The organism is Pusillimonas sp. MFBS29 (genome assembly GCF_020687695.1).
Lineage (GTDB): Bacteria > Pseudomonadota > Gammaproteobacteria > Burkholderiales > Burkholderiaceae_B > Pusillimonas_C.
In genome coordinates, this window is record NZ_JAJEWL010000006.1 from 55820 (window position 1) to 113490 (window position 57671).

Consider the following 57671-nt stretch of genomic DNA (forward strand, 5'->3'; position numbering starts at 1 on the left):
GGACTTGCTGGATAGTTCCATTGAGCAAATAGAGTTCACCGGCGGTGTGACGCTGACGACCGCGGAGTATTTCGCTGCCGGGTAAGGCAGGAATACATTTGCTGCTTGAATGGGCACGGTTTGCGCAGGCAGGCCGTGCCCTTGTGCTTTGCGCGCCGGCGCCGGTATTCCGTATGTACGGGCGAACCCGCTATACTTATCTGTTTTTCTCACCGATAGCGCCTTTCTGGAAAGACGGGTCACTTTCCGAAAACCATTATGGATTCCGAATCTAACACCAACGCTCAGCCGCTCATCCGGCTGCAAGACGTCAGCAAGACATTTACGCTTCCCGATGGCGGCACATTCAGCGCGGTACGCACCATGTCACTGGATATTGCGCAAGGGCAGGTTTTTGGGCTGATCGGCAGAAGCGGCGCGGGCAAATCCACCTTGCTGCGCATCATCAATCTGCTGGAGCGCCCCGATACGGGGCAGGTGCTGCTGGGAGACCAGGATTTGACCCGCCTTGCCAAGCCGCAATTGCGTGTGGCGCGTCAGGAACTGGGCATGATTTTCCAGCAGTTCAATCTGCTGCAGAACGCCACGGTCTACGAGAATGTGGCCTTTCCCCTGACTTTGCATGGGCGGTTCAGCCGCAAGGATCTGGCCGACCGGGTGCATGAATGCCTTGCACTGGTTGGCCTCACGGAAAAGGCCCAGCACTATTCGGCACAGCTGTCGGGCGGGCAAAAGCAGCGCGTTGCCATTGCGCGCGCGCTGGCACCGCGTCCCAAAGTGATGCTGTGCGACGAGCCGACATCGGCACTGGATACCGAAACGACCCGCTCGGTGCTGGATACGCTGCGCAACATCAACCAGCAGCTGGGTGTGACCATAGTCATCGTCACGCACGAGTTGTCGGTGGTACAGGCCTTGTGCACACGGGTGGCGGTGCTTGAAGCGGGCGAATTGATCGAACAGTTCGATCTGGATGACCGCGGCACCCCGCGCATCAGTGCGCTGGGGCGCGAGCTGGAACAAGAGCGATTGCGCTCGGACATTCTGCAGGCCCATGCGCTTGCCCGGACGCAGTCCGATGCCGAATTGAACGGAGCCGAATCATGAGCGAAAACATCATAGCCATCCTGCCGGAATTCTGGATCTCCATCTGGCAGACCTTCATGATGCTGGGCATAGGTCTGGCGTGTGCCGTCGTTTTTGGCGGTCCGCTGGGTGTACTCCTGTTCCAGATGGGGCCGGGGCAAGCCCGTGCAAACCGATCGGTATACATGGTGGTGAGCTGGATCGTGAACACGGTGCGGTCCTTTCCCTTCATCATTTTGCTGGTGGTGCTCACGCCCGTGACCGCCACCATAGTCGGGACCTCCATAGGGCCGCTAGCGGCATCGGTGCCGCTGGCCGCAGCCGCCATTCCGTACTTTGCCCGCCTGGTCGAGCAAAGCCTGCGCGAAGTGCCAAGGGGTGTCATTGAAGCGGCCGAAGCCATGGGCGCATCCGAATACCAGATCGTCAGGCGCGTGCTGATACGCGAGGCGCGTTCGGGCCTGGTGCTGGCCCTGACTGTGCTGGCCGTAAGCTTCCTGTCGTACTCGGCCGTTGCCGGCGTTGTGGGCGGCGGTGGCATTGGCGACCTGGCCATCCGCTATGGCTACTATCGTTTTCAAACCGACGTCATGTTGTTGACTGTCGCCTCATTGATTGTGCTGGTCCAGATTATCCAGTTCGGCGGGAATACCATTGCCCACCGGCTGGACAAACGTTAAATCTTATTTGAAGGAAACAAACCATGTTGAAGATACGCCGTCGCATTGTCCTGGGAACGCTGGCCACCGCGCTGGCACTGGGCGCTTCTGCCGTGCAGGCTGCCGATGCCGACAAAAAGAATCTGGTATTCGGCGCCACCGCCGGCTACAACTACGATGTGCTCAAGCTCGCCATCGTGCCTCAGCTTGAACAAAGCGGCTACAAAGTCAAGCTGGTTGAGTTCAACGATTACGTGCAGCCCAACCTGGCGCTGGCCCAAGGCTCGCTTGATGCCAATCTGTTCCAGCACATTGCCTATCTGAATCGCTTCAAGACCGACAAAAAGCTGGACCTCATCGATCTGGCCCAAAGCACGACGGCGCCCATGGGCATTTACTCCAAAACGCGCACCAGTCTGAACGAGATCCAGGAGGGCGACAGCTTTACCCTGCCTAACGACCCCAGCAATCTGGCCCGTGCCCTGCAGCTGTTGCAAACCAACCAGGTCATCAAGGTCAAGCAGGACATCGATCCGCTGCGTGTTACCGAGCGTGATGTCACTGAAAATGCCAGGAAAATCAAGTTCCTGCCGGTCGAGGCCGGACAGCTGCCACGTACTGTGGGTGATTCCGACTTCTCCATCGTCCCGGGCAACTTTGCCATCGCGGCCGGTATGGATCTGACCAGCGCCATCGTGCTGGAACAGCCGCCCATTGAGTACCAGCAAGTGGTTGCCGTACGCACCGAGGATGCCGATAAGCCCTGGGCCAAAGACCTGGCAGCCGCCTTCAAGTCGCAGGCTTTCAAGGATGCGCTGGACAAGCACTTCCAGGGCTATGTCCGACCCGCAGCACTGTCGGAATTGAAGTAAACATTGTTTTTCAGGGTCGGCCCGGGTGGGCTGGCCCTGTATTGTGGCAAACGCAGATGGCGTAGGCAGAGGGGCGATTTCCATGGTTTCCTTGCAAGAGCAGTTGCTGAAGGCTGGCCTGATCGATCAGAAGAAGGCCAAGCGTGTCCACCAGGACAAGAGCAAGCAGAACAAAATAGAGCGCAAGACCGGCGTTCAGAGTGTCGATGAAACGCGGGCGGCCACACTGCAAGCGCAGCAGAAAAATCGTGAACGGGTGCGCGAGCTGAATGCAGAGCGTGATGCGCAAGCGCGCAAGAAGGCGATCGTCAAGCAGATTGAGCAGATGATCCAGCAAAGCAGGCAGGGCAAGGGTGGGGGCGATATCGCCTACAACTACACCTACGGTACAAAGATAGAAAGAATTTACGTCTCTGCCGCCGTACGCGCGCAACTGGCGGCGGGGCAGCTTGTCATCGTTCGGCAAGGCGATGCCACCGAGCTGGTGCCCAGGGTCGTGGCCGACAAGATCGCCGAACGCGATCCGTCCATGGTTGTGCGCGTGAAGCAGACGGCGGCTGCGCCTGCCGAGGACGATCCCTACGCTGACTACAAGGTGCCCGACGACTTGATGTGGTAAGTGCAGTGGCAGAGGCAGGTCTTGCTGCAGGAAAGTTCAGTGTAGTAGCATGGCGGTTGCTTTGACAGCAACCGGCAAAGACGCCGCCATTGACTCCTGACCCGGAGGCCTGAAATTGAGCAATACCAACCTGCTTATTCGGCCCATGCAGCGTGCCGAACTTGACCTGCTGCTCGACTGGGCGGCGCAGGAAGGCTGGAATCCGGGCCTGCACGATGCCAACGCATTTTTTGCGGCCGATCCCGAAGGCTTTCTGATTGCGTTGCTCAACGATACGCCGGTCGCGGCCATCTCGGTGGTTCGTTACGACGACCATTATTCCTTCCTTGGCTTTTATATTGTTTCGCCCGCCTACAGGGGGCGCGGCTATGGCTACCAGATCTGGCAGGCCGCTGTCGCACGCATGGGGCAGCGGGCGATAGGGCTGGATGGCGTGCCCGACCAGCAGGAAAATTATCGCCGGTCAGGGTTTGAGCTTGCACATCGGAATATCCGTTACGAAGGCAGGTTTCGTAACGGGCAATGGCCGGCAACGCACACTGCGGGCCTGGTACCGCTCTCTGCCGTGCCCTTTGCTCGAGTGACCGACTACGATCGGGCTTTCTTCCCTGCGACACGCGGTGTGTTTTTGCGGCACTGGATTAATCAACCCGATTCGGCCTCGTTTGGACTATGTGCCGAAGATGGCAGTTTATCTGGCTGGGGTCTGATCCGCGCCTGTCGCAACGGGTGGAAAATAGGCCCCTTGTTTGCCGATACCCCAACCACAGCCGAAACACTCTTCGGTGCGCTTGCAGCAACGGTTACCGATGAAACCCCCATTTATCTGGACGTCCCGCAGGTTAACCACGCGGCCGTCGCCATGGCCGAAAGTCGTGGCATGACGCCCGTCTTCGAGACGGCCAGGATGTACACGCGCAAACCGGGTGATCTCGCACTGCCGCGCACTTTCGGAATCACCACTTTCGAGCTGGGCTGAGGCGGCACTGCCGCACACAGGAAATATTCATTTTATTTTCAATAAAATCTGTTACGATTTTTGTAAGACCAACTGCACGCTCTTTGTGGTCTGAAGCCGTCACGCATCGGAGACAAATTTTGAAGATAAGAATTCCAGCCCTACTTGTGTCAGGCCTGGCTGCGCTTGCACTTGTCGGATGCGATAGCGGTGGAGGGACAGGGAGCGACGACACCGCTCAGGCACCCAACATCCTGCTTGTGATCATGGACGACGTCGGCATAGACCAGATGAAAGTCTTTGGCTACGGCGGCCAGACATGGCCCATGATGCCTAATATCGATGCCGTGGCACATGCAGGCGTACGCTTTCGCAATACCTGGTCCATGCCCGAATGTTCTCCCGGTCGTGCCTCCATGTTTGTGGGTCGCTATCCGGTTCGTACCGGCATCCACCAGGCGATTGGCCCCCGCGACCTGGCTACCTCGCAACTTTCTCCTTATGATGTCACTGCGCCCAAGCTGCTCAAGCGGGCGGGGTATGAAAGTGCGATGTTCGGCAAATTCCACCTGGCCGGGCCGGACAACAACGAAGCCGAGTTCTCCACTCCCAGCGTGCTTGGGTGGGATTACTTTTACGGCTGGGTCGACGGGTTGCCGGGTTCCATCGACCGAACGGTCGGCGGCTACGATAAGGCCGGCACGCACGTATGCGGATTTATTCCCGGCGAGAAAGCGGGCGGTGCCGAAACGGGCGCCTGCTACCAGCCCGACGGTAGCTGCAAAGTCCTGAGCCGCACGGATCTCAGCCAGGACACACCGGGCATGCAATGCGTGGACTCGGGTGGCATCCTGGTTCCCAACGACACCTGTGGCGCGCCGCCCTCGTATCTTGATTTCAACATTCAGAATGCCTACTACGTATCGCCGCTGGTCATCAACGATAACGGGCAGGCCGAAGTAGTCAGTTTGTCCGATCCACGGGCGCGGGGCTACCGCACCACGATAGAGACCGACGCCGCCATCGAGTGGATCAATTCACGCCCAGCCAATCAGGCATGGATGGCCACGGTGAGCTACAGCGCCGCCCATACACCCTGGCAGCAGCCTCCCAAACGGCTGATACCTTTGGCACCGCACGACATGAGCCCGCTTGATGGGCTCACCTGTTCACCTGAAGGTGCGCCTGGTACTTTACATACGCGCATTATCCAGGACCGCATGACTGAAGCCCTCGATACGGAATTTGGCCGGCTGCTGGTCGAGACCGGCATGGCCAAATACAAGGAAGACGGCAGCCTTGACTACGACCCCAAGGCAACGAACACCGTTATTGTTATTGTTGGCGACAATGGTTCTTTGGGCACGGCAGTGAAGCTGCCTTTTGACCCTACCCGAGCCAAGGGAACGGCGTATCAGACGGGTGTCTGGGATCCTCTTATTATTGCCGGTCCCCAGGTAGCCGAGCCTGACCGCGAAGTCGGTCACATGGTCAATACGGTGGATCTGTTCCAGTTCTTTGGCGAGCTGGCTGGTCTGGATGCACATCAGGAAGTGCCCCATGTCATCGATTCGGTTGGCATTCTGCCTTATCTGGTCAACCCCAGCCAGGCCAGCCTGCGTACCATCAACTTTGCCATGGGCGGCCTGAACGAGCAAGCCAACGGTGGTCGCAACGGACCGTGTGTGGTGGGTACCTCGTGTACGGCCATTCCCACATCCAAGACCGTGTGTGAAGACAACCTCGGGGTTTACTGGGGAGCGGGCTACGACGATCCGTCCGTCGTTCCCACGGTGCCCGCTGGGGCGGGCTATGAAACATGCGCCGATGTGAACGAGGCCCGGTACAAGGCGACTCCGCAGCAGAGCCATCTTGGTCTGGTCCCCGAATCTACCGTCGCGATCCGTAACGAGCTTTACAAGCTGGTGGTCAACACCAGCGTAGACTACGATCCGGCCTCTGACAGTCACCGGGAGATCGTCAGTGAAGAGCTGTACCAGATCAATCAGGCTGCACCCGTACCGTTGCTGGATACCGAGGATCGCAACCTGCTCCCCAGCAGTGATCCTCAGGTGGAAGCAATTCGTCAGGACCTGCGTGCCAAGCTCGATGACATGCTGGCTTCCAGTCCGGATTGTCCGGGTGATGGCAACCTCGATGGTGTCGTCAATGCACAGGACGTCGAGAACTGGCGGAAAATTGCACAAGAGTGGGGCCTGTCCAGCGTGTACGACTTCCTTACACCGGAATATCGCGACGGCATTACCGACCATAACGACGGGGCGGTCATTCAGGCTAATTTGAACAAGACCTGCGAACGCGGCTACAGCATATATTGATTGTGTGAAACCAGAGGCCGCTCACGACAGGGCGGCCTCTGGTTCATGATCAGGGTGCCGGGTTTGGAGAACGCAGATGGATCTCCTGGATGGCATCCATAATTTCTTTCGACAGCACAACCTCGACGCTGTCGATATTTTCCTTGAGCTGAACAAGATTGGTTGCGCCAATCAGGTTGCTGGTGACAAACGGCTGTTGGTTGACAAATGCGAGAGCCATGGTAGCCGGTGACAAGCCATGGCTGCGGGCCAGCTGCACATATTCAGCCGCAGCAAGTTCGGCCTGCGGCTTCGAATAGCGCTTGAAGCGTTCGAACAAAGTCAGGCGAGCGCCCTCGGGGCGGGCACCGTTCAGGTACTTGCCTGCCAACACACCCATGGCCAGCGGTGAGTATGCCAGCAGTCCAACTCCTTCCAGGTGACTGAATTCCGACAGACCATTTTCATAGATGCGGTTGAGCAGGCTGTAGGGATTCTGAATGGATACAAGCCGTGGCCAGTTGTTCCTTTCCGAAAATTTCAGGAATTGCGCCACACCCCACGGTGTTTCGTTTGAAACTCCGACATGGCGTACCTTGCCTGCCTTGACGAAGTCATGCAGTACTTCAAGGGTTTCCTCGATGGGCACGGTATAGGCGTCGTCCCTCCATGGGTAGCCAGGGCGCCCGAAGATGGTTGTGGTTCGGTCTGGCCAATGCAACTGGTAAAGATCGAGATAGTCGGTTTGCAAGCGCTTCAGACTGGCATCCAGTGCTTCGGTCATGTTCTTGCGGTCCAGATGTATGTGTCCGCTACGAAGATGGCTGGGGCGTTTTGGATCAGTAGCGGCACCCGCAACTTTGCTGGCCAGTACGATGTCTTTGCGTCGGCCTGTCTTGGCCAGCCATGTGCCTATATAGGTTTCGGTGCGGCCTTGTGTTTCGGCCTTCGGAGGCACGGGATACATTTCAGCGGTATCAAGCAGGTTGACCCCTTGCGACAAGGCGAAGTCGATCTGCTCGTGTGCTTCGGATTCAGTATTTTGCTCACCCCAGGTCATGGTGCCAAGCCCGATCAGGCTGACCTCCAGGTCTGTATGTCCGAGTTTCCGGTATTTCAATGTTGATGCTCCGATGGTTGCTGATTGGCGTCGGGGGACGGTTTAAATCCCCCGACGTGTGCGGGCCCTTATGCCTGTTTGGCTTGCCGCATGGGTTTGAGTGCTGTTGCCCATTTATGCAACTCGGCAAGCATGGTTTGTGCAGAATCGTCGATCAGCGGGTTCGAGGTGAATACTTTGGCTTCGTCCAGCAGCGTGCCTACCATCGGTACGGCAACCCCTTCAACCATGGGCATCATCTTGAGTGTGGTGACGAGCTGCTTGGCTACCTGAACTGCGCGCATACCACCCGAAACGCCGCCGTAGCTGACAAAGCCGCAAGGCTTGTAGTTCCATTCGCTGTAGACATAATTCAGTGCGTTAACCAACGACGGCGGAGCGCAGTAGTTGTATTCAGGCGTGACGAACACGTAGGCGTCAGCGTCAGCCACACTGGCGCTCCAGCGTTTGGTATGTTCGTGCTGATAGTTCTGCATCCGGGGGTGATGAGGTTCATCGTAGACCGGAAGATTGACATCAGCCAGGTCAACCAGTGAGACGTCGAACCCTTCATGGCTGGCAGCGAAGCCGGCAAACCATTTGGCAACCGAAGGCCCGACGCGACCGGGACGAGTACTGCAAATAATGACTTGAAGCTTGAGTGGCATGAATGTTTCCCATAGTTTGGTTGCTGAATCTGTTCATCATTCTACTTGTACTGCCAGGTGTGGCACATGCCGGCTAGCCGGACCATGTATATTTGATTGTCCTGAATGATCCGCAACACGATGAACACACCTCGACGGGCGTGGTTTCACGCCCTTGCTTTCGCTGCTGTCCTGTTCCTGCTGCAAGCCGGCGGCGACGGCGTGAGAACAGCATTGCGGTTCTCACGCCAGGCTCTGGGGCAAGGTGAATGGTGGCGGCTGTTAAGCGGGCATGTTGTTCATCTGGGCTGGACGCACACTTTGCTGAACATAGCCGGCGTCCTGCTTTGCTGTGCCCTGGCTCCCTGGCTTTTCAATTCCCGTGTCTGGTTCAGGATCGTAGCGCTGGCCCTGGGCGTAGGTATGTTGCTGTGGTGGCTGTCGCCAGGTGTGTCGCTGTACGTTGGATTCTCGGGGGTGTTGTACGGTTTGTTGGTTCTGGGCCTGTTGCCCCAGGCGCGCCACGGAGACGGGCTGTCCGCGCTGGCACTGCTGGCGACCGTCTTGTGGATGGCCTGGCAGTGGCTTGCCGGCCCATCGTCTGCGGAAGAAAAGCTGATAGGCGGTCACATTATCGGCATTGCCCATATCTACGGTTTTACCCTGGGCCTGATCGGCGCTGTATCTGCACTGATGTGGCGCCGCCGAGTTGAAAGTCATTGAAATAAGTATAAATACAGTGTTACGATTTTGCCTTACGCTGCCTCAGCAACAGGGAAGATGCCATGAAGCCTGCCGTGCTAAACGCATTCGCCGCCACAATGCTGTTCATCCCGCTTTGCAATGCGCAACCGGCAGTCAACCCAGCCAGGCAGGCCCCGGCCTACATCCAGCTGCAGCGTGATGTCCTGATCAATGCCGACCTCTGGACCGAGCAGCCAGAAATACTTGCCGCCAATTACGGGTTCGAAGGCATTATCGGTATACCCGGTCTGCTGACGGCCGGCCAGCTGCAACGGGCGGCTGACGCGGGTGCTGGCGTTAATCTTGACTGGGCGCAGCTGGACCCGACCCCTCCACTGCGTAACCTGACCAGTGCAGCAGGGGTTCTGGGCGTTGCAGCGGCTGGTTTCGGCGCTATGCCGCAGTTTGCTGACGCCATGCCCATAGAAGTGAGCTGGCCGCTGCTTCCCAGCTCGGTGTCGCCCGACAACATCGCCATTACCCTGAACACCGGCGAAATCGTCTTTCCTGAAGCCGCAGCCTTGAACCCCAATTACGACCACAACGAGCGCCATGTCGTGGTGGTATTCGGCGAGTTCGGCAATCGCCTGACACCGGATACCGCGGCTGCGGTATATCCGACAGTGGTTTCCTTTGTAGAGGGTGATTCGCCAATGATGGCGGTGGGCCCCGATGGGCCCGTGTCCGTGACAGGGCTCTCGGCTCCCAGCAGCAACCCGTATGTTGCAGGCCCCGCGCTTGTCGGTGCAAAGCTAAGCCATTTTTCGCCCGCCGGAGACTTTCCGCCGCCGGCACTGAACTCCGCCTTTCCCAATGATGCCTATTCGCTCTACGGAGCCGATGGTCAGTACCGGTTGCGGCTTTTCACCTCGGGTGGCTTTTCGCCAGATGGCGTAAGCGGATTCATGCCAACCGATTTCGAGACATTCTTTCGATTGCATGCCCGTGATGCCGGCGGACACCGCGTCATTATTGACAAGGCGGGGCAAGTGTATGACCTGGGTGCGGGAACAATCGAAATCATTGGCCTGGCCGAAGTGGGGCCTCCCCTGCAGGGCGCTCCCAACCGGGCTTATTACGCCGAAGATCACGACAATTATTTCGACATCATGATCAAAGGAGACGAGGCGGCTGTCAGGCTGCTGGAATCGGTCGAAATACCAACCTCTGGCACGGCCGGCTACAGCGATATCTATAACCCTGGCGGTCCAGGACGCACGCCGCAGCCCGGCGTTACATACACCATGCCGGCCCTGCCGCAGGTGTACCCCATAGCCCACAGCCTGGATCACCTGCGAACCGTCAGCTACGCTGCCCAGACACTCGACCGGTACGACCTTGATGCTGATCTGCCGGTGGTGTTCCGCCTGGCTGCCGCTACCGGACCAGCCGTTCTTACCAGCGATGCACAGCTGGCCAACGACCTGGTCGATCAGTCTGACTACACGCTTGAGCACACCCTGTTTGCCAATGAGACAGACAGACCCGGCGTCAGTCCTGTAATCAGCTATCTCTCGAAGCAAGGCGACCGTATCTACACACTGAGCGCCGCCGAACAGGCCAGGCTCGACGTCGACCAGAACTGGACCAGCGAAGGGCGTGCCTTTGGGGCTTTCGATCACGCCTGGCCAGGGCTTGGCCCGGTCTACCGTTACTACGATCGCAAGACCGGGCTTAATGTCTTCACGATAGATCCGTATCTGGATGCACGGTCTGGTCAGCAAGTGGATAACAAGGGGGTCGCATGGTACGCAGCCCTGTTCGTCGAGCCTCCACCGCCACCTGAATCAGAACATTCTGGCGGAGGTGCGGTCAGCCTGCTGTGGTTGACAGGCCTGGGCCTGCTATGGGGTCTACGCCGACGTAGCATACTTCCATTCGGAAAGAGGAGATAACAATGAAAGCTTTACAGACAGGCCTACGAAGCCGCCTTGCTTTACTGATGGTTCCAGTCCTGATGCTGGCAGGCTGCTCCAGCAGCGATGACGGCGGTGGCAACCCTGACGTAACGCAAAAACCCAATATCCTTTTCATTGTTCTGGATGACTTTGGCCTGGACCAAATGACATCCTACGGCTACGGCGGCCAGCTACCGCCCAAGACGCCCAACCTGACAGCGATTGCCAAAGCGGGGCTGCAGTTCCGCTCCGCCTGGTCCATGCCAACCTGCACACCCACGCGCGCTACTTTCTTTACCGGGCGTTACCCCTCTGCCACGAATATTCTTAACGCCGTCGTATCGACCGACCTGGCAAACTCCGAAATTTCGCCCTACGAACTGACACTTCCCAAGCTCCTGCATACACAGGGGTATGTCAATGCACTGATCGGCAAGATGCATTTGACTGGCACCGACATGGGAACGGCTCCGAACCTTCCCTATGGATACCAGACCATGTGGAAGTTGGGTTGGGACTACTTCGACGGCTACCTCGACGGCGCTCCGTTTCCGATCGATACGCGGGCAGGGCGCAGCAACGTGGCCGAAGGAACCTACAAGTGTGGTTATGTTTCGAATACCACCATGGATCCCGCCAATGGCGCTGATACCGGTGCCTGCTACGATGTGAGTGGCGGGTGCGAATTGATTGCGCGTGGCCCTGATACCGTTACGCCGGGTCGCACATGTATGGAACGAGGCGGTATTTTTGACCCGGGGCAGTCCTGCCAGGCAAGCCGGCCTACGTACCTTGACTTCACTGCCCAGAACGGCTACTACACCGGCGAATTTGTCCAGAGCTGGGCAGACGGCAGAACACAGAAAGTCGGTGCCGAAGACCCGTCGGCACGTGGCTACCGCAGCACCATGGAAACCGATCGCGCCATAGCCTGGGTGCGCCAGCAAAGCCCGGATACCCCATGGATGATGTCTTTGGGTTATTCCGCTATTCACGCGCCGCTGCAGGTGCCACCTGTGAGCCTGGTGTCCGAGAGCACCATAGGACGGAATGACAATCTGATTTGTTCGCCAGCCAGCGACCTGGAGGGCGTTCCCGGCCAGATCACCGGTCTGGTCGATGATCACCTCGTCACCAACCTGATGGTTGAGGCCATGGATACCGAGATAGGTCGTTTGCTGGTCGAAATCGGCCTGGCTACCTGGAACGAGGACGGCACGCTGAATTACCAGCCGGAAAAGACCAATACAGTGGTGGTCGTCATGGGCGACAACGGAACCTATGTCAATAGCGTGAAGTTTACGTCTCCCGGGCAATTCGACCCCGCACGTGCCAAAGGATTCCCCTATCAGACCGGGGTCTCGGTGCCGCTATTGGTCGCCGGCCCCATGGTCGAGCGGCCAGGGCGTGAAATTACCTACCAGGTCAGCTCGCCTGATCTGTATCGCCTGTTTGCAGATATCGCCGGTGCTGATGTGGAAGCCAACGTTCCGGCAGACCGCCCGCTGGATGCCCAGCCGATGCTGGCCTACCTGACCACTCCGGAGCAGGGGGCGATCCGTAGCCTGAATTTCACTGAAATGGGAACCAACTTTACCAATCCGTCCATGTCAACCACGCCCCAGCCTTGCGTGGTTGAAGCGGCGGAAGTGTGTTTCACCATCTTCCCCCAGAAAGCACTGTGCGATGATCAAAGTGGCATCTGGTATGGTGCCGGCTCCGGGCTAACGGGCGTACCTGCTGAAGGATTCGGCCAGTGCGGACAGGTGATGTCTTACCGGAAGTCACTGGATCCCAACGATGTCGTCGACGTTTTGCCCGACTCGCAAAAGGCGGTCAGCGACGGTATCTACAAGCTGGTGCGCCTGAATCGCAAGATGTACACCACCGACCTGGCGAATCCCATTAATTCGACCTATATCGAGAATCAGAACACCGATGAACTGTACAAAATCGACATGGCAGTTCCGAATCCGACGCTCGACCGCGCTGGTGACGCCATTGCTGTTGGTTCGCCCACCATTACCGCCGGGTTGCCACCTGAGGCTCAACAGAGTTACGACACCATGAGGGCGGAAATGGACGAGCGCGATCAGGTTGCCGAATATAACTACCAGTACGACACGGTTCATTGCACGGGTGACGGAAATCGCGACGGCGTGGTGGATCAGACCGATCTGGCACTCTGGACGGAACTCAGTCAACTAAACCTGAACAACGGCGTGGCCCAGTCCAGCTGGTACGACCTTAACCACGACGGCCTGACCGACGAGACTGACAAGGCGTTGATAGAGGCTAATCTGGGGAATACTTGCGCCTTGACGCCGGCGTAAAGAGAAAGCCCGAGCGGCTGCTCGGGCGAAATCGAATGGTGGAGAAGAGGAGGATCGAACTCCCGACCTCTGCATTGCGAACGCAGCGCTCTCCCAGCTGAGCTACTCCCCCGGGAAATTTATTCTACCAAAAACCCTAAGGGTTATAATGCCCGGTTAGTCGAAATTCTTTGCAAGGCCTCATATCTCTCATGACAACCATTCTTGAAAACGTCCCAGCCGGCCAGAAGGTCGGCATCGCTTTTTCGGGCGGGCTGGATACCAGCGCCGCGCTATTGTGGATGCGCAACAAGGGCGCCATACCTTACGCCTATACGGCCAATCTGGGTCAGCCCGATGAAACAGACTACGAGTCCATTCCGCGTCGCGCCAAGGAATATGGTGCCACCGAAGCTCGCCTGATTGATTGTCGTGCCCAACTGGCTGCCGAAGGTATTGCCGCTCTGCAATGTGGCGCCTTCCATATTTCGACAGCTGGTGTCACTTACTTCAATACCACGCCCATTGGCCGTGCGGTCACCGGCACCATGCTGGTTGCGGCAATGAAGGAAGACGATGTCCATATCTGGGGCGATGGCAGTACTTTCAAGGGTAACGACATCGAACGTTTCTACCGCTACGGCTTGCTGACCAATCCTGCGCTGAAGATCTACAAGCCCTGGCTGGATCAGGTCTTTATCGATGAGCTGGGCGGCCGTGCCGAAATGTCCGAGTACATGCAGCAAGCCGGTTTCGACTACAAGATGTCGGCCGAAAAAGCCTATTCGACCGACTCCAACATGCTGGGCGCAACACACGAAGCCAAGGATCTTGAGCACCTGAACTCCGGTATCAAGATTGTTCAGCCCATCATGGGCGTGGCTTTCTGGCGTGATGACGTACAGGTCAAGACCGAAGAGGTCAGGGTTCGCTTTGAAGAAGGCCAGCCTGTAGCGCTCAATGGTGTCGAGTTTTCCGACAGCGTCGAACTGATACTGGAAGCCAACCGCATTGGCGGGCGCCATGGCCTGGGCATGAGCGATCAGATCGAGAACCGTATTATCGAAGCCAAGAGCCGTGGCATCTATGAAGCTCCCGGCCTGGCTTTGCTGCATATTGCCTACGAGCGCTTGCTGACCGGCATTCACAACGAAGACACGATCGAGCAATATCGCATTAACGGTCTTAGACTGGGTCGTCTGCTGTATCAGGGCCGCTGGTTTGATCCGCAGTCCATCATGCTGCGTGAAACGGCTCAGCGCTGGGTGGCGCACGCCATTACAGGTGAAGTCACGCTCGAGCTGCGCCGCGGCAACGACTATTCCATCCTGAACACGGAGTCGCCCAACCTGACTTATCACCCCGACCGCCTGACCATGGAAAAGGGCGAGTCCACATTCTCGCCGCGGGATCGTATCGGCCAGTTGACCATGCGTAATCTTGATATTGTCGACACGCGCGACAAGTTGTTCACGTATGTGCAAACCGGCTTGCTGGCGCCTGCTGCCGGTTCAGCCTTGCCACAGTTGAAAGACAAGTCCGATAAATAAGTCGGCAGTCAAATGAAAACGGGCAGCACCGAGGTGCTGCCCGTTTTGTTTGGCGTGCGTGACGGTGTCAGGCGGAAAGTTGCCCCAGCAGCAGGAACTCCATCAGTGCTTTCTGTACGTGCAATCGGTTTTCAGCTTCGTCCCATACAACGCTTTGTGGACCGTCTATGACTTCGCCGGTGACCTCTTCGCCGCGGTGGGCGGGCAGGCAGTGCATGAACAGGGCGTTGGGGTCGGCAACCGCCATCATGTCGGCGTCGACACACCAGTCGGCAAATGCCTTGCGCCGTGCTTCATTTTCGTCCTCGTAGCCCATGCTGGTCCAGACGTCGGTAGTGACCAGATGAGCGCCCTTGCAGGCTTCCATGGGGTCGCTGAATTCCTGCAGGACATTTGCAGCAGGCTGGCCGATGCGCTCTGCTTCCAGCCTATAGCCTGACGGTGCGGATACGTGCAACCGGAAATCGAGGATTTCAGCCGCTTGCAGCCACGTATAGGCCATGTTGTTGGCATCACCTATCCAGGCCACTGTTTTGCCCTCTATGGGCCCGTGATGCTCTATAAACGTGAAGATATCGGCCAGGATCTGGCAGGGATGGAATTCGTTGGTCAGGCCATTGATTACGGGCACGCGTGAATGCGCGGCAAAGCGCTCGATGCGTGTCTGTTCAAAGGTGCGGATCATGACCAGATCGACCATGCGCGATATGACGCGTGCGGTGTCTTCGATAGGCTCGGAACGGCCCAATTGTGAGTCGCCAGTGGTAAGATGTATGACTGCGCCCCCAAGCTGGTACATGCCCGCCTCGAACGAGACTCTGGTGCGTGTGCTGGCCTTTTCAAAAACCATAGCCAGGTTGCGATCATGCAAAGTGTGATGCGGCTCGTAGCGCTTGAACTTGTTCTTGATCAGCAGCGCCCGATCCAGTACGTACTGGATCTCTGTTTTTGATAAGTCGCGAAATTGCAGAAAATGCCGCAGTGGCCCGGTTTTTGGTGTGGCGTCAGACATAATAAGCCTTGTGTAAAAGAGCCATCTTACCTTGACCCGTGGTCTTCCGCAAAGAAGGCACGAAGGCCCGGTATCGAATACAATTCGCGGCGCAGGGAGAGTTTGGCAGGCCTCAGGCCACGATTTGTCCGCGGAAGTCTAATGACCCATTTAGTGCAGCAGTTAGTTATTCATGGCCTGACCCTTGATGGCCAGCGTTTTCGTCCCAGTGACTGGGCCGAGCGCCTTGCAGGAGTAATGTCCCAGTTTCGCCCGGCGGGCTCGATGCGCGACCACCTTACGTATTCGCCCTATGTTGTGCCCGTTGTGCTCGACGGTATCCGCTGTGTGGTGGTCGACCGCAGGCTGCGTGATCTCGAACCCCTGGCGTGGAAATTCGTGTGTGATTTTGCGTCCGACAACAAGCTTCAGCTGACCGAGCAGGAAGTACCAGCCTCATCACGCCCCTGAGGGGCGTTTTTTATATGGGATCAAAGCGCCGGTATGGGTGTGAGGACTTTGCCGGTTGTGGCAAAGGCTTCTACATTTTCCAGTACCAGGTTGGTCATGGCCGCCCGCGTTTCGGTCGTTGCACTGGCAATATGGGGAACAAGCACCACGTTATCGAGTGTTTTCAGCGCCTCGGGCACGTTCGGCTCATTCTGGTAAACATCAAGGCCGGCGCCACCCAGTTCTCCGCCTGACAGGGCCTGCACCAGAGCCGTCTCGTCGATTACTGAGCCGCGCGAGATATTCACGAGCATGCCATTGGGTCCGAGTGCCTTGAGCACCGGAGCGTCAATCAGGTGGCGTGTACCGTCGCCGCCGACGGTGGCAATGACCAGAAAATCGGCCCACGAGGCCAGGTCAACCAGCGAGGCCATGTACTGATATGGGACGTCGCTGCGCTCGCTGCGATTGTGATAACGGATGTCCATATTGAAGCCGGCGGCGCGTTGGGCAATGGCCATACCTATGCGGCCCAGTCCCACAATACCCAGTTTTTTATGACTTACGCTGGTGCCCAGCGGAAACGACGCGTCGGTACCCCACAGGTTGTTGCGCACGTATCTTTCGGCATGCCCGAGTTTGCGTGCAGAGGTCAGCAGCAGGCCAAGGGTGAGGTCGGCAACGCAGTCATTGAGGACGTCGGGTGTATTGCTGACCTGTATGTCTTTGCTTTGGGCGTGCTTGACGTCAATGGCGTCGTAGCCGACCCCCTGGCTGCAGATCGCCTTGAGCCGGGGCAGGGCATCGATCAGTTCGGCAGATGTTGGGGTCATGGCACTGGTGACCACCACCTGTATGTCGTCTTTGTGGCGGGTGATTGTTGCCTGGGGATCGGATTCCTTCCAGAGTTCAATCAGTTTGAAGTGTTTGGACAGGCGTTCCTTGGCCTGGGAAGCGTTCAGGGGAAGCAATTGCAGCAGCGTGGGTACTACGGGTGTTGTCATGGGTTGTCTCGTGTTCGATTGCTGTTGTTGTACGTGCAAGCGTCTGGCATGCACGCCCGATCGTTTGTGCAGATCGAACTATACCCCATAAAAAAAACAGGACGCCGAAGCGTCCTGTTTTTGTCGGGGCTGACCCCTGACTGTTTGTTTTTGCCGATTAAACCCTGACAGCAATCAGGCTAGGGCTTTTACTGCAGCAGCAAGGCGGCTTTTATGACGGGCGGCCTTGTTTTTGTGGATGATGTTCTTGTCGGCAACGCGATCGATAATGCTAGTAGTCTTTTGGAAAACTTCAGCAGCAACTGCTTTATCGCCGGCTTCGATAGCTTGACGCACGCGTTTGATCGACGTACGCAGCATAGAGCGCAGGCTGGCGTTGTGTTTGTTGCGCTCTACCGACTGGCGAGCACGTTTGCGGGCTTGGGCGGTATTGGCCATTATGCGTATCCGTGTATCTGTGGGGTTAAATTCGGCAAAGACAGCTATTCTATATTATTTGCCATGCCGTGTAAAGTCTGAAGGGCGAAAGCCGCAGCAGAACAATACCGCAAAATAAGCCAGTGCTCCCGCCATGATCACAGCCATCAGCCAAAGTGCCCGCAGCCCAGGCTGGATGCCCAGGGCGATCCAGTCCAGATGCCGGCCTGCTTGCCACAGCACGAGCGACAGCGCGGCCAGTGCCGGCACCAGACTCAGACCGAAGCGGGTCCATCCGGGGGCGGGTTGGTACAGCTTGCCGCGTCGTAGCAGAACAACCAGGCACAGGGCATTGACCGTGGCCCCCAGGCCTATCGACAAGGCCAGTCCGGCATGGGCGAATTGGGGCACCAGAATCAGGTTGAACACCTGGGTCAGTACCAGCACAAACAGTGCAATCCGCACAGGTGTACGGATATTCTGCCTGGCGTAAAAGCCCGGCGCCAGAATCTTGATGGCCAGCAAACCAATCAGGCCTGCGGCGTATGCCATGACAGCCAGCCGTGTTTGCATGACGTCGGTGGCGCTGAAGGCGCCATAGTTGAACAGGGTGGCAACCAGACCATCCGACAGCAAGGCAAGACCCAGGGCGGCTGGCAAGCCGAGCAGCAGTACCAGACGCAGACCCCAGTCCAGCAGCGCGCTGTAGCCGTTGTGGTCTTGTCGTGCGTGCGCCGCTGAAAGTTTGGGCAGCAGTACCGTTCCCAGGGCGATACCCAGCAGTGCGGTGGGAAACTCCATCAGCCGGTCGGCAAACGAAAGCCAGGTTACGCTGCCTGGAGTCAGCCAGGTGGCGATATTGGTATTGATCAGCAGGGAGATCTGCGCCACCGATACCCCCAGTATGGCCGGCAACATCTGACGCATGATGTGTCTGATTGTGGGATCGGACCATGCGGCGCCTGCTTTCACGGAATAGCGGGGCAGCAGTCCCAGCCGGGCCAGCGCGACCCATTGCACTGCCAGTTGGGCGACCCCGCCCAGCATGACACCCACGGCCAAGGCGTAGATAGGCGTGTCAAAGTAAGACACCAGGAACAGGCTGGCGCCTATCATGGACAGGTTCAGCAGCACCGGCGTGAACGCAGGTACCGCAAATTTGCTCCATGTATTCAGTACGCCAGAGGCGAAGGCCACCAGCGACATGCAGATGATGTAGGGGAACATCAGCCGGGTCATCCAGACCGCAGCGTCGAATTCTGTTTGCCTGGCGGCAGTACGCATGCCGCTGGCCATGGCGCTGACCACCCAGGGTGCGCCCACTATACCCACCAGCGTGACCAGCATCAGCGCAATAGTCAGCAGCAGGCAGACGCGGTCCAGCAGTATGCGGACCGCTTCATGATCGCGGGTACTGCGGGCCTCACCCAGAATGGGAACAAAGGCTTGAGAAAAAGCCCCTTCGGCAAACAGGCGGCGCAGCAGATTGGGTATGCGGAACGCGACCCAGAATGCATCTGTCAGTGGCCCGGCGCCAAAAGAGCTGGCAATCAGGATGTCGCGAACCAGCCCCGTTATGCGGGACAGCAGCGTAAAGCTGCTGACCGTTGCGGCCGACCTGAGCAAGCTCATGGGGTACTGACTTATTTCGGTGCCATGCGGATGGCGCCATCCAGACGGATGGTTTCGCCATTGAGCATTTCATTGGTGATGATGTGCTGAACCAGCTTGGCGTAGTCTTCGGGGCGGCCCAGGCGCGAAGGGAAGGGAATGCTGGCGGCGAGCGAGTCCTGCACTTCCTGCGGCATGCCAAAGACCATGGGTGTGCCGAAGATGCCGGGAGCGATGGTCATGCAGCGTATGCCTACTTTCGACAGGTCTCGTGCCAGCGGCAGTGTGAGGCCGGCCACGCCTGCCTTCGAGGATGCGTATGCTGCCTGGCCTATCTGGCCGTCGTAGGCGGCAACCGAGGCGGTATTGATCAGCACGCCACGTTCACCAGTCGCTTCAGGTGTGTTGTTGCTCATGGCGGCGGCTGCCAGGCGGCACATATTGAAGGTGCCCACCAGATTGATGGCGATCACTTTCTGGAAAAGATCCAGCGCATGCGGCCCGTTCTTGCTGACTGTGCGGGCAGCGGGAGCCACGCCGGCGCAGTTCACCAGACCGAACAGCTGACCTGCCTTCAGTGCCGCATCCACAACGGCTTGCCCGTCGGCTTCTTGCGTGACATCGCAATGAACATAGGACTGACCCAGCTCGGCTGCAAGTTGCTGGCCGGCTTCGTCCTGGACGTCGGCCAGTATGACTTTGGCGCCTTCCGCAACGAGCATGCGAGCAGTACCAGCGCCGAGCCCGGAGGCTCCACCGGTCACAATGAAGACTTTATTCTTGATTTCCATGCGTGATCCCTATCTTGTGGGAATAATGTGAAAAACGGGCGCTGGGCCCGTTCATTCTGGATCTCAGGCCTGAAGTGCCTGGAATACCCGTTCCTTGATCTCGTCAACGGCGCCCAGTCCGGAAAGCTGCCGATAGGCGGGTGCATCGGGGCTGCCCGATGCCGCCCATTCCGAGTAGTAGTCGACCAGCGGGCGGGTTTGCTCGCGATATACAGCCAGACGATTCCTTACGGTTTCTTCCTTGTCGTCATCGCGCTGAACCAGCGGTTCACCCGTCAGATCGTCGGTGTCGGGCGTTTTGGGCGGGTTGAATTTGGTGTGATAGCTGCGTCCGCTTGCCGGGTGCACGCGGCGTCCGCTCATGCGCTCGATGATGTTCTCTTCGGGAACGACAATTTCGACAACGAAATCCAGCTTTACGCCTGCATTCTTCAGTGCGTCGGCCTGCGGGATGGTGCGCGGAAAGCCGTCGAACAGGTAGCCGTCCTTGCAGTCGGGTTGTTGCAGACGATCACTGACCAGGCCGATGATGATTTCGTCCGAAACCAGTCCGCCGGCATCCATGATTTTCTTGGCTTCCAGGCCCAACGGGGTCTGTGCCTTAACCGCGGCACGCAACATGTCGCCGGTTGAAATTTGTGGAATGCCAAATTTTTCAGTGATGAAAGCAGCCTGTGTACCTTTACCGGCGCCGGGGGGACCGAGCAAAATCAGTCGCATGAATTCCTCCTGGAGTTTCGTATTTCTAGCTTTTTGCGATTATGCCGCAATGCAGCAAAATCTGCACGTCTTATCGGACGGAGCCAGTTAATTTGAAGTCGTTTTATAACCTATTTGCGAATATTTCGCGTATGCGATCCAGATCTTCCTGTGTGTCGACGCCTGCGGCAGGGTGGGCATCGGCAATGTGGACGACGATCTCGTAGCCGTTCTCAAGGGCGCGCAATTGTTCGAGCGACTCGAACGATTCCAGGGGGCCCGCCGGCAAGTCCGGATAGGCTTTCAGGAAGTTTGTGCGGTAGGCATACAGACCGATGTGGTGCAGGGCGGGGAGTCCGGGTGCCAGTATCTGTGAGCCGTCGGCCAGCGCATTGCGGGCCCAGGGAATGGGTGCGCGCGAAAAATACAGGGCCCTGCGATCGTGCGTACACACTACCTTCACGGCATTGGGGTTGAACAGAGTGGCTGCATCGGTAATTGCCGTGGCGCAGGTGGCAATTGAGGCGTCGGGCACCTGCGCCAGCAGCTTGGCCACGGTGTTTATTTGTGCCGGGTCTATCAGCGGTTCATCGCCTTGTACGTTGACCACGATGGTATCGGACGAAAGTGCCAGCTGTGCGGCGACCTCCGCGAGGCGGTCGGTACCGGTGGGGTGATCGGCGCGGGTCAGCAAGGTTTCGAAGCCATGTGCTTGCACGGCCGTTTGTATGCCGGGATCGTCGGTGGCGACCACCACCCGGTCGGCCTGTGATCTTGCCGCCTGCTCGGCGGTGCGAATCACCATGGGTTTGCCGCCGATATCAAGCAGAGGTTTGCCGGGCAGCCGCGTGGATGCGGCGCGTGCCGGAATAATGGCAATGAAGCTCATGCCGTCTCGGTGTTGCTGGCGGGCTGACCAGGGGCCGGCTGGCTCAGGTCACGTGCCTCGGCCTCGAGCATGACGGGTATGCCGTCGCGTACGGGAAAGGCCAGTTTGTCGGCCTCACAGATGAGTTCTTGCCGCTCACGATTGTGGTGCAACTGCCCTTTGCACAAGGGGCAGACCAGAATTTCAAGCAGGCGGGATTCCATGCATGGCTCCAGGAAAAATCGAACAATAAAGCAGCTAGTTTAATGCCTGCGCGGCTCGTCGGCCATGCCGGTTTTCTGTGCGGCAATCGCTGTTGCCCTGTCATGACAGTAGTCCAGCCATTCAGGGTCTGAAAAGACTGGTTCGGCATAGACGGCCCAAAGCCGCTCATCGTTGAAACGCCGGCATTTGACGGCATCTTTGCCTGTGATCAGGATCATGGCATCTGGCAGCGCACTGAAAGGGGATATGGCATACGCATCGTGATCGGGCAGGGCGACGGTTTGCGTCAACTGCAAGCCTGTTGCGCGCAGCATGGCAAAGAAGCGTTCCGGTTGACCGATGGCTGCTACCGCATTCATGGTTTGCCGGGCATGTTGACCATGCCAGGTCGCCCAGTCCAGGGTAAGGCCCGTACTCAGTTGCTCGACCTTGACGGGAGCCAGGTGCATGCACAGTTGACGTGCACGGGTGTTGGCAGGCGCAGGCGCAATTTGGCCCGGCTGAAGATTGGTGATCAGGATGTCGATATCTTGCAGGCGGTCAACAGGCTCGCGCAAAGGGCCGGCCGGCAGCACACGGCCGTTGCCCGTACCACGTGCATCCTGCACAACAATTTCCAGATCGCGTCCCAGGGCCAGATGCTGCAAACCATCGTCCGCAACGACGATATCAATTTGTGGGTAAGTATGCCGCAGCTGCTGCAGTGCCTGGCTGCGTTTGGGGTGTACCGCGACCGGCACTTGCGTGGCCTGTGCAATCAGAGCGGGCTCGTCGCCAAAATTTGCCGGATCCAGCTGGCCTTGTCCCGTCCGGGGATGATCGCCCACCGTTGCGCCGTATCCGCGACTGATAACACCCGGTTGCCAGCCGCGTGCCTGCAATGCCTGCACCAATGCGATCACCACAGGCGTCTTGCCCGTGCCTCCGACGTAGATATTGCCCACGACGATGACCGGCAAGGTACTTTGATACCCCAGCTCAGGCCGGTGCCGGAAGCGTCGCCTTTTGTATCGAACGACCATCTCGAGCAGCCAGGACAGCGGCAGAAGCAAGGTGCTGAGCAAGCCCTTGCGTTGCCAGGCCCGGTGCAAGATATCGGTCAGTGACATGGCTTTCAAGGCGAGCTCTGGGTCGCGAAATTGACGCGGGCAATCCCGGCCAGGCGGGCGGCTTCCATCGCACGCACCACCGACTCATGCGTCGCCTGTGCGTCGGCGTTGATGACCAGTATGGCGTCGTCCCGGCCCTGGGCGGCGATGCTCAGGGCCTGGGCTAGATCCTGCGCCGTTACGCCGGACAGCAGCTGGCCGTCCAGGGCATAAATGCCTTGCTGGCTGATGGCCATGCCCAGCGTGTCGCTTTCTTGTGCTTCGGCGTTGGCCTGCGGCAGTGCCAGCTGCAGCTGGCTGTAGCGGGTAAACGAGGTTGTGGCCGCCAGGAAGATCAGGATGACCAGCAGTACGTCGATGAGGGGAATCAGGTTGATTTCCGGTTCCTCGTCGGCTTGCCTGGGCCGAAAATTCATGGCTGTGCCCCGCGCTCTATCATGCGGTTCAGGGCACTGGCCTCACGTTCTAGCTTGTGCAGATAATGATCCACACGCGAGCGGTAGTAGCGGTGGAAGATCAGTGCCGGAATGGCGATGATGATTCCGAATCCGGTGTTGTACAAGGCAATCGAGATGCCCCGGGCCAGCTGGGCAGGGTCGCCGCCGGTGGGTGTATACGAAGCAAAGATTTCTATCATGCCCACCACTGTGCCAAACAAGCCCATCAGCGGTGCAACAACGGCAATGGTGGCCAGGGCGGGCAGGTAGCGGTACAAGTTGTGGGCAACATCCTTGCCTACGTCTTCGATCGCAGCCAGGCGGTGAGCATGGCTTTCGTCGCGATTGATCATGACTTCGGCCAGCACCCGGCCCAGCGGTGAATTACCCGCCAGGCGCAGGATGGCGTCGGGGCTGCTGTTCTTTTGCCTGAGCAACTCAAGCACCTGCTCGGGCAGGCGTGGCGGAAAAACCAGCCTGGCGCGCAACGATAAAGCGCGCTCGATAATCAAGGCTAGTCCCAGAACGGATGTGGCCACGAGCAGCCAGATAGGCCATCCGGCCGCGTGAATAATTTCAAGCAAGGTGATCTCCGCGTGTAACAGGCCTGCGCATTTTACCGGGGTATATTCATGAGTGGTGTGGAAAGCAACTTATGGCGCGCCGTACCAAAGTGAAGTCTCCGGAAACGTAAAGATAGCATCAAATTTTGACCGAGATCGGCATGGCATATGGCTTTGCGGCGGCTATCCACAGAATCTGTGGATAATTCTGTGTATAAAGTATCCGATACGCGCTATTTACCGGCCCTACCGGTTCAATGGTTAATTTAAGATCATTTTTCGTTTTTGTTAAAAATTTATATTTATCAAATAGTTAGTCGTTTAATTTAAGGTAAAAATTCACCAATGATAGGAATTGGATTGATATTTCACCGGTTTGACAAATCACATTTCTCTGTGGAAAGAAATGCCCTTGCCGCATATTCAGGTGGCTATTTCGGGTGTGTTATAACCGCAGCCCTCGTTTTTTATGGATAAAGACATCATGCAGGCAGATACCGGGGGTGTTTTGACCGTAACCCAGCTTAATCGCCGGGTTGCTGACCTGCTTTCTGGTCATTTTTCGCGCATATGGGTTCGGGGAGAAGTATCGAATTTCACCCAGGCAGCCTCGGGCCATTGGTATTTTTCTGTCAAGGACGACGGAGCCGCGGTCAAGGCGGTGATGTTCCGCAGCCGGGCGCAAGCGGTGGGCTTTGTGCCCAGGTCGGGAGAAAAGTTCGAATTCCGGGTCAGTGTGGGCCTGTACGAGCCCCGCGGTGATTACCAGGTGCAGGTCGAGAGCATGCGACGCGCCGGGCAGGGCGATCTGCACGAGGCTTTCCTGGCATTGAAAGAAAAGCTGAATGCCGAAGGCCTTTTTGATCCGTCGCGAAAAAGAGTGCCCAAGCCTTTGCCACAGGCCATAGGTGTAGTGACCTCCCTGGCTGCGGCGGCGCTGCGCGATGTGCTCTCGGCCCTGGCGCGACGTGCGCCCCACGTGTCCGTGATCATTTATCCCGCCCCGGTCCAGGGGCTGGAGGCGGCGGGGCGATTGAATCAGGCGCTGCAACAAGCAATAGAACGCAATGAGGTCGACACCTTGTTGCTGGTGCGCGGGGGTGGCAGCCTGGAAGATCTGTGGAGTTTCAATGATGAAACGTTGGCCCGAACCATTGCGGCCAGTCCCATACCGGTCATCAGCGGGGTCGGACACGAAACAGATTTCACGATTGCAGATTTTGTGGCTGATTTAAGGGCTCCTACTCCCACAGCTGCCGCGGAATTATGCTGCCGCAGTCGCCAGAGCTGTGCGAACGCTGTAGAGACGGCGCTGGCGGCCCTGACGGCGCAGCAACGGCGCAGGCTCGAGCGCTGCGCCATGAGGCTGGACAGGGCTACTGCATTGCTGGTTTCTCCGCAACAGCGTTTAAGGCGGCAGGGTGAGCATTTGCAGGCGCTAAGGCAGAGGCTCGCGAGGTCGGCGTTGCGCCCCCACGAGACCCGGGCAGCGCGGCTGCAGATGCTGAACGCCCGATTGGTTCACGCGCAGCCCAGGCCGGCAGGCTTGCGCAATGAGGTGCATGGGCAATTGCAGCGGCTGGTGTCCGCCCTGGATCGTGACCTTGAGCGTCGGCGTCAACGGCTGGCTGTCAGTGTTCAAACCCTGCAGGCGCTCAGTCCTCGCAATATCCTCGAGCGCGGCTATGCCATTGTGCGCAACGGTAACGGGAACGTCGTGAAAAATGCGTTAGACTTGAACGTTGGCGAGTCGCTCAGCATTGAATTTGGGCGCGGCAGCGTGCTTGCGGATGTAACCCGAACGCATGATCTGCTGTAAGCCTCGTGATTCAAGGCTGTACGCGCCGATAGTGATGATTTCATGCACTCTGACTGATTTTTTTGAAGGAACTTGAACATGGCTTTTACCTTACCCCCGCTCCCTTACGAACTTGACGCCCTGGCGCCTACCATTTCCAAGGAAACACTGGAGTTCCACTACGGCAAGCATCATCAGTCCTACGTGACCAACCTGAATAATATGGTGGCAGGTACCGAGTTTGAATCGTCCTCGCTTGAAGATGTGGTCAAGAAATCGTCCGGTGGCATTTTCAACAATGCGGCACAAATCTGGAACCACACTTTCTACTGGAACAGCCTGTCGCCCAAGGGTGGTGGTGAGCCCAGCGGCGCACTGCTTGACGCGATCAACGCCAAGTGGGGCAGTGTCGACGCGTTCAAGGAAGCGTTCAACAAGTCGGCAGCCGGCAACTTTGGTTCGGGCTGGACATGGCTGGTCAAGAAATCCGACGGTTCGCTCGATATCGTTAACACCAGCAACGCCGCAACACCGCTGACAACCTCGGACGTTCCGCTGCTGACCTGTGACGTATGGGAGCACGCCTACTATATTGATTACCGTAATGCACGTCCCAAATACCTGGAAAGCTTCTGGGCTATTGTGAACTGGGACTTTGCCGCTGCCAATCTGGGCTAAGGCGCGATTTGCCGGCTGCGGCCGGAGTTAATGCCGCTGCGCCGCCTGTCTTCAGGCGGCGTTTGCTTATGCGAGGCCATGGTTCGCCGTGACCTTCCGAATGATGCCGGGCCCATGCCCTGCAGGTGGCCGCAGTGTGGACAGACGCTGATGGATGATCGGAATCCGTCTTCCAGTACGCTAACATTAATGTCATATCCAGCTCGGGGCCTGGTTGTGGCTGCGCCGTCCGCCGGCTTTCGCTTTTGCATTCTTATTCACTATTGGATTCATCATGACGACTCACGCTTATATTTGCGATGCAATACGCACACCTTTCGGCCGCTACGGTGGTGGCCTGGCTCAGGTACGGGCTGATGATCTGGGCGCAATTCCGCTCAAGGCGCTGATGGAACGTAATCCCGGCGTCGATTGGTCCAGGGTTGATGACATCCTCATGGGTTGCGCCAACCAGGCCGGCGAAGACAACCGCAACGTCGCCCGGATGGCCAGCTTGCTGGCCGGCATCCCCATAGAGGTTCCGGGGGCTACCATTAATCGCCTGTGCGGTTCCGGGCTGGATGCCGTTGGGTCGGCGGCGCGAGCCATTCGTGCCGGCGATGCGCAGATGTTGATTGCCGGTGGTGTTGAAAGCATGAGCCGCGCGCCATTCGTCATGGGCAAGGCCGAAACCGCCTTCTCCCGCAATGCTGCGATTTACGATACGACCATAGGCTGGCGCTTTGTCAACAAGGTGCTCAAGGCTCAGTACGGCGTTGATTCCATGCCGGAAACGGCTGAGAACGTGGCCGATCAGTTCAAGGTCAGTCGCGCCGACCAGGACGCCTTTGCGCTTGCCAGCCAGAACAAGACTGCCCAGGCGCAGCAGGATGGATTTTTCAAGGCCGAGATTACGCCGGTCAGCATTCCCCAGCGCAAGGGTGACCCCGTCATCATTGACACCGACGAGCATCCACGTCAGACCTCACCCGAGGCTTTGGCAAAGCTCAAACCCATTGTCCGCCCCGACGGCACGATCACGGCCGGCAACGCTTCGGGCGTGAACGACGGTGCCTGCGCGCTGATAGTGGCTTCGGAAGGCATGGCGGGCGCGCAAGGGCTGACCCCGCGTGCCCGCATTGTTGCCATGGCGACCGCCGGTGTCGAACCACGCATCATGGGCATAGGCCCGGCACCTGCATCGCAGAAAGTGCTCGCGCTGGCCGGGCTGACTATCGATCAGATGGATGTCATCGAGCTGAATGAAGCGTTTGCTGCCCAGGGTCTGGCGGTCACACGCATGCTCGGGCTCGACGACAACGATCCACGCGTGAACCCCAATGGTGGTGCGATTGCCCTGGGGCACCCCCTGGGCGCCAGTGGTGCTCGCCTGGCACTGACTGCGGTCAACCAGCTGCATCGCACGGGCGGACGCTATGCCCTGTGCACCATGTGCATAGGCGTAGGTCAGGGCATCGCCGTGATCCTCGAACGCGTATAAGGTATAAGGTTTGGCACTTTAAGGCAGGTTGGTGACGACACTGCCTGCCTTGATTTGCCGTTGCCTGAACCAGCCTTGCTCCATTTCAAGGGCATAGGCGATGGGGCCGGTGGGGCAGTGGTTATCCAGGCTGTATGGCTGCATGTCGGCGATATTGACGATGCGGCCGCTGGTATCCAGGAATGCAATCGATAGCGGCAGCGGTGTGTTTTTCATCCAGAAGCAGGGCATGCCAACGCTCTCAAAGACAAAAAGCATGCCGTGATCGGGCGGCAACGATGCCCGGTTCATCAAGCCGTATGAACGACTGGCTTCGGTAGCGGCAACCTCGGCCTGTACGGTGTGCGGGCCTATTTGCAGCTGCGCCGTGGGCAGCAACATGGCCTGGGCCTGACCGGGTCGGGGCGCCAGACTCAGGGCCAATACCAGCAGACACGTGAAAACAAAAGCCCATGCCGCCCACCCGGCGTGGTGCGGCTCGTGCGGCAGGCCAAAAAAAACAGGGCGACGAGGCCCTGTATGGCGATACGATTTATGCATTGTTATTAAACTGTACGGCAGGCTGAGCCTGCGTGGTTTCAGGCAGCCGTAATGTTGAGTGCTTGCTTGCCTTTTGGTCCCTGGGCAATTTCGAACGCCACCTTCTGGCCCTCTTTGAGGGTTTTGAAGCCATTCATCTGGATGGATGAAAAGTGCGCGAACAGGTCTTCGCCCCCGTTGTCGGGCGTAATGAAACCAAAACCTTTGGCGTCGTTGAACCACTTGACGGTTCCCGTCAGCTTTTCGGTATCCTCAGGAGCGGAGGTTGCGGTTGAATCGGACATGCGGACTGCCTCTCGACTATAGTGTTAAATTGAAACTCGACTACAAGGGTGACCTTTAGCCTACTGATTCTGGCATGCGGCATACTTCCAGGCACTCAGAACACTATGATAATGCGCAATTTACCCTAACATAGTCAACTATGGAAACCACTAGTATTTCACATGGCTACACATCTCGATAACCAGCGAGCAACGGTTCTTGACCGGCAACCCGCCAAGCTGGCGCCACCCCCCATGTATCAGGTGATTTTGCTTAACGACGACTACACACCCATGGAGTTTGTGGTGGCCGTGCTGCAGCGAATCTTTGGAAAGAGCGAAGAGGAGGCCTCCCGCATCATGCTGAAGGTGCATCACGAAGGGCGTGCGGTTTGCGGCGTTTACTCCCGCGACATCGCGGCAACACGGGTCGAGATGGTCCGGCAAATGGCCCAGGCACGTCAGCACCCCTTGCAATGTGTGATGGAGCCCGCACCTGAAGCCTGAAGGACTTGCGAATTATCAATTTTGCGACAGGCTGCGCAAGCGTCCGCAAGTACATGTATAGTAAAGTTATCGACAGCGGTTGATGCTATTGAGTAACAGCCGATCGAAGTCTTTAATTAATGTTGATACGCAAAGTCGATTTAGTCATAGAATAGATTTATCGAATTGTTTGTCCGCTCCGATGTGTATGGAGGAAGCGTGATCTCCGAAGAACTTGAAGTCAGCCTGCATATGGCCTTTGTCGAGGCACGTAGCGCCCGACACGAATTTATTACAGTCGAGCACCTGCTGTTGTCGCTGCTTGATAATGCGGCTGCCGTTGAAGTGTTGCGCGCCTGTTCGGCCAATCTCGACGTCCTGCGCCAAGAGTTACGCGATTTCGTCAACAAGAATACGCCGGTTCTGCCTGGCGAAGACGAGGTCGACACCCAGCCTACACTAGGATTCCAGCGTGTCATCCAGCGCGCCATCATGCATGTTTCCTCCGGGAACTCCAACCGCAATACGGTTACCGGAGCCAACGTGCTGGTGGCCATGTATGGCGAAAAAGATTCCCACGCTGTCTATTTCCTGCAGCAGCAGGGCATTACGCGTCTTGACGTAGTCAATTACCTGTCGCACGGCATCACGAAAACGCCCGACGAAACGCCAGCCGAACCGGTCAAGGCGGCAACGCCCGAAGAGCCCAAGTCCGATCAGCAGAAATCGCCGCTCGAGCTTTATGCGACCAACCTGAACGCTGAAGCCCGCGCCGGCCGTATCGATCCCCTTATTGGGCGCGAACACGAGGTCGAGCGCGTCATACAGGTGCTGTGCCGCCGGCGCAAGAATAATCCCTTGCTGGTCGGCGAGGCGGGTGTGGGCAAGACTGCCATCGCCGAAGGCCTGGCACGGCGTATCACGCAAAACGACGTGCCCGAGATATTGGCCAACGCCGAGGTCTACGCGCTCGACATGGGTGCTTTGCTGGCTGGCACGAAGTACCGTGGCGATTTCGAGCAGCGCCTGAAAGGGGTGCTCAAATCGCTCAAAGACAACGCCAACGCAGTCCTGTTCATCGATGAAATCCACACGCTGATTGGCGCCGGATCGGCTTCGGGCGGAACGCTCGATGCCTCGAATCTGCTCAAGCCTGCGCTGTCTTCCGGGCAGCTCAAGTGCCTGGGCGCCACCACCTATAACGAATATCGTGGCATCTTTGAAAAAGATCACGCACTGTCGCGCCGTTTTCAAAAAATCGACGTCCCCGAACCAACGGTCGAGCAAACCATCCAGATACTTCGCGGCCTGAAAGGCCACTTCGAAACGCATCACGGTGTGCGCTATTCGGCTGCGGCCATTACCGCAGCGGCCGAGCTCGCTGCGCGTCACATCAATGACCGCTTCCTGCCTGACAAGGCCATTGACGTTATCGACGAAGCCGGTGCTGCACAGCGCCTGCTGCCGCGTTCCCGCCAGAAGAAAATCATCGGCAAAGCCGAGATCCAGGCAACCGTTGCCAAGATCGCCCGCATCCCGCCTCAAAGCGTGTCCAACGACGATCGCAACAAGCTTGCCACACTCGAGCGTGACCTTAAAACGGTGGTGTTTGGCCAGAATGCGGCCATCGAAGCGCTTGCCGCCGCAATCAAAATGGCACGCTCTGGCCTGGGTCGTCCCGACAAGCCCATAGGCTCCTTCCTGTTTTCGGGCCCCACTGGTGTGGGTAAAACCGAGGTCGCACGTCAGCTGGCTTTTGTGCTTGGAATCGAGTTGCTGCGCTTTGATATGTCGGAATACATGGAGCGTCACACGGTGTCGCGCCTGATCGGCGCGCCTCCGGGCTATGTGGGTTTCGATCAGGGCGGGCTCCTGACGGAAGCCGTCAGCAAGCAGCCACATTGCGTCCTGCTGCTCGACGAAATCGAGAAGGCACACCCCGACGTGTTCAACATACTGTTGCAGGTCATGGATCACGGAACCCTGACCGACAACAACGGCCGCAAGTCCGACTTCCGCAACGTCATCATAGTCATGACTACAAACGCGGGGGCAGATGCCTTGAACCGCAACAGCATAGGGTTTACCGCGGCGCCCAAGACGGGCGACGAGATGGCCGACATCAAGCGTATGTTTACCCCCGAGTTCCGTAATCGGCTTGACGCCATCATTGGCTTTACGCCTTTGTCACGCGACATCATCCTGCGCGTGGTCGACAAATTCCTCATGCAGCTCGAAGACCAGCTGCACGAGAAGCGTGTCGATGTCGTGTTTACGGCGGAATTACGCGCGCATCTTGCCAAGGAAGGGTTCGACCCGGTCATGGGTGCGCGCCCGATGCAGCGTCTCATCCAGGACACCATACGTCGTGCCCTGGCCGACGAACTGTTGTTCGGCAGCCTGGTAGACGGAGGCAGCGTGCAGGTCGGGCTGACACCGGATGGCAAGGTCGAACTAGAGTTTCCAGACAAGGGCGACAAGCCCGGCAAAACCCGGCAAGATTCACATCCGGAGCCCGAGCTTGTTGATTAGCGGTGCAATCGGCATCCGGCCTGTACAGCCCTTCCGGAATCTGGCTGACCGGTTTGGGCGCCTATGGCCGACCATCCGTTAATCGCTTGTCAGCATTGCGCAACGCTGCATGAGCGGGTGCCTCTGGCACCCGGGTCGCTTGCTACCTGCGTGCGCTGCGGCTATGCCCTGTACCGGGTCAGTGCAGTATCCCTGAACGGCTGGATTGCGCTGGTGGTGGGTGCGATCCTGGTTTTTGCCATAGCCAATTATTTTCCTATCGTCACTCTTAGTATTGGTGGTCTTCAGACCCGCGCTTCCTTGCCGGGCGCCTTGTACCTGACCTGGCAGCAAGGCGATCAGATGCTGGCCGTCATGACGGGATTGTTCTCGTTCTGGTTTCCACTCACTCAATTACTATTTGTGCTGTGGGCACTGCTCGCAATACGTGCAAGACGCCTGCCCGACGATTTTTCGTACGGAATGCGTTTGCTCGGCCATGCCATGCACTGGAGCATGGTACCGGTTCTTATGTTGGGCATCCTGGTTTCCCTGGTCAAGTTCGCCGGCATGGCCAAAGTACAACTGGGGCCTGGCATCTGGGCGTTTGTGGTGCTGGCTTTCCTTCTGACTGGCCTGAGTCGCATGACGGCGCGTCGCCTGTGGGGACTTGCCGAAGACGAGGGCCTGGTTCAGCGGGCCAGCATCGATACAAACCAGTCTGCGCCGGTAACCTCATGCCTGGCTTGCGGCCTGGTGCAGCAGCTGCCAGACCATGAGCATTCAATGCCTTGCCAGCGTTGCGGGGAACGCCTGCATTATCGCAAGCCAGACCAGACATCCCGGGTCTGGGCCTTGCTCCTCGCAGCCTGGATAGCCTACATTCCTGCTAATGTATTGCCCGTCATGCAGATACGCACGGCTGCCAGCGACAGCAAACACACCATACTGGGTGGGGTTATAGAGCTATGGGGCTACGGGTCATGGGATCTGGCCCTGATAGTATTCATTGCCAGCATTGTGGTTCCCATGACCAAGTTGCTGGCCCTGATGGTGCTGATGTCGCGTCGCAGTTGGCGTGGCCCTGTCATTCAGCGCCAGCGTACACGCATGTATGAGCTGGTTGAATTTATCGGACAGTGGTCCATGCTGGATGTCTTCGTAGTGATATTGATGGGGGCCATGCTCGATTTTCCCGGCATATCCCGGGTCATTCCTGGTCCGGCCGCAGTCAGTTTTGGTGTGGTTGTCATACTGACCATGCTTGCGGCCATGAGCTACGACCCTCGCAGTGGATGGGATAAACAAAGAGAAGAAGATGACGGATCCGGACAAGCCTCAACAAGCTAGCACGCCACCAGGCAAGGTCGCTGGCCCATTCGAGCCCGTTGTGAAGACGCGGCGCCAAAGCCGCATATCATGGATATGGCTGTTGCCGTTGGTAGCCGCGCTGGTAGGCGGCTCATTGCTGCTGCGTGGCTGGCTGCATATGGGCCCGGTCATTCATGTCAGCTTCGAATCGGCTGAAGGCCTCGAGATCGGGCAGACCAAGGTGCGCTATAAAGATGTGGTGATCGGGGTGGTGTCCGACATCAAGGTGGCGCCAGACCGTTCCAAGGTCATCGTCAGCGCCGAGCTCAACCGCGAAGGCTCGGAATACATTACCCAGGAAAGCAGCCGGTTCTGGGTGGTTCGTCCGCGTTTGGGCATCAGCGGAGTATCGGGCCTGGGTACCTTGCTTTCAGGCGCCTACATCAGTGTGGATGCATCGGAGTCCAAAGACGATGCCGAGCCTGTTTTTGAGTTCGTAGGGCTGGAAAAGCCACCTGAGGTCGTCAGTGGCCGGCCGGGCAGGCGGTTTACCTTGACCTCTCCAGATCTGGGTTCACTGGAAATCGGGTCTCCGGTTTATTACCGTCGCATCCAGGTGGGTCGCGTCATAGGCTACGATCTTGACTCCGGGGCTGACCAGGTCAATATTCAGGTATTTGTTGATGCACCCAATGACAAGTTCGTGACCAAGGATGCCAGATTCTGGAATGCCAGCGGTGTGAACCTATCGCTTAACGCCGACGGCTTCAATGTTCAGACGGAGTCCCTGGTCTCGGTTCTGGCGGGTGGTGTTGCATTCGCCAGACCTGATGACCTGATTGCATCCGACCCCGAACCGGCCGAGGCAGACACTCGCTACACTTTGTCGGCGACATACGAGCAGGCCATGGCCGACCCTGACGGACCGGCATTTCCCATCGAGTTGCACTTTTATCAGTCTGTACGAGGCCTGAAGGTGGGTGCGCCTGTCGACTTCCGCGGACTGGAGCTGGGCGAGGTGTACGACATCGATCTGGAATTCGACACCAAAACCCGACGGTTTTTTGCTCTGGTCAGGGCCAGGCTGTACCCCTTGCGCTTCGGCGAGGTCTATGAGCGCCTGATCAAGCTTCGACCCACGACGACCGCCGCACCGGGAGCGCCATTGCTCGGGCCCATGATAGAACGAGGTTTGCGCGGCCAGATGCGCGCATCAAACCTGCTGACCGGGCAACAATATGTGGCACTCGATTTTTTCCCGGATACCGAAGCGGTTGATTTCGATGTAAAAACCGTTCCTGCGGTTATCCCGACGATACCTGGCAGCTTCGATCGCCTGCAGCAACAAATCAGCAGCATCGTCAGCAAGCTTGACGGGGTGCCGTTCGAGAGCATAGGAACCGAGCTGAAGAACAGTCTGGTCAATCTGAACGAGTTGCTTGTCAGCCTGGACAAAGAGGTTGCGCCGCAAGCCAGGGGCATGTTGAAATCGGCACAAGAGTCGCTCACGCAGCTTAATAAGCTGCTCTCCGACAACTCACCCTTGAACAGCAATCTTGACCGGACCATGCGCGAGTTGACCAATGCGGCCAAATCCTTGCGTGCGTTGGCCGATTATTTGCAAACGCATCCCACTGCAGTGATACGAGGTCGGGAACAAAGCTTCCCGGTCACACCCTAGAGAGCCCGAACGGATGAACGCCAGTCTGAAAGTTCTGATCTGCGGTATTGCCGGCACATTGCTTGCAGGCTGCGCGGCCGACAAACCCAGTCACTATTACACCCTGATGGCAACCCCCGCACAGACACATGTGGCAGGTATGGCGGCGCCGGATTATGCCATCAGCGTCCAGCCCGTCGAGTTGCCCGAGCAGGTCGACAGGCCGCAGATCGTCCTTACCGACCCGGCTTCCACGCAAGTCATGCCACTGGGCGATTCTCTTTGGGCGGGGCCGCTTTCTACCCAGTTGCGCAACGTCCTTTCCTACGAGTTGTCGAGCCAGCTGGGGGCGCTGGATGTTGCAAGTACCGGCATGCCCGACACGCTTGCGGTCTGGAAGGTGTTCATGCAGGTGCAGCGTTTTCAATCGATATACAACGAACGCGTGTTGATCGACGCCACCTGGCGCCTGACGCCGGTTAATCAGGGCAAGAAGCGATCCATGATCTGCCGCGGCGTCGCGCAAACCACGGTGCAACAGGGCGTGTCTGCACTGGTGGCCGGGCATCAGCAGTCCATGCAAGAGCTGGCCGCACTGATCGCCCAGCAGATCAAAACGGGTAAAACTCCCGTATCGACGCCGAATGTAAACCTTATGGGTTGTACCTATTCCTGATTATTACGATATAGGGTTAACTCTGGTGTAAAAATAGGTGCTACCTGTGTAGTATTTCTGTTTTCCGTCGTGCGTGCGCGTGTGCACGTACATCAAGAAACATGGAATTCTGCTATGGCCACGACTACATTGGGTGTCAAGGTAGATGAAGCACTGCGCGAGCGGCTCAAGGCCGCTGCGGCCAAGTTGGGCCGCACACCGCATTGGCTGCATAAACAAGCCATCCTGTCCTATATCGATGCAATCGAACGAGGCCACCTGCCTGAAGAGATTGCCAGCCTGGCGGCGGGTGATGCCGACCTGTCCGAGCTTGAACCGGCCGTTGCCACGTCCTTTACGCCGTTTCAGCAATTTGCCCACGATGTTCAGCCGCAGTCGGTACTGCGCGCATCCATCACGGCGGCCTACCGGCGCCCCGAGACCGAATGCGTGCCCATGCTGCTCGACAAGGCCCGTAGCGCCCAGCCCAAGCAAACATACGAACTGGCAAAGCGCCTGACTCAGGCGCTGCGTGACAAGGGCACGAGTGGCGGTGTCGAAGGGCTGATACAGGAGTTTTCGCTGTCCAGTCAGGAAGGCGTGGCGCTGATGTGCCTGGCCGAGGCCTTGCTGCGCATACCCGATCGTGCCACCCGTGATGCCCTGATACGAGACAAGATCAGCCACGGCGACTGGCGCTCGCATATGGGCGAATCACCGTCGTTGTTTGTCAATGCAGCGACCTGGGGTCTGATGCTTACCGGCAAGCTGGTAGGTGTGAACAGCGAACAATCGCTGTCCAAGGCATTGACGCGGCTGATCGGCAAGGGTGGTGAACCCCTTATCCGCAAAGGCGTGAACATTGCCATGCGCATGATGGGCGAGCAGTTCGTGGCGGGGCAAACGATTTCCTCTGCCATCGCCAACGGACGCAAGCACGAAGAAAAGGGTTTCCGCTATTCCTACGACATGCTGGGCGAAGCAGCCACAACGGCTGCCGATGCGGATCGCTACCACACGTCTTACGTGCAGGCCATACACGCCATTGGCAAGGCGTCGCAGGGTCGCGGCATCTACGAGGGGCCGGGTATTTCGGTCAAGTTGTCGGCGCTGCATCCACGCTATAGCCGCGCGCAACGTGACCGCGTCATGAGCGAGCTGCTGCCACGCCTGACTGAACTGGCCACGCTGGCACGTCAGTACGACATAGGCCTGAATATCGACGCCGAGGAAGCCGACAGGCTCGAGATCTCGCTGGATCTGCTTGAGTCCTTGTGCTTTGATGACCGCCTGGCAGGCTGGAACGGCATCGGTTTCGTTGTACAGGCTTATCAGAAACGTGCACCTTTCGTCATCGACTACATCATCGACCTGGCCCGGCGCAGCGGCCACAGGCTGATGCTGCGTCTGGTCAAGGGCGCATACTGGGACACCGAGATCAAGCGGGCGCAAGTCGATGGTCTCGAGGGCTATCCCGTCTATACCCGCAAGGTTTACACCGACATCTCTTATCTGGCTTGCGCACGCAAGTTGCTCGATGCCACCGACGCGGTGTATCCGCAGTTCGCTACGCACAATGTGCACACGCTGTCGTCCATTTATCACATGGCCGGGCAGAATTACTATCCTGGCCAGTACGAATTCCAGTGTCTGCACGGCATGGGTGAGCCGTTGTATGAACTGGTTACCGGGCCGGTGGCGCAAGGCAAGTTGAACAGGCCTTGCCGCATCTATGCGCCGGTCGGTACACATGAAACGTTGCTGGCCTATCTGGTGCGTCGCTTGCTTGAAAATGGCGCCAACACGTCCTTTGTCAATCAGCTGGGCGACGAGGATATCTCCATAGACTCGCTGATTGCCGATCCGGTGGCTAGCGCTGCCCGCATACAGCCGCCCGGTGCGCCTCACGACAAGATTCCGCTTCCGCGCGAGCTCTATCTCCAGGCCGATGGGCGTCTTAACTCGGCCGGTTTTGACCTGAGCAACGAGCAGCGTCTGGCTTCGCTGTCGGCGGCTTTGCTCAATGGTCTGGATCAGACCTGGCGGGCCATGCCCCAATTGGCGGAAGCCGACATTGCCTGGGACGATGTGCGTGCCAGGCCAGTGCTCAATCCTGCTGATCACCGGGATGTCGTGGGCTACGTGATGGAGGCAACCGAAGCCGAGGTTGATCAGGCTGTAGCCGGTGCCGCGCATGCGGCGCCGATCTGGGCTGCCACGCCTGTGGCTGACCGTGCGCGCTGCCTGACCCGCGCGGCACAGATACTTGAAGATGAAATGCAGCCGCTCCTGGGCCTTATCGTGCGGGAAGCCGGCAAATCTTTACCCAATGCCATCGCAGAAGTGCGCGAGGCGGTCGATTTCCTGCGCTACTACGCGGGCCAGATAGAGAAGTCATTTTCCAACGATACGCATCGTCCGCTGGGGCCTGTACTTTGCATAAGCCCCTGGAATTTTCCGCTGGCGATATTTACCGGCCAGGTGTCGGCGGCGCTGGCTGCAGGCAACCCTGTACTGGCCAAACCGGCCGAACAGACCAACCTGATCGCAGCCGCTGCGGTTTCGGCGCTGCATCGTGCGGGTGTGCCTGCCGGCGCTGTCCAGCTGTTGCCGGGGCAGGGTGAAACCGTCGGCGCCCGGCTAGTGGCAGATCCTGCAATACGTGGCATTACTTTTACCGGATCCACCGATGTTGCGTTGCTGATTTCGCGCAAGCTGGCCGAGCGTCTGGATGACAGTGGCCATCCGATTCCGCTGATTGCAGAAACGGGCGGGCAGAATGCGCTGGTAGTGGACTCATCGGCCTTGTCCGAGCAGGTGGTGGCCGATGTGCTGTCGTCTGCCTTTGATTCGGCGGGTCAACGCTGCTCGGCCCTGCGCGTGCTTTGCGTGCAGGATGACTGCGCCGACATCATGCTGACCATGCTGCGCGGAGCCATGAAAGAGCTCAGCACAGGCAAGCCCGATATGCTTTCCACCGATGTCGGGCCTGTTATTGATGCCGATGCACGCAATGCGATTCAGGCGCATATCAAGTCCATGCGCGATTCGGGCCACAAGATTGATCAGCTCGACCTCGGTCCCGCCTGCATGAACGGCACTTTCGTGGGGCCGACACTGATAGAAATCGGAGCCTTGTCCGAACTTGGCAAAGAGGTCTTCGGGCCGGTGCTGCATGTTCTGCGTTACAAGCGCGATGAGCTCGGCGACCTGATCCAGGCGATCAACGATACGGGTTACGGGCTGACGTTTGGCGTACACACCCGGCTCGACGAAACCGTGGCCAGGGTTACCGAACGCATTCAGGCCGGCAATATCTATGTCAATCGCAATATCGTAGGCGCGGTCGTCGGGGTGCAGCCGTTCGGCGGGCAGGGCCTGTCCGGCACGGGCCCCAAGGCAGGCGGGCCTTTGTACCTGACGCGTCTGTTGGCACGCAGTCCGGCAGGTCTGCCCGAGTGGTGCCGGATCGAGGCGTCCGGCAACAGTACGCCGCTCGAACTGCCAGGCCCAACCGGCGAGAACAACACGTACTACACCCGCCCAAGAGGCACGGTGCTGTGCATCAGCGCTACCGCCGTGGGGGCACAGGCCCAGTTTGCCGCAAGCCGGCGAACAGGCAACCGTGTCGCATTGCTGGATAATGCCGCAGGTCGAAGCTTCTTCGAGCAGTGCGAGCCGGCTGATCGCCAGCGCATGCAGATGTTTGCACCCGACGATATCGCTCACGCAGACTACGACGCCGTGCTGTTTGAAGGCGACAGCGATGCCTTGCGCGAGCTGAACGGCATCGTGGCGCAGCGCACCGGACCCATCGTATCGGTCCAGGGGCTGAGCAGTGATGAGCTGGCCAACGGTGCCGGCTACCGTCTGGAGCGTTTGCTGCACGAAGTTTCAGTCAGTGTGAATACCGCTGCTGCCGGTGGTAACGCCACACTGATGATGGTGGGCTGAGGTCTTGGTCCATATCGTTGCAACGGCATGGCCTGCCATGCCTGAGCATATTGATTTTGCAGGGTTGTGACCCATCGTTGATGGGTTATGCATTGGGTTTGGTCCGGATTGACTGGTTTCCGGAGCGAACCATACTTTAAACATAACGGAGATAACTATGTCCATCAAAGGATTCAAGCTTTTAGGCGCAACGGCTGCAGTCATGGCAAGCTTTGCATTTGTTCCCGCACAGGCCGCCGACAATACGGTGGTGAAGCTGGGCTTTGCAGCGCCCCTGACCGGCCCGCAGTCGCATTACGGCGAAGACATGAAAAATGGCCTGACCCTGGCACTGGAAGAGGCCAACAAGCAAAACATCCAGCTGGACGGCAAGCCGGCCAAGTTCGAACTGGTCACGCGTGACGACCAGGCTGATCCACGTACCGCCGTGCAGGTTGCCCAGCAAATTGTCGATGAAGAAGTGCAGGGCGTATTGGGTCATTTCAATTCCGGTACCACCATACCGGCCTCGCGTGTTTATAACGACGCCGGACTGCCGCAGATCGCCATGGCTACCTCGCCGGAATATACCCAGCAGGGCTACGACACCACCTTCCGTATGATGACCAGCGATACGCAGCAGGGCGCCGCAGCGGGTGAATTCATCGTCAAGGATCTTGGCGCCAAGAACATTGCCCTTATCGACGACCGCACTGCCTACGGCCAGGGTCTGGCCGACCAGGTGGCCAAAGCCGTTGAAGCCAATGGCGGCAAGGTCATTGCCCGGGAATACACCACCGACAAGGCCAATGACTTCACTGCGATCCTGACCAACATTAAATCCAAATCACCTGACGCCATTTTCTTCGGCGGTCTGGATGCACAGTCGGGCCCCATGCGCCGCCAGATGGTCACGCTGGGCATCAAGGCACCCCTGGTTTCCGGTGAAATGACGCGCAGCGAAACCTTCCTGAAGCTTGCCGGTGATGCCGCCGATGGCACGTACGCATCGTTGGCCGGTGTGCCGCTCAAGCAAATGGCTGCAGGCGAGAAATTCGCGGCTGACTACAAGGCGCGATTCAACGTCGATCCCGGCGTCTATGCTCCGTACGCCTACGATGGCGCATGGAACATGATCACTGCCATGAAAGAAGCCGGCTCGGCTCAACCTGAAAAATACCTGGGCAAGCTCGCAGGCTTGCAGCGCACCGGCGCAACCAGCCAAAACATTGCTTATGACAAGAACGGCGACCTGAAGGAAATCTCGGTCACCATCTATGAAGTCAAGAACGGCAAGTGGGAAATGGTCAAGACCATGGTCAGCAAGTCCAATTGATCGATCCAAGCTGAATACCCCGGCCGCCTGCACTTAAGGCCGGGGGCCGGCGCCTGATTCGGGTCCTGCTCCCGATAATAAGGTCTACGTCAGTAGTACCTTTTTCCTGCGAGTCAAAGCATGGATATCCTTTTACAACAGCTGATCAACGGCGTAACTGTGGGCAGCGTTTACGCCCTGGTCGCCCTTGGCTATACCATGGTCTATGGAATCATAGGCCTGATAAATTTTGCTCATGGCGATGTGGTTATGGTGGGTGCCATGGTAGCCACTACGCTGGTTGCCGCCTTCCTGGGGGCTGATCCGGGCAGTACGTCGGCATGGCTGGCCCTGACGGGCGCCTTGCTGGCGGCCATTCCGTTGTGCATGGCCCTGGGCTGGCTTGCAGAACGCTTTGCTTATCGCCCCTTGCGCCGCGCGCCGCGCCTGGCTGCGCTGATTACCGCAATCGGCGTGTCCATCATTATCCAGAACGTAGCCATGATGGTGTGGGGCCGCAATTACCTGAGCTTCCCGCACATCATCGAGCCCAATATCGTACAGCTTGGTGGTGCACGCATCAGCATGCTGCAGATCATTATTATTCTGTCGGCAACCGCCATCATGGCAGGTCTGCTGCTGGTCGTGCATCGTACCCGCCTGGGTACTGCCATGCGTGCCACGGCACAGAATCGTGAAGTTGCCGGACTGATGGGCGTGAACATCAATACCGTCATTTCAGCAGCCTTCCTGATCGGCTCCGCGCTTGCAGCAGTAGCCGGTGTAATGGTCACCACCTATTATGGGGTCGCGCAGTACACCATGGGCTTCATGCTGGGTCTGAAAGCCTTTACGGCAGCCGTCCTGGGGGGCATAGGCAATCTGGGTGGCGCCATGCTGGGCGGATTGTTGCTGGGCATCATCGAATCACTGGGTGCCGGTTATATCGGCGACCTGACCAATGGCGTTTTCGGCAGCAACTACCAGGACGTTTTCTCTTTCATCGTGCTGATTATGGTGCTGGTATTCCGGCCGTCGGGTCTGCTGGGTGAACGAGTCGGAGACCGCGCATGAGCCATACTTCTACTTCCCGTGCCGGAATCAGTTTCAAGGTCTGGGTGGGCATTGCGCTATGCGGCGTTGTGCTGGCCATATTGCCCTTTGTTCTGGGCATGGCGGGGCAAAGCTGGGTCCGTACCCTGAATTTTGCCTTGCTGTATGTCATGCTGGCACTGGGTCTGAATATTGTTGTCGGTTTTGCGGGCCTGCTTGACCTGGGTTACATAGCCTTCTACGCAGTGGGTGCCTATGTCTGGGCGCTGCTCGCGTCGCCGCATTTTGGCCTGCATCTGCCGTTCTGGGTAGTACTGCCGGCGGGTGTCGTACTGGCTGCATTTGCCGGTGCCATGCTCGGCGCACCAACCCTGAAGCTGCGCGGCGATTACCTCGCCATCGTTACATTGGGTTTTGGTGAAATTGTACGCATCTTCATGAACAACCTGGATGCACCGGTCAACATCACCAACGGCCCGCAGGGTATCAACCGCATTGATACCTTTGCCATAGGTGAGTTTGCTTTCGGGCGATCGCAATCCCTGTTCGGGTTCCGCATTACCGGGCCTGAAAAGTACTACTACCTGCTGCTGTTATTCGTTATTGTCATCGTCATCATATGCGCGCGCCTGCAGAACTCGCGCATTGGCCGGGCCTGGGAGGCAGTGCGCGAAGACGAGGTTGCGGCCAAGGCCATGGGCATCAATACACGCAATATCAAGTTGCTGGCATTTGCCATGGGAGCCAGCTTTGGTGGCGTGGCCGGTGCCATGTTCGCTTCCATGCAGGGCTTTGTCAGTCCTGAAAGTTTCAGTCTGACCGAATCCATCATGGTGCTGTGCATGGTGGTGCTGGGTGGCATGGGCAATATTCCGGGCGTGATATTGGGCGCGATCCTGCTTTCCGTTTTCCCGGAATTTCTGCGTGCTGTGGTCGTACCTTTGCAGCAAACCGTGTTCGGCGATGTCATTCTTGATCCCGACGGCATACGCATGTTGCTCTTTGGCTTTGCACTGGTACTGGTAATGATCTTCCGACCAGCCGGTTTGTGGCCTTCTGCTGTGCGGCGGCGCGAACTTTCCACATCCAGGGAGGGCCAGGCATGACAACGCCCAGTATCAATCCAAATGCCAGTTCCATGCCGGAATTGTTGCTGGTGGCCAGCAAGCTCAGCAAGCGATTTGGCGGTCTGCAGGCCCTGTCCGACGTCAGCTTTTCTATTTGCAAGGGCGATATCTACGGGCTGATCGGCCCTAACGGTGCCGGCAAGACAACCTTGTTCAACGTGCTGACCAGTCTGTATGTGCCTGAGTCGGGCACCTGCAACTTCATGGGGCATCAGCTCACACGCCTGAAGCCGCATGAAATTGCCATCGTCGGGCTGGCGCGCACTTTCCAGAACATTCGCCTGTTCGGGGCGCTCAGCGCCATCGAGAACGTCATGATAGGGAGGCACATACGTACCAAGGCAGGCGTATATGGTGCCATTACCCGCAACAAGGCGACACGCGACGAAGAGGCGGCCATCGAACAGCGGGCACAAGAGCTGCTAGATTATGTCGGCATCGGTGACCGGGCCAATCATCTTGCCAGTGCCTTGCCCTACGGTGATCAGCGTCGGCTCGAGATTGCACGGGCACTGGCCACTGAACCGGCGCTGCTGGCGCTGGATGAGCCGGCAGCGGGCATGAATGCCTCGGAAACCGTCGTGCTGCGCCGCCTGATTGAAAAGATACGCGATGACGGCGTCACGGTTCTGTTGATCGAGCACGACATGAAACTGGTCATGGGTTTGTGCAATCGTGTGCTGGTACTGGAATACGGCAAGGTTCTGGCGGAAGGCAAGCCTGCCGATGTGCAGCGCAATCCCAAGGTCATCGAGGCTTATCTGGGGGCCGGGGCGGCAACCGAACATAACAAGGACGCGTCATGAGCCAGTCAGACACTTTATTGGAAATAAGCCAGCTTGAAGTGGCTTACGGCGGTATTCGTGCCGTGCGTGGTATGGATCTGACGGTCAAGCGTGGCGAGCTGGTGTGCCTGATAGGAGCGAATGGGGCCGGCAAGAGCACGACGCTGCGTGCGATCTGCGGGCTGGTGCCCATCGCGGCCGGAAGCATTACCTATGATGGCCACTCCATAGCCGGTACCCCGTCCTACACGCTGGTGCGGCAGGGACTTGTCATGGTGCCGGAAGGGCGAGGCATTTTCGGTCAGCTGACCATCGAAGAAAACCTGGCCATGGGCGGCTACAGTCGTAAGGATCAGCCTCAGGTACGTCAAGACATCGAGCATGTCTTCGAGCTGTTTCCGCGACTGCAGGAGCGGCGCAGTCAGTCGGCAGGTACCTTGTCGGGCGGAGAGCAGCAGATGCTGGCAATGGGGCGGGCCATGATTTCACGGCCCCGCCTGTTGCTGCTGGACGAACCCTCCATGGGGTTGGCACCGTTGATGGTTGAAAAGATCTTCGAAGTGGTGCGCACCATTGCATCCGAAGGGGTCACCATTTTGCTGATCGAGCAGAATGCGCGGCTCGCACTGGAGATCAGCCAGCGGGCCTACGTGATGGAATCGGGCAACATCATTCTGCAAGGGCCGTCTGATCAGATCATTGACGACCCCAAGGTTCGTGCTGCCTATCTGGGCGAAGAAGAAGCTGCCTGAACCGCCGGGCCGGCGTTAGCCGCGCCCGGTGCTGCCGAAACCTCCGGCGCCGCGTTCACTGTCGTCGAACTCATCCACGATATCGAACTCAATTTGCTGGACGGGAATCACGACGAGCTGGGCCAGCCGTTCCATTGGTTGCAATGTGAAGTCCTCCTGGCTGCGATTCCAGGCCGATACCATGAGCGGGCCCTGATAATCGGAATCGATCAGCCCCACCAGATTGCCCAGTACGATGCCGTGTTTGTGCCCCAGGCCGGAGCGCGGCAGTATGACGGCCGCGTAAGCCGGGTCTGCAATATGGATGGACAGACCGGTAGGCACCAATTCAGTGGCGCCTGGCTTCAGGATCAGGGGTGCATCCATGCATGCGCGCAGATCAAGACCCGCCGAGCCGCGTGTTGCATAGGCCGGCAGGAAATCATTCATGCGCGGGTCAAGTATTCTCAGGGCAATTTTTCTCACGAAACACTCGCTGATCAGGGTTATTTATGGTTGGTTGGACTGCGGCGCTTGCGCATTACTGAGTACGCGATCCACAGTGCAAGGGCCACCGACAGTACGGCACTGACAATCAGGCTGACATTCATGCCGCTGCCATGCATGGCATCGACGCTGCGGCCCGCCAGGTAGCCCGGCAACAGCATCACGGGTACCCAGATGGCGCCCGATGCGATATTGGCAAGCTGGAAACGCAGTTGCGGCATACGCATGACACCGGCGACGCTGGGTACCACTGAACGCAAGGGCCCCAGAAAGCGGCCCGCGAATATGGTGAGCATCCCGTACTTATGGAAAAAAAGGCGTGCGCTGGCAACTGCGCGCCGTTGTTTGTTCAACGGCCAGCTATGTATGATCCTGGGTCCCAGCAGGTGGCCTATGTAGTACGAAATGGCATCGCCCAAGATTGCGCCGGCTATACCCCAGATGAGAACGGGCGCGGGTTCCAGCGTACCGCTGCCGACCAGGCCGCCAACCAGCATCAGCAGTGCCGTGGCTGGAATCGCCAGGCCGATGATCAGCAGCGATTCACCCATCGTCAGCAGACCCAATATGAGCCCGGCCCATTCCTGGTTGGTCTGTATGAACGTGCTGGCGTATTCTATGTATTGATCCATATATCCTTATGGGGGAAGCAGGGTGGAAACAGCCTATCTGGGCCTGGCAGAGGACTGCCGGGCGACTTCCTGAACCAGCCTGCGAGCGGCGTCGAGTTTGGGCAGCACCGGCAATTTTTGCGAACCCTGCTGACTGAACAGCACAAGCTCCGTGGTATCGGCGTTCATGGCTTGCTGGGCCAGATTGCCAACCAGCAAAGGTACTCCTTTGCGCTGACGCTTGGCCTCGGCGTTCTGGTGCAGGTTTTCGGTTTCAGCAGCAAAGCCGACGCAGTAGGGGCCATCGGCCATGCCGGCTACATCGGCAAGAATATCGGGGTTGACCGAAAACTGCAGGTCGGGTGCCTTGCCGTCCGGATTCTTTTTCAGTTTGCTGTCGCTGGCGTTGGCCACGTGCCAGTCGGCTACAGCGGCCACCGCTATAAAGATATCGCTGTGACGCGCTTCGCTCATTACCGCGGCGTGCATCTGGGCAGCGCTTTCAACGTCAACGCGGTTTACTCCATATGGCGTGTCTAATGCCGTGGGGCCCGATACCAGTACCACTTGCGCGCCTGCCTCGCGTGCTGCCTGGGCAATGGCATAACCCATCTTGCCCGACGAGCGATTGGTGAGTACGCGTACCGGGTCGATTTTTTCGGAGGTTGGGCCTGCGGTAATCAGGACACGGCGACCCGACAAGGTTTTGGGCTGGAAAAAAGCAATCAGCTCGGCAAGCAGCTCGTGAGCTTCAAGCATGCGACCACTGCCGACTTCGCCACATGCCTGGTTACCTTCGGCAGGGCCCAGAATCAGGGCGCCGTCGGCCTGCAGCTGTGTCACATTGCGCTGTGTGGCAGGATGCAGCCACATTTCCCGATTCATGGCCGGTGCAACCAGCAGCGGACAAGTGCCTTTGGCCACGCAGAGCGTGGACAACAGGTCGTTGGCATGGCCGTGGGCAAGCTTGGCAATGAAGTCAGTACTGGCAGGTGCTACCAGTATGGCGTCGGCGCCGCGAGTAAGGTTGATGTGGGCCATGTTGTTTGGCACACGCGGGTCCCAGGCATCGACGAATACGGGCCGGCCTGACAGCGCCTGCATCGTTACCGGAGTAATGAAATGGGTGGCAGCCTCGGTCATGACCACATCAATGACGGCGCCTTGATCCTGTGCACGCCGGACGAACTCTGCCAGCTTGTAGCAGGCCACGCCCCCGGTCAGTCCGAGAACAATACGTTTGTTTGCAAGTTCCAGCATAAGAGAGATCTAATCCAGTCAGGTTAAACCGGGGGCGATGCCTAGCCCTTGTTGCGCGCTTTGCGCCTGTCTTGCCGCATGCGCCGGATTTCGTCCAGCACCAGCAGAATTGCGCCGCAGGTAATGGCAACGTCGGCAATGTTGAATGCGGGGAAATACCAACTATCCCAATAAAACAATAAAAAATCAATGACGTGGCCATGCTGGATACGATCGATAACGTTACCGATCGCGCCTCCCAGTATGCATGTCAGCGAGGCGCAAAACAGCCGTTGCCCCGAATTGCGACGCAGCAAGTGGATGATCAGCGCAATGGCAGCCAGGGCGATCGCCGTAAAGAACCAGCGTTGCCAGCCTTGTCCGTCGGCAAGGAAGCTGAAGGCCGCGCCCGGGTTGTACAGCAGGGTGAAGTCAAAGAAGGGCAGCACATGCCAACGCTCCCCGTATTGCAAGGCCTGGTCAAAATAGATCTTGGTGATCTGATCGAGCACGATGATGATCACCGCAGCGGATATCCAGGCCCAGAACGGCAAGGCCCGGGTCGATCCGCGTTCGGCCGGGGTCTTGCTGTGGCGTTGGGTGTCAGGCATGTTGACGCGTTTCGCCTTCACCAAACAAGTTGCTGATACAGCGTCCGCAAATCGCTGGGTGTTCCGGATCGCTGCCGACGTCTTCACGGTGATGCCAGCAGCGTTCGCACTTGGCTTGACGGGTGGCATGTACCTTTATGTTCAGAGGCTGACCTTCGGACTGGTGCACAGTCGCACGCGACACGATCAGAACAAAGCGCAAGTCGTCGCCCAGGCTGCTCAGCAACTGGTAGTCCTCGCCACTGGCGTGGATATCGAGTTCCGCCGCCAGCGATGAGCCGATTTCACCTGTGCTGCGTACTTCTTCAATGCTGCGCATGGCTTCGGCACGAATGTCGCGCAGGCGAGTCCATTTGTCGCGCAGCAGCTGCGCGTCGACCTGATCGGGCAGGGCATGGAACAGCTCGGTAAAGATGGTCGGAACGTCGCTGCCCGTATGCAGATCCTTCCAGGCTTCTTCAGCCGTGAACGACACAATGGGTGCCAGCAGCTTGAGCAAAGTATGGGTGATGTGATGAACGGCGGTCTGGGCCGAGCGGCGCGCAACGCTGTTCTGCCCGGTGGTGTACAGCCTGTCCTTGAGCACATCCAGGTAGAAGGCGCCAAGGTCTTCAGAGCAGAAGATTTGCAGGCGTGATACGGCAGGGTGGAATTCGTAGCGCTTGTAGCAGGCCAGCACTTCGGCCTGCATGGCGCCGGACATGGCCAGCGCATAGCGGTCTATTTCGAACATGTGTTCGAGTTCGACGGAGTCGGCTGCAGGATCGAAGTCTTGCAGATTGCCAAGCAGGAACTTCAAAGTGTTGCGGATACGACGATAGCTTTCGACCACGCGCTCAAGGATCTGGTCGGAAATCGTCAGCTCGCCGGAGTAATCGGTAGATGCCGTCCAGAGGCGCAGGATCTCCGCGCCCAGCGAATCGGAAACTTTCTGGGGAGCGATGACGTTGCCAACCGACTTGCTCATTTTGCGGCCTTTGCCGTCGACCACGAAACCGTGGGTCAGCAATGCCTTGTACGGCGGGCGGCCATACAGCATGCAGCCTGTCAGCAGCGATGAATGGAACCAGCCGCGGTGTTGGTCCGAGCCTTCCAGGTACAGATCGGCAGGCCAGGTGAGCTCTTCGGCGTGCGAACCTTTGACGTTGTGATCCTGGCCGCCCAGTACCGTTGCGTGGGTGGTGCCCGAGTCAAACCAGACGTCGAGGGTGTCGCGGTTCTTCTCGTACTGGCTGGCTTCGTCGCCCAGCAGTTCGGCAGGGTCCAGCGATTGCCATGCTTCGATACCGTGTTGCTCGATGCGCTGCGCAACTTGCTCCATGAGCTCTGGTGTGCGTGGGTGCAATTCCCCTGTTTCCTTATGCACGAAAAACGCCATGGGCACGCCCCACTGACGTTGCCTGGACAGCGTCCAGTCAGGGCGATTGGCAATCATGGCGTGCAGTCGTGCACGGCCCCAGGCCGGGTAGAACTCGGTGTTGTCCACCCCTTGCAATGCGGTTTCGCGCAGCGTCTTGCCCGTTTTGGGCTGACGATCCATGCCAGCGAACCATTGGCTGGTGGCACGATAGATGACCGGCGTTTTGTGGCGCCAGCAATGCATGTAGCTGTGTGACAAGGGCTCGGTTTGCAGCAGACTGCCGGCGTCTTCCAGCGCCTGGACAATAACGGGATTTGCCTTCCAGATCATCTGGCCGCCGAACAGGGGCAGACTGTCTGCGTAGTGGCCGTCGCCCATGACGGGATTGATGATTTGATCGTCGGTCATGCCATGGGCCTTGCACGACACAAAGTCTTCAATACCGTAGGCCGGTGCCGAGTGCACTACACCTGTACCGCTTTCCAGCGTGACATAGTCACCCAGATACACGGGCGACATGCGTTGATAGCCTTCATGCGCATCGTACAGGGGATGCTTGAACTCCAGGTTGGCCAGTGCACTGCCTTTGGCGGTGGCAATGATTTCACCTTGCAAACCCCATTGTTCCAGGCAGGATTCGACCAGATCCTTGGCCAGCAACAGCAAGGAGCCGGTGGCACGAGCCTGGGCAAGTTTGACCAGCGCGTAGTCGAACTCGGGATGTACGTTCAGCGCCTGGTTGGCGGGCAGCGTCCAGGGCGTTGTTGTCCAGATGACAATCGCACCGTCGTCGACCTCGGGCAGACCAAAGGCATGGGCCAGCTTCTGTTTGTCGCCAAACCTGAAGGCAACGTGTACGGAAGGATCCTTGCGGTCAGCGTACTCGACCTCGGCCTCGGCCAGCGCCGAGCCACAGTCAAAGCACCAGTTCACCGGCTTCAGGCCTCGAAATACATAGCCTTTCTCCATGATGCGGGCCAGGGCACGCAATTCATCGGCTTCGTTGCCGAAATTCATGGTCAGATAAGGTTTTTCCCAGTCGCCCAGCACGCCCAGACGTTTGAAGTCTTTGCGTTGACGGTCTATTTGTTCAAGGGCGTAGGCGCGGGCCTTGGACTGGACTTCGGCAACAGGCAAATGCTTGCCGTATTTTTTCTCGATCTGGATCTCGATCGGCATGCCATGGCAATCCCAGCCCGGGACGTAGACGGCATCGTAGCCCGCCATGGCGCGGCTCTTGACGATGATGTCCTTCAGGATCTTGTTGACCGCGTGTCCGATGTGAATGTCACCGTTGGCATACGGCGGGCCGTCGTGCAGCACGAACTTGGGCCGACCTTTGCTAGCGGCGCGGATGGCGGCATAGACCTTTTTTTCTTCCCACTCGGCTATCCAGCCTGGCTCGCGCTTGGCGAGGTTGCCCCGCATGGGGAAGGGGGTATCGGGCAAATTCAGGGTGTTTCTATAGTCCATGGAGGGCGAAATGGTCGCGAGCGCATTGCGCATCGTTATCGATGGCAGCGATCATAGTGGGTAGATCGGGAAATTTTTCTTCATCCCGCAGGTATTCAAGAAATTCAACACACGTGAGTTTACCGTATGCGTCTATCTGGCAGTCGAGCAGGTGTACTTCCAGCATCAGGCAGCCGCCTTGCGAAATGGTGGGGCGTACGCCCAGGCTGGCCACCCCGTTGATGGCTTGCGGGCCCAGCCCGTGCGCGCGCACCACGTAAACGCCTGATCGCAGGGCGCATTGGGCCGGCACTTTAACGTTCAGGGTGGGATAGCCTATGCTGCGTCCCAGTTTCTGCCCGTGAACAACGTGACCACTGATGCGGTAGCTGTGGCCCAGCAGATGTTCGGCCCGGGTCAGATTGCCCACGGCCAGTGCGGTACGCAGCTCGGAGCTTGAGATCCGGTGGCCGTGCTCATCGACAATGTCCGCGATGGTTTCGACCTCAAAGCCGTACTCTTGGCCGGCACGACGCAAAAGCTCAATGTCGCCGCTGCGCTTGTGGCCGTAGCGGAAATCCTCGCCGACCAGCAGCCAGCGTGTATTCAGGCCCTCAACCAGCAACTGCCGGATGAAATCCTGGGCCGACATGTCGGCCAGATGCTGATCAAATCGTTCAAGCACTACCTGATCCATCTTGTGTGCAGCCAGTGCGGCAAGCTTGTCGCGCAGGCTGCTGATCTGGGTTGGCACAAGCTCAGGTCTTTGCCCGCGTCTGGCGAAATAGGCGCGTGGGTGCGGCTCGAAGGTCATGACGGTTGACGCCAGACCGCGCGCACGCGCCTGCTCTTGCACGCGTGCAAGAATGGCCTGATGACCCCGGTGGACGCCATCGAAGTTGCCTATGGTGACGGCGCTGGCGTTCCCGTTGTCATGGCGGGGCAGGGTGCGATAGATGGTGGGATGGGTTTTCACACCCGAGAGTTTACAATCTTGTGCTGCTTCACTCAGGAATTATTCTCTTGGACGCCATTTCTTCTTCTGCCTGCCGGATCGTCGTGCTGATATCCGGGCGGGGCTCCAACATGCAAACCATCGTCAATACGGTGCGTGACCGCGGTCTGCCCGCTACGATTTCGGCCGTCATTGCCAACAAGCCCGATGCGGGCGGGCTGGAATGGGCGCGCCAGCGTGGTGTCCCCACGGCCGTGGTGCCACATCGGGATTACGACAGCCGTGAAGCATTCGACGCCGCGCTGGCCGATGCCATCGAGCAGTACCAGCCTCATTACGTGTTGCTGGCCGGCTTCATGCGCGTGCTGACCCCGGCGTTTGTCGAGCGTTTCAACGGACGCCTGATAAATATCCACCCCTCGTTGCTGCCGGCCTTCCCGGGCCTGCATACGCATCAGCAGGCGCTGGCTATGGGTGTGCAATGGCATGGGTGTACCGTGCATTTCGTGACGCCGGTGCTTGATCATGGCCCTATCGTGGCCCAGGGTGTCGTGCCTGTGCTGGCCGACGACACCCCCGAGGATCTTGCGGCGCGTGTGCTGCAGGTCGAGCATAGAATATACGCAGACGTAACAGGCTGGCTGGCAGAGGGGCGGGTCACGCTCGACGCCATGCAGCGCGTGCAAGTGGCCGGTGTGTCCAGCCGCTCTTTTGTCCTGACGCCCGATGGCGTTACATCATCTGAAAGGTCGTCATGAATAACGCAGACAAACCCCGTCGCGCACGAGAGAATCGCAAGCCCGCCGCGCCAGGCAGGCGCGATGACCGAGGCAAGCAGAACGAGCGCGGCAGCCAGACCGGCCGCCCCTACGTCATGGCCGCGGCAAGGATAGAACAGGTTCGCAGCGTGCTTGGGGAAATCCTGCAGTGGGAATATCCGGCAGACGCGGCGCTTTCGCATTGGCTGCGCGCTCATCCCAAAATGGGGGCACGCGACCGCGCTGAGGTGGCCGAAGCGGTCTTCGACGTGTTGCGCCACTTGCGGCGGTATCGTCAGTTTGCCGAAAGCGGAACAGGACCTGCGGCACGGCGCCTGGCGATACTGGGCCTGGCATCGGTATACGACAAGTCCGTGCTTAATGCCGGGCTGTCCGAAACCGAGCAGCAATGGCTTGCGCACGTACAAAGCATAGATACTGAAAGCCTGTCGCGCGCCGTGCGGGACAGCTTGCCGGATTGGCTGGACGAGCGTCTGGCATCACTCGATGACGCCGATGCGCTGGTCAAGGCATTGAATCAGCCGGCACCGCTGGACATTCGGGTCAATCCCTTAAAGACTGACCGGGCCGACATGCTCAGGCAGCTGCGTGATGGTCCCGCTTTGCGCTACGATCCCGAGCCCACGCCGTACTCGCCATGGGGCATACGCCTGCAAGGCCGGCCGCCGGTCAATCGCTGGCCGATGTTCGAGAAGGGCGAAATCGAGGTACAGGACGAAGGCAGTCAGATACTGGTTTCACTGGTTGGCCCTAAACGGGGCGAGATGATTATCGACTACTGCGCCGGCGCGGGTGGCAAGACCCTGCTGCTGGGCGCGCTGATGCGATCCACAGGCCGACTGTATGCTTTTGATGTGTCGGCCGCCCGGCTGGCCCGGGCCAAGCCGCGCTTTGCACGTAGCGGGTTGTCCAATATCGTTCCGGTGGTCATCGCGCCCGAGAATGATCAGCGTGTAAAACGCTTGCGTGGCAAGGCTCAGCGGGTGCTTGTGGATGCTCCTTGCAGTGGCCTGGGCACACTGCGCCGCAATCCCGATCTGAAGTGGCGTCAACATCCCGAGTCATTGAAGTCATTGCTGGAAGCGCAGGCAAGCATATTGCGTCAGGCTTCACGTTGCGTGGCGCCCGGGGGGCGGCTGGTCTACGCCACCTGCAGCATCCTGCCGGAAGAAAACGAAGAGCAAGTTGAGCGCTTTTTAAGTGAAAATCCAGACTTTAGTGCGCTTGATGCGTGCAAAATCGCGGCAGATCGTTGCGAAAATCTGACACTTGAGGGTCCTTATCTGCGTCTGCGGCCGGACCGTCACCAGACCGACGGCTTCTTTGCTGCGGTATTGGAACGAAAGAAGGAAACACCGGTCCAAAAAACAGCTTCCAGGCCCGAACAGGCCCCAGAGGGCGAAAATGAGGAAATCGAATGAAACAGCTGCGTTTGAGTGATGATGGCTTGCAGGCTTTATAGTGGCTTTCATCCCAGGTCGGGGCTGGCTTGCAAAGAGCGAAATTCGGCTCTAATTCCTTGATCTAACTCAAAACCAGTTTGAAATTCTTCTGTCATATACAGGGCAAGTGAGCTACACTTTTTGTTGTTCTAACACGAGGCCTTTACAGGTTTATGGACCAAATACTTAATTTTCTAAAAGGCGGCCTGCTGCAGTTTTCCTGGTGGCAGGTTGTACTGGTTACATTGGTGCTTACCCACATCACCATATTGGCCGTAACCATCTTTTTACACCGCAGCCAGGCGCATCGCGGGCTTGACCTGCATCCCGCCGTCATGCATTTTTTCCGCTTCTGGCTCTGGCTGACGACCGGTATGGTTACCAAGGAATGGGTGGCCATTCACCGCAAGCACCACGCCAAGTGTGAAAAAGAAGGCGATCCGCACTCTCCGGTAGTGTTTGGTCTGGGCAAGGTGTTTTTCCGTGGTGCCGAACTGTACCGCGAGGAAGCCACCAATCCTGAAACCCTGAAGCGCTTTGGTCACGGCACCCCCGACGACTGGTTCGAACGCAATCTGTACACCAAGCACAGCCTGCTGGGCATCCTGATCATGCTGGCCATCGACCTTTCGTTGTTCGGCGTGCTGGGCGTGACCGTCTGGGCCATACAAATGGCATGGATTCCCTTCTGGGCTGCCGGCGTTGTCAACGGCATCGGGCATGCCTGGGGCTACCGCAACTTCGCCAGCCCCGATACCAGCACCAATGTGTCGCCCTGGGGCATCATCATTGGCGGTGAAGAGCTGCACAACAATCACCACGCTTATGGCACGTCGGCCAAGTTCTCGACCAAATGGTATGAGTTCGACCTGGGCTGGTGCTATATCTCGGTACTGAGCTTTTTGGGGCTGGCCACGGTCAAGAAACGTGCGCCCAAGCTCAAGCTCGAAGCGCCCAAGGCAGTGGCTGACGCCAGCACCTTGCAAGGCGTCATCACCCACCGCTACGAGATCCTGGCCCGCTATACCGACCTGGTCAAGAAAGCAGCCAGTGAAGAGCTCAACAAGCTCAAGCTCACACGCAAGGAAGGCAGCCCCGACTGCAGCTGGTCCTTGCTCAGCAAATGCAAAGACTGGATCACCACCACCGACGATGCGCTGGAACCGGCCCAACGTGAACAGATTGACACCGTGCTGGCTCAGAACCAGTCCCTGTCCACCCTGGTGCAGATGCGGCGCGAGCTCGTTCGTCTGTGGGAAAGCTCCAGCTCCAGCAGTGAACAGCTGTTGGCCGACCTGCAAGCCTGGTGCCAGCGTGCACAGCAAAGCGGCATTGCAGAGCTAGAGCAGTTTGCTTACCGGTTGCGCCGCTACGCGGCATGATAGGCAGCCTTAATCCGCAACAACAGGCTGCCGTCACTCTTCCTCCCGCCCACGCGCTGGTTCTGGCCGGCGCGGGCAGCGGCAAAACCCGGGTACTGACTACACGCATGGCCTGGCTGATACAAAGCAGCCAGGCCAGCCCTTTTGGGCTGATGGCGGTTACATTCACCAATAAATCGGCGCGTGAGATGCTCACGCGCCTTTCGGCGTTGTTGCCCATCAATACCCGTGGCTTGTGGGTAGGCACGTTTCACGGGCTGTGCAATCGCATGTTGCGTGCTCATCACCGTGACGCCGGCCTGCCGCAGACATTTCAAATACTGGATAGCGCCGATCAGCTTGCAGCCATCAAGCGCCTGATCAAAGGCGCCGGCATAGACGATGACAAGTTCCCGCCACGCGACGTACAGCGTTTTATCAATGGCGCCAAGGAAGAGGGTCAGCGACCGGCCGATGTAGAGGTCTGGGATGCACACAGGCGCCGCCTGGTTGAAATCTATCAGCTGTACCAGGATCAGTGCCAGCGCGAAGGCGTGGTCGACTTTGCAGAGCTGCTGCTGCGCGCCTATGAGCTGCTACAGCGCAATGCACCCATACGTGAACATTATCAGCGCCGTTTCCAGCATATTCTGGTCGACGAGTTCCAGGACACCAATACGCTGCAGTATCGCTGGCTGACCTTGTTGGCCGGAGGCGGGGCTCATATATTTGCCGTGGGTGACGATGACCAGTCGATATACGCCTTCCGCGGCGCGAACGTGGGCAATATGTCCGACTTCGAGCGTGACTACGCACGCGGCAACGTCATACGTCTGGAGCAGAATTACCGTTCCTACGGGCACATTCTGGATTCGGCCAACGCATTGATTGCACACAATACCGGGCGATTGGGCAAAAATCTCTGGACCGAGCAGGGTGAAGGTGAGCCGGTGCGGGTCGTAGAGCAGGCTTCCGATCTGCTTGAGGCACAATGGATTATTGATGAGATCAAGGCGCTGATCAACGATGGCAGCCTGCGTCGCGAGATTGCCGTCTTGTATCGCAGCAATGCGCAGTCGCGCATTATCGAGCACGCGCTTTTTTCCGCCGGCATACCCTACAAGGTCTATGGCGGCCTGCGTTTTTTCGAGCGCCAGGAGGTCAAGCACGCGCTGGCTTATCTAAGGCTGATGGACAACCCGCACGACGACACATCGTGGCTGCGGGTGGTGAATTTTCCCGTGCGAGGTATAGGCGCACGTACGCTGGAGCAGCTGTCCGACCTAGCCAGACAGCAGGAAAGCAGCCTGTTCCGCGCCGTGCCGTCCATGTCGGGCAAGGGTGGCAATAACCTGGCCCGCTTTGCCGAACTGATCCAGCAGATGGCGCACGAAGCCCAGGTCTTGTCGCTGCCGGAATTGATTGAACATGTGGTGCACCACAGCGGCTTGCTGGCGCATTATCAAACTGATCGTGAAGGTGCTGACCGGATTGAGAACTTGCAAGAGCTGGTCAATGCCGCTGCCGCGTTTGTGGCCGAGGCCAACCTTGAAGGCTTGCCGGCGGGGCGTATTCCCGATGGCGCACTGACAGCGGCCAGCCTGGGCGCAGAGGCTTCCGAAGCCCTGGCAGCGATGTCACCGCTTGCGGCTTTTCTGACGCACGCTTCACTCGAGGCGGGTGACAACCAGGCGCAAGCCGGCCAGGATGCCATCCAGTTAATGACCGTTCACGCAGCCAAAGGGCTGGAGTTCGATTCGGTGTTTATTACCGGTGTCGAAGAAGGCTTGTTTCCGCACGAGAACAGTTTGCTGGAAGCGGCGGGCCTGGAAGAAGAAAGGCGGCTGATGTACGTAGCGATTACGCGTGCGCGTGAACGGTTGTACCTGTCGTTGGCCCAAAGCAGGATGCTGCACGGCCAGACCCGCTATGCCATGCGCTCGCGTTTCCTGGATGAGATTCCAGAGCAGCACCTGAAATGGCTGACGCCTCGCGATGGACGGGCTCCAGTGCAGGCGCAACAGCTTGCGTGGAGCGGTGCGTTCCGGCGTGGCAATACGTTCAATCGAGGCGATGGCGGCAGCAGTGCCACACCCATGGCAGCGCGCAGTCTGACTTCGTCGGTGACGGTAGGCGCGTTGCAGTTCCGGATAGGCACAGGCGTGCGCCACGCGAAATTTGGTGAAGGTACGGTCATAGGGCTAAGCGGCTCGGGGCAGGACGCCCAGGCGCAGATTCAGTTCCGGGATGCCGGGACAAAGACGCTGGCGTTAGGGGTGGCTAAACTGGAGATTACTGCCGGGTGATCGGCTTATCGCTCAACGAGTTCGGGTGCTTGTAGAGGCCGGTGCGGAGCTTAACGCATTTAGTTGCTTGTGAAGGCCGGCCTGTCGGGAGGTACCGGGGCAGTCGGGCTTCCGCGAGCGCGGTCCTGCTGCGCAGGACTTCCTGTTTAAAACCTGGGTGTCGGGGCGGCCGCAGAACTCAGGCCGTCGGACCAGTGGTCCGACAAACGTGGCCTTCAAACAGCTGCGGCCTTGCATCCCCGCCGCCCAGGCTTTAAACAGCGCGCCCGAAAGTCGCCCTCCCACCCCGGTACCCCCCGACAGGCCTCACAGCAACTGGATGCGTTAAGCTGTAATTGCCCAGGGTTGGATCGACAAGCACTGTTCTATTTGTCGGGTGGAGACTATTACCTCGAGACTTCAGCATCTGTTGCAAAAGCTCTCACTCTAACGGAGTAGCGATGACAAGCGCATTTGAAATTTGAGCCCACTAGCTCATTATTACTTTGCGCGCAACACAGTCCCATGAATATATATGTATGCAGGCCTGTGTGTCTGTGGGGGTTAAGGGCCAAATCCGGGAAGTTCTGGCCGGCGGCCAGAACCGCATTCGTCAAGCCCGCAGCCCCCACAGACACACAGGCCGTGTATGGATATATAGAAGGCACATAAACAGAGGAACCGCAGCGATAAAAATGCCGACCAAATCACAGGCATCGCTGTATACTTAGCAACCACCCCAGGCCAGCTAACCCGCCGTCAACGCCTCGAGCTCTTCCTGCAGCATCAGCCACTCCTCTTCAAGTTGACCATGCT

General features: G+C 58.2%; 51 protein-coding genes, 1 tRNA gene and 2 pseudogenes (2 of these 54 running past the window's edge). 31 read left to right on the plus strand and 23 right to left on the minus strand.

The features are described 5' to 3' along the window. From LKR43_RS10120 to LKR43_RS10150, 7 genes are all read left to right on the plus strand, one after another. Positions 1-85, plus strand: the 3' portion of a protein-coding gene (locus LKR43_RS10120) for a hypothetical protein (protein WP_227683935.1). 2705 nt of this gene lie to the left of the window's left edge; the window shows 85 of its 2790 coding nt (coding positions 2706-2790); the start codon falls outside the window, past its left edge; it ends in the stop codon at positions 83-85. Between the two features lie 173 nt (positions 86-258). Next, on the plus strand, positions 259-1107 hold the full coding sequence (locus LKR43_RS10125) for a methionine ABC transporter ATP-binding protein (protein WP_227683936.1): 849 nt from the start codon (positions 259-261) through the stop codon (positions 1105-1107). Next, a complete protein-coding gene (locus tag LKR43_RS10130) occupies positions 1104-1766 on the plus strand; it encodes a methionine ABC transporter permease (RefSeq protein ID WP_227683937.1) in 663 nt (220 codons plus the stop codon). Before LKR43_RS10125 ends, LKR43_RS10130 begins: the two co-directional genes overlap by 4 nt. A gap of 23 nt (positions 1767-1789) precedes the next feature. Next, the gene (locus LKR43_RS10135) at positions 1790-2617 is read left to right on the plus strand and encodes a MetQ/NlpA family ABC transporter substrate-binding protein (RefSeq protein ID WP_227683938.1); all 828 of its coding nucleotides are present in this window, start codon (positions 1790-1792) and stop codon (positions 2615-2617) included. Positions 2618-2699: 82 nt separating this feature from the next. Beyond that, a complete protein-coding gene (locus tag LKR43_RS10140) occupies positions 2700-3236 on the plus strand; it encodes a DUF2058 domain-containing protein (RefSeq protein WP_227683939.1) in 537 nt (178 codons plus the stop codon). Between the two features lie 115 nt (positions 3237-3351). Then, entirely contained in the window at positions 3352-4215 is an 864-nt protein-coding gene (locus tag LKR43_RS10145) for a GNAT family N-acetyltransferase (RefSeq protein ID WP_227683940.1), read from the plus strand. A gap of 119 nt (positions 4216-4334) precedes the next feature. Continuing rightward, entirely contained in the window at positions 4335-6533 is a 2199-nt protein-coding gene (locus LKR43_RS10150; RefSeq protein WP_227683941.1) for a sulfatase-like hydrolase/transferase, read from the plus strand. A gap of 49 nt (positions 6534-6582) precedes the next feature. On the opposite strand, the gene LKR43_RS10155 is transcribed toward LKR43_RS10150, so the two are convergent. Both LKR43_RS10155 and LKR43_RS10160 read right to left on the minus strand, forming a co-directional pair. After that, positions 6583-7632, minus strand: coding sequence for an NADP(H)-dependent aldo-keto reductase (locus tag LKR43_RS10155; RefSeq protein ID WP_227683942.1), 1050 nt, complete (start codon positions 7630-7632; stop codon positions 6583-6585). 68 nt (positions 7633-7700) lie between these two features. Continuing rightward, entirely contained in the window at positions 7701-8279 is a 579-nt protein-coding gene (locus LKR43_RS10160; RefSeq protein ID WP_227683943.1) for an NADPH-dependent FMN reductase, read from the minus strand. A gap of 120 nt (positions 8280-8399) precedes the next feature. Between LKR43_RS10160 and rrtA the strand changes: the two genes are divergently transcribed. From rrtA to LKR43_RS10175, 3 genes are all read left to right on the plus strand, one after another. Next, entirely contained in the window at positions 8400-8981 is a 582-nt protein-coding gene (rrtA, locus tag LKR43_RS10165; RefSeq protein WP_227683944.1) for a rhombosortase, read from the plus strand. Positions 8982-9043: 62 nt separating this feature from the next. Further along, positions 9044-10897 carry a hypothetical protein gene (locus tag LKR43_RS10170; protein WP_227683946.1) on the plus strand — a complete coding sequence of 618 codons (1854 nt, stop codon included), beginning with the start codon at positions 9044-9046 and terminating at the stop codon, positions 10895-10897. Positions 10898-10899: 2 nt separating this feature from the next. Continuing rightward, the gene (locus LKR43_RS10175) at positions 10900-13233 is read left to right on the plus strand and encodes a sulfatase-like hydrolase/transferase (RefSeq protein WP_227683947.1); all 2334 of its coding nucleotides are present in this window, start codon (positions 10900-10902) and stop codon (positions 13231-13233) included. A 36-nt stretch (positions 13234-13269) separates the two neighbouring features. On the opposite strand, the gene LKR43_RS10180 is transcribed toward LKR43_RS10175, so the two are convergent. Then, a tRNA-Ala gene (locus LKR43_RS10180) sits at positions 13270-13345 on the minus strand. A gap of 79 nt (positions 13346-13424) precedes the next feature. Here LKR43_RS10180 and argG point away from each other — a divergent pair. Further along, positions 13425-14762 (plus strand): argininosuccinate synthase, encoded by a 1338-nt coding sequence (gene argG, locus LKR43_RS10185; protein ID WP_227683949.1) that lies wholly within the window; start codon positions 13425-13427, stop codon positions 14760-14762. Positions 14763-14829: 67 nt separating this feature from the next. On the opposite strand, the gene argF is transcribed toward argG, so the two are convergent. After that, on the minus strand, positions 14830-15774 hold the full coding sequence (gene argF / locus LKR43_RS10190) for an ornithine carbamoyltransferase (RefSeq protein ID WP_227683950.1): 945 nt from the start codon (positions 15772-15774) through the stop codon (positions 14830-14832). 141 nt (positions 15775-15915) lie between these two features. Between argF and LKR43_RS10195 the strand changes: the two genes are divergently transcribed. After that, complete coding sequence (locus LKR43_RS10195) at positions 15916-16224, plus strand: DUF3579 domain-containing protein (RefSeq protein ID WP_227683951.1); 309 nt, start codon at positions 15916-15918, stop codon at positions 16222-16224. A gap of 20 nt (positions 16225-16244) precedes the next feature. On the opposite strand, the gene LKR43_RS10200 is transcribed toward LKR43_RS10195, so the two are convergent. The 10 genes from LKR43_RS10200 to LKR43_RS10245 form a co-directional block, all read right to left on the minus strand. Further along, a complete protein-coding gene (locus LKR43_RS10200; RefSeq protein WP_227683952.1) occupies positions 16245-17207 on the minus strand; it encodes a 2-hydroxyacid dehydrogenase in 963 nt (320 codons plus the stop codon). Between the two features lie 174 nt (positions 17208-17381). Then, entirely contained in the window at positions 17382-17645 is a 264-nt protein-coding gene (gene rpsT, locus LKR43_RS10205) for a 30S ribosomal protein S20 (protein ID WP_013741765.1), read from the minus strand. Between the two features lie 54 nt (positions 17646-17699). Further along, positions 17700-19256: a murein biosynthesis integral membrane protein MurJ gene (gene murJ, locus LKR43_RS10210; protein WP_227683953.1), complete on the minus strand. Its 1557-nt coding sequence runs from the start codon at positions 19254-19256 to the stop codon at positions 17700-17702. A gap of 11 nt (positions 19257-19267) precedes the next feature. Then, the gene (locus LKR43_RS10215; protein ID WP_227683954.1) at positions 19268-20026 is read right to left on the minus strand and encodes a 3-hydroxyacyl-CoA dehydrogenase; all 759 of its coding nucleotides are present in this window, start codon (positions 20024-20026) and stop codon (positions 19268-19270) included. A 63-nt stretch (positions 20027-20089) separates the two neighbouring features. Further along, positions 20090-20746, minus strand: coding sequence for an adenylate kinase (gene adk, locus LKR43_RS10220; RefSeq protein WP_227683955.1), 657 nt, complete (start codon positions 20744-20746; stop codon positions 20090-20092). 103 nt (positions 20747-20849) lie between these two features. Then, positions 20850-21614, minus strand: coding sequence for a 3-deoxy-manno-octulosonate cytidylyltransferase (gene kdsB / locus LKR43_RS10225; RefSeq protein ID WP_227683956.1), 765 nt, complete (start codon positions 21612-21614; stop codon positions 20850-20852). After that, complete coding sequence (locus LKR43_RS10230) at positions 21611-21817, minus strand: Trm112 family protein (RefSeq protein ID WP_227683958.1); 207 nt, start codon at positions 21815-21817, stop codon at positions 21611-21613. Before LKR43_RS10230 ends, kdsB begins: the two co-directional genes overlap by 4 nt. A 39-nt stretch (positions 21818-21856) precedes the next feature. After that, entirely contained in the window at positions 21857-22927 is a 1071-nt protein-coding gene (gene lpxK, locus LKR43_RS10235; RefSeq protein ID WP_227683959.1) for a tetraacyldisaccharide 4'-kinase, read from the minus strand. 5 nt (positions 22928-22932) lie between these two features. Then, entirely contained in the window at positions 22933-23343 is a 411-nt protein-coding gene (locus tag LKR43_RS10240; RefSeq protein ID WP_227683960.1) for a biopolymer transporter ExbD, read from the minus strand. After that, entirely contained in the window at positions 23340-23948 is a 609-nt protein-coding gene (locus LKR43_RS10245; protein WP_227683961.1) for a MotA/TolQ/ExbB proton channel family protein, read from the minus strand. The genes LKR43_RS10240 and LKR43_RS10245 overlap by 4 nt, the downstream gene beginning before the upstream one ends. A gap of 463 nt (positions 23949-24411) precedes the next feature. Between LKR43_RS10245 and xseA the strand changes: the two genes are divergently transcribed. The 3 genes from xseA to pcaF all read left to right on the plus strand — a co-directional run bounded on the left by xseA (position 24412) and on the right by pcaF (position 27883). Then, complete coding sequence (gene xseA, locus LKR43_RS10250; RefSeq protein WP_370632097.1) at positions 24412-25746, plus strand: exodeoxyribonuclease VII large subunit; 1335 nt, start codon at positions 24412-24414, stop codon at positions 25744-25746. Positions 25747-25824: 78 nt separating this feature from the next. Continuing rightward, on the plus strand, positions 25825-26403 hold the full coding sequence (gene sodB / locus LKR43_RS10255) for a superoxide dismutase (protein ID WP_227683963.1): 579 nt from the start codon (positions 25825-25827) through the stop codon (positions 26401-26403). A gap of 274 nt (positions 26404-26677) precedes the next feature. Continuing rightward, positions 26678-27883: a 3-oxoadipyl-CoA thiolase gene (gene pcaF / locus LKR43_RS10260; RefSeq protein WP_227683964.1), complete on the plus strand. Its 1206-nt coding sequence runs from the start codon at positions 26678-26680 to the stop codon at positions 27881-27883. 18 nt (positions 27884-27901) lie between these two features. Here the strand turns inward: pcaF and LKR43_RS10265 are convergent, their stop codons facing one another. Both LKR43_RS10265 and LKR43_RS10270 read right to left on the minus strand, forming a co-directional pair. Next, positions 27902-28423, minus strand: coding sequence for a DUF192 domain-containing protein (locus LKR43_RS10265; RefSeq protein WP_227683965.1), 522 nt, complete (start codon positions 28421-28423; stop codon positions 27902-27904). A 38-nt stretch (positions 28424-28461) separates the two neighbouring features. After that, positions 28462-28707: a cold-shock protein gene (locus LKR43_RS10270; protein WP_180031979.1), complete on the minus strand. Its 246-nt coding sequence runs from the start codon at positions 28705-28707 to the stop codon at positions 28462-28464. A gap of 162 nt (positions 28708-28869) precedes the next feature. Between LKR43_RS10270 and clpS the strand changes: the two genes are divergently transcribed. From clpS to LKR43_RS10325, 12 genes and pseudogenes are all read left to right on the plus strand, one after another. Then, positions 28870-29193: an ATP-dependent Clp protease adapter ClpS gene (clpS, locus tag LKR43_RS10275; RefSeq protein ID WP_227683966.1), complete on the plus strand. Its 324-nt coding sequence runs from the start codon at positions 28870-28872 to the stop codon at positions 29191-29193. 198 nt (positions 29194-29391) lie between these two features. Further along, the gene (gene clpA, locus LKR43_RS10280; protein ID WP_227683967.1) at positions 29392-31704 is read left to right on the plus strand and encodes an ATP-dependent Clp protease ATP-binding subunit ClpA; all 2313 of its coding nucleotides are present in this window, start codon (positions 29392-29394) and stop codon (positions 31702-31704) included. A gap of 63 nt (positions 31705-31767) precedes the next feature. Then, complete coding sequence (locus tag LKR43_RS10285; RefSeq protein WP_227683968.1) at positions 31768-33033, plus strand: paraquat-inducible protein A; 1266 nt, start codon at positions 31768-31770, stop codon at positions 33031-33033. Continuing rightward, on the plus strand, positions 33002-34675 hold the full coding sequence (locus LKR43_RS10290; protein ID WP_227683969.1) for an intermembrane transport protein PqiB: 1674 nt from the start codon (positions 33002-33004) through the stop codon (positions 34673-34675). The genes LKR43_RS10285 and LKR43_RS10290 overlap by 32 nt, the downstream gene beginning before the upstream one ends. Before the next feature lie 13 nt (positions 34676-34688). Further along, a complete protein-coding gene (locus LKR43_RS10295; RefSeq protein WP_227683971.1) occupies positions 34689-35330 on the plus strand; it encodes a membrane integrity-associated transporter subunit PqiC in 642 nt (213 codons plus the stop codon). A 114-nt stretch (positions 35331-35444) separates the two neighbouring features. Then, positions 35445-38907 (plus strand): annotated as a pseudogene (gene putA, locus LKR43_RS10300) (trifunctional transcriptional regulator/proline dehydrogenase/L-glutamate gamma-semialdehyde dehydrogenase); the annotation flags it as partial. A 125-nt stretch (positions 38908-39032) separates the two neighbouring features. Continuing rightward, positions 39033-39263: pseudogene (locus LKR43_RS16310) on the plus strand (hypothetical protein); the annotation flags it as partial. A 157-nt stretch (positions 39264-39420) separates the two neighbouring features. Continuing rightward, positions 39421-40578 carry a branched-chain amino acid ABC transporter substrate-binding protein gene (locus tag LKR43_RS10305; RefSeq protein ID WP_227683973.1) on the plus strand — a complete coding sequence of 386 codons (1158 nt, stop codon included), beginning with the start codon at positions 39421-39423 and terminating at the stop codon, positions 40576-40578. 120 nt (positions 40579-40698) lie between these two features. Continuing rightward, positions 40699-41631, plus strand: a complete 933-nt coding sequence (locus LKR43_RS10310) for a branched-chain amino acid ABC transporter permease (RefSeq protein ID WP_227683974.1) — start codon at positions 40699-40701, stop codon at positions 41629-41631. Next, entirely contained in the window at positions 41628-42716 is a 1089-nt protein-coding gene (locus LKR43_RS10315; protein WP_227683975.1) for an ABC transporter ATP-binding protein, read from the plus strand. The genes LKR43_RS10310 and LKR43_RS10315 overlap by 4 nt, the downstream gene beginning before the upstream one ends. Beyond that, complete coding sequence (locus LKR43_RS10320) at positions 42713-43543, plus strand: ABC transporter ATP-binding protein (RefSeq protein WP_370632092.1); 831 nt, start codon at positions 42713-42715, stop codon at positions 43541-43543. Before LKR43_RS10315 ends, LKR43_RS10320 begins: the two co-directional genes overlap by 4 nt. Then, on the plus strand, positions 43540-44274 hold the full coding sequence (locus tag LKR43_RS10325) for an ABC transporter ATP-binding protein (protein ID WP_227683976.1): 735 nt from the start codon (positions 43540-43542) through the stop codon (positions 44272-44274). The genes LKR43_RS10320 and LKR43_RS10325 overlap by 4 nt, the downstream gene beginning before the upstream one ends. 15 nt (positions 44275-44289) lie before the next feature. Here LKR43_RS10325 and dut read toward each other — a convergent pair whose 3' ends face one another. Genes dut through LKR43_RS10355 form a run of 6 tightly spaced genes read right to left on the minus strand, consistent with a single transcriptional unit; the run spans position 44290 to position 51009 of the window. Next, positions 44290-44739, minus strand: a complete 450-nt coding sequence (gene dut, locus LKR43_RS10330; RefSeq protein WP_227683977.1) for a dUTP diphosphatase — start codon at positions 44737-44739, stop codon at positions 44290-44292. Between the two features lie 20 nt (positions 44740-44759). After that, the gene (locus LKR43_RS10335) at positions 44760-45392 is read right to left on the minus strand and encodes a DedA family protein (RefSeq protein WP_227683978.1); all 633 of its coding nucleotides are present in this window, start codon (positions 45390-45392) and stop codon (positions 44760-44762) included. 33 nt (positions 45393-45425) lie between these two features. Further along, entirely contained in the window at positions 45426-46631 is a 1206-nt protein-coding gene (gene coaBC, locus LKR43_RS10340; protein ID WP_227683979.1) for a bifunctional phosphopantothenoylcysteine decarboxylase/phosphopantothenate--cysteine ligase CoaBC, read from the minus strand. Positions 46632-46672: 41 nt separating this feature from the next. Next, positions 46673-47221 (minus strand): signal peptidase II, encoded by a 549-nt coding sequence (gene lspA, locus LKR43_RS10345; RefSeq protein WP_227683980.1) that lies wholly within the window; start codon positions 47219-47221, stop codon positions 46673-46675. Continuing rightward, the gene (ileS, locus tag LKR43_RS10350; protein ID WP_227683981.1) at positions 47214-50054 is read right to left on the minus strand and encodes an isoleucine--tRNA ligase; all 2841 of its coding nucleotides are present in this window, start codon (positions 50052-50054) and stop codon (positions 47214-47216) included. Before ileS ends, lspA begins: the two co-directional genes overlap by 8 nt. Continuing rightward, positions 50044-51009: a bifunctional riboflavin kinase/FAD synthetase gene (locus tag LKR43_RS10355; RefSeq protein ID WP_227683982.1), complete on the minus strand. Its 966-nt coding sequence runs from the start codon at positions 51007-51009 to the stop codon at positions 50044-50046. Before LKR43_RS10355 ends, ileS begins: the two co-directional genes overlap by 11 nt. 56 nt (positions 51010-51065) lie before the next feature. Between LKR43_RS10355 and purN the strand changes: the two genes are divergently transcribed. The 4 genes from purN (at position 51066) to LKR43_RS10375 (ending at position 56876) form a co-directional block, all read left to right on the plus strand. After that, positions 51066-51746 (plus strand): phosphoribosylglycinamide formyltransferase, encoded by a 681-nt coding sequence (gene purN, locus LKR43_RS10360; RefSeq protein WP_370632098.1) that lies wholly within the window; start codon positions 51066-51068, stop codon positions 51744-51746. A gap of 149 nt (positions 51747-51895) precedes the next feature. After that, positions 51896-53188, plus strand: coding sequence for an RsmB/NOP family class I SAM-dependent RNA methyltransferase (locus LKR43_RS10365; protein WP_370632099.1), 1293 nt, complete (start codon positions 51896-51898; stop codon positions 53186-53188). A gap of 194 nt (positions 53189-53382) precedes the next feature. Then, entirely contained in the window at positions 53383-54591 is a 1209-nt protein-coding gene (locus LKR43_RS10370) for a fatty acid desaturase (RefSeq protein WP_227683985.1), read from the plus strand. Then, positions 54588-56876, plus strand: a complete 2289-nt coding sequence (locus LKR43_RS10375) for a UvrD-helicase domain-containing protein (protein WP_227683986.1) — start codon at positions 54588-54590, stop codon at positions 56874-56876. The genes LKR43_RS10370 and LKR43_RS10375 overlap by 4 nt, the downstream gene beginning before the upstream one ends. A gap of 727 nt (positions 56877-57603) precedes the next feature. Here LKR43_RS10375 and LKR43_RS10380 read toward each other — a convergent pair. Further along, a protein-coding gene (locus LKR43_RS10380) for an ATP-binding cassette domain-containing protein (protein ID WP_227683987.1) crosses the window boundary here: on the minus strand, positions 57604-57671 show its final stretch. 1867 nt of this gene lie beyond the right edge of the window; only the last 68 of its 1935 coding nucleotides appear in the window; its start codon lies off the right edge, out of view; its stop codon occupies positions 57604-57606.

Bases quoted from the DNA above. Each gene is read 5' to 3' on its own strand.
- LKR43_RS10125 (WP_227683936.1), top strand. From the start codon at position 259: ATGGATTCCGAATCTAACACCAACGCTCAGCCGCTCATCCGGCTGCAA.
- LKR43_RS10130 (WP_227683937.1), top strand. From the start codon at position 1,104: ATGAGCGAAAACATCATAGCCATCCTGCCGGAATTCTGGATCTCCATC.
- LKR43_RS10135 (WP_227683938.1), top strand. From the start codon at position 1,790: ATGTTGAAGATACGCCGTCGCATTGTCCTGGGAACGCTGGCCACCGCG.
- LKR43_RS10140 (WP_227683939.1), top strand. From the start codon at position 2,700: ATGGTTTCCTTGCAAGAGCAGTTGCTGAAGGCTGGCCTGATCGATCAG.
- LKR43_RS10160 (WP_227683943.1), bottom strand. From the start codon at position 8,279: ATGCCACTCAAGCTTCAAGTCATTATTTGCAGTACTCGTCCCGGTCGC.
- rrtA (WP_227683944.1), top strand. From the start codon at position 8,400: ATGAACACACCTCGACGGGCGTGGTTTCACGCCCTTGCTTTCGCTGCT.
- LKR43_RS10170 (WP_227683946.1), top strand. From the start codon at position 9,044: ATGAAGCCTGCCGTGCTAAACGCATTCGCCGCCACAATGCTGTTCATC.
- LKR43_RS10175 (WP_227683947.1), top strand. From the start codon at position 10,900: ATGAAAGCTTTACAGACAGGCCTACGAAGCCGCCTTGCTTTACTGATG.
- argG (WP_227683949.1), top strand. From the start codon at position 13,425: ATGACAACCATTCTTGAAAACGTCCCAGCCGGCCAGAAGGTCGGCATC.
- argF (WP_227683950.1), bottom strand. From the start codon at position 15,774: ATGTCTGACGCCACACCAAAAACCGGGCCACTGCGGCATTTTCTGCAA.
- LKR43_RS10195 (WP_227683951.1), top strand. From the start codon at position 15,916: ATGACCCATTTAGTGCAGCAGTTAGTTATTCATGGCCTGACCCTTGAT.
- LKR43_RS10200 (WP_227683952.1), bottom strand. From the start codon at position 17,207: ATGACAACACCCGTAGTACCCACGCTGCTGCAATTGCTTCCCCTGAAC.
- rpsT (WP_013741765.1), bottom strand. From the start codon at position 17,645: ATGGCCAATACCGCCCAAGCCCGCAAACGTGCTCGCCAGTCGGTAGAG.
- murJ (WP_227683953.1), bottom strand. From the start codon at position 19,256: ATGAGCTTGCTCAGGTCGGCCGCAACGGTCAGCAGCTTTACGCTGCTG.
- LKR43_RS10215 (WP_227683954.1), bottom strand. From the start codon at position 20,026: ATGGAAATCAAGAATAAAGTCTTCATTGTGACCGGTGGAGCCTCCGGG.
- adk (WP_227683955.1), bottom strand. From the start codon at position 20,746: ATGCGACTGATTTTGCTCGGTCCCCCCGGCGCCGGTAAAGGTACACAG.
- kdsB (WP_227683956.1), bottom strand. From the start codon at position 21,614: ATGAGCTTCATTGCCATTATTCCGGCACGCGCCGCATCCACGCGGCTG.
- LKR43_RS10230 (WP_227683958.1), bottom strand. From the start codon at position 21,817: ATGGAATCCCGCCTGCTTGAAATTCTGGTCTGCCCCTTGTGCAAAGGG.
- lpxK (WP_227683959.1), bottom strand. From the start codon at position 22,927: ATGTCACTGACCGATATCTTGCACCGGGCCTGGCAACGCAAGGGCTTG.
- LKR43_RS10240 (WP_227683960.1), bottom strand. From the start codon at position 23,343: ATGAATTTTCGGCCCAGGCAAGCCGACGAGGAACCGGAAATCAACCTG.
- xseA (WP_370632097.1), top strand. From the start codon at position 24,412: ATGCAGGCAGATACCGGGGGTGTTTTGACCGTAACCCAGCTTAATCGC.
- sodB (WP_227683963.1), top strand. From the start codon at position 25,825: ATGGCTTTTACCTTACCCCCGCTCCCTTACGAACTTGACGCCCTGGCG.
- pcaF (WP_227683964.1), top strand. From the start codon at position 26,678: ATGACGACTCACGCTTATATTTGCGATGCAATACGCACACCTTTCGGC.
- LKR43_RS10265 (WP_227683965.1), bottom strand. From the start codon at position 28,423: ATGCATAAATCGTATCGCCATACAGGGCCTCGTCGCCCTGTTTTTTTT.
- LKR43_RS10270 (WP_180031979.1), bottom strand. From the start codon at position 28,707: ATGTCCGATTCAACCGCAACCTCCGCTCCTGAGGATACCGAAAAGCTG.
- clpS (WP_227683966.1), top strand. From the start codon at position 28,870: ATGGCTACACATCTCGATAACCAGCGAGCAACGGTTCTTGACCGGCAA.
- LKR43_RS10285 (WP_227683968.1), top strand. From the start codon at position 31,768: ATGGCCGACCATCCGTTAATCGCTTGTCAGCATTGCGCAACGCTGCAT.
- LKR43_RS10290 (WP_227683969.1), top strand. From the start codon at position 33,002: ATGACGGATCCGGACAAGCCTCAACAAGCTAGCACGCCACCAGGCAAG.
- LKR43_RS10295 (WP_227683971.1), top strand. From the start codon at position 34,689: ATGAACGCCAGTCTGAAAGTTCTGATCTGCGGTATTGCCGGCACATTG.
- LKR43_RS10305 (WP_227683973.1), top strand. From the start codon at position 39,421: ATGTCCATCAAAGGATTCAAGCTTTTAGGCGCAACGGCTGCAGTCATG.
- LKR43_RS10310 (WP_227683974.1), top strand. From the start codon at position 40,699: ATGGATATCCTTTTACAACAGCTGATCAACGGCGTAACTGTGGGCAGC.
- LKR43_RS10315 (WP_227683975.1), top strand. From the start codon at position 41,628: ATGAGCCATACTTCTACTTCCCGTGCCGGAATCAGTTTCAAGGTCTGG.
- LKR43_RS10320 (WP_370632092.1), top strand. From the start codon at position 42,713: ATGACAACGCCCAGTATCAATCCAAATGCCAGTTCCATGCCGGAATTG.
- LKR43_RS10325 (WP_227683976.1), top strand. From the start codon at position 43,540: ATGAGCCAGTCAGACACTTTATTGGAAATAAGCCAGCTTGAAGTGGCT.
- LKR43_RS10335 (WP_227683978.1), bottom strand. From the start codon at position 45,392: ATGGATCAATACATAGAATACGCCAGCACGTTCATACAGACCAACCAG.
- coaBC (WP_227683979.1), bottom strand. From the start codon at position 46,631: ATGCTGGAACTTGCAAACAAACGTATTGTTCTCGGACTGACCGGGGGC.
- lspA (WP_227683980.1), bottom strand. From the start codon at position 47,221: ATGCCTGACACCCAACGCCACAGCAAGACCCCGGCCGAACGCGGATCG.
- ileS (WP_227683981.1), bottom strand. From the start codon at position 50,054: ATGGACTATAGAAACACCCTGAATTTGCCCGATACCCCCTTCCCCATG.
- LKR43_RS10370 (WP_227683985.1), top strand. From the start codon at position 53,383: ATGGACCAAATACTTAATTTTCTAAAAGGCGGCCTGCTGCAGTTTTCC.
- LKR43_RS10375 (WP_227683986.1), top strand. From the start codon at position 54,588: ATGATAGGCAGCCTTAATCCGCAACAACAGGCTGCCGTCACTCTTCCT.